The sequence below is a fragment of the Xenorhabdus khoisanae genome (assembly GCF_001037465.1).
In the GTDB taxonomy this organism is placed as follows: Bacteria; Pseudomonadota; Gammaproteobacteria; order Enterobacterales; family Enterobacteriaceae; genus Xenorhabdus; species Xenorhabdus khoisanae.
Genome location: NZ_LFCV01000065.1, coordinates 1 through 44,951, shown reverse-complemented (window position 1 = coordinate 44,951; position 44,951 = coordinate 1). Strand labels below are relative to the sequence as shown.

Annotated in this window: 33 protein-coding genes and 2 pseudogenes; 23 read left to right on the top strand and 12 right to left on the bottom strand. The window is 40.6% G+C overall.

Annotated elements, in window-relative coordinates; translation table 11 throughout:
- On the bottom strand, positions 1–1,175 hold a 1,175-nt coding region (locus AB204_RS10895), incomplete at its 3' end, for a hypothetical protein (RefSeq protein ID WP_047963396.1).
- A gap of 254 nt (positions 1,176–1,429) precedes the next feature.
- Positions 1,430–5,269 (bottom strand): inverse autotransporter beta domain-containing protein, encoded by a 3,840-nt coding sequence (locus AB204_RS20850; protein WP_053067891.1) that lies wholly within the window; start codon positions 5,267–5,269, stop codon positions 1,430–1,432.
- A gap of 185 nt (positions 5,270–5,454) precedes the next feature.
- On the opposite strand from AB204_RS20850, the pseudogene AB204_RS10885 reads away from it, so the two are divergent.
- The 22 genes and pseudogenes from AB204_RS10885 to AB204_RS10780 form a co-directional block, all read left to right on the top strand.
- Positions 5,455–5,613 (top strand): annotated as a pseudogene (locus AB204_RS10885) (transposase family protein); the annotation flags it as partial.
- Between the two features lie 590 nt (positions 5,614–6,203).
- Positions 6,204–8,270: a type VI secretion system Vgr family protein gene (locus tag AB204_RS10880; RefSeq protein ID WP_053067889.1), complete on the top strand. Its 2,067-nt coding sequence runs from the start codon at positions 6,204–6,206 to the stop codon at positions 8,268–8,270.
- A gap of 130 nt (positions 8,271–8,400) precedes the next feature.
- Positions 8,401–10,968, top strand: a complete 2,568-nt coding sequence (locus AB204_RS10875; protein ID WP_047963395.1) for a DUF2169 family type VI secretion system accessory protein — start codon at positions 8,401–8,403, stop codon at positions 10,966–10,968.
- A complete protein-coding gene (locus AB204_RS10870) occupies positions 10,965–12,038 on the top strand; it encodes a pentapeptide repeat-containing protein (RefSeq protein WP_047963394.1) in 1,074 nt (357 codons plus the stop codon). Before AB204_RS10875 ends, AB204_RS10870 begins: the two co-directional genes overlap by 4 nt.
- 14 nt (positions 12,039–12,052) lie before the next feature.
- A complete protein-coding gene (locus AB204_RS10865; protein ID WP_047963393.1) occupies positions 12,053–12,673 on the top strand; it encodes a DUF3540 domain-containing protein in 621 nt (206 codons plus the stop codon).
- A 27-nt stretch (positions 12,674–12,700) separates the two neighbouring features.
- Positions 12,701–13,105 (top strand): DUF4150 domain-containing protein, encoded by a 405-nt coding sequence (locus AB204_RS10860; RefSeq protein WP_047963392.1) that lies wholly within the window; start codon positions 12,701–12,703, stop codon positions 13,103–13,105.
- 28 nt (positions 13,106–13,133) lie between these two features.
- Positions 13,134–13,718 (top strand): type VI secretion system lipoprotein TssJ, encoded by a 585-nt coding sequence (gene tssJ, locus AB204_RS10855; protein WP_084728562.1) that lies wholly within the window; start codon positions 13,134–13,136, stop codon positions 13,716–13,718.
- A gap of 25 nt (positions 13,719–13,743) precedes the next feature.
- A complete protein-coding gene (tssK, locus tag AB204_RS10850) occupies positions 13,744–15,084 on the top strand; it encodes a type VI secretion system baseplate subunit TssK (RefSeq protein WP_047963390.1) in 1,341 nt (446 codons plus the stop codon).
- A gap of 69 nt (positions 15,085–15,153) precedes the next feature.
- Positions 15,154–16,377, top strand: a complete 1,224-nt coding sequence (locus AB204_RS10845) for a DotU family type VI secretion system protein (RefSeq protein WP_047963389.1) — start codon at positions 15,154–15,156, stop codon at positions 16,375–16,377.
- Positions 16,378–16,415: 38 nt separating this feature from the next.
- Positions 16,416–20,090 (top strand): type VI secretion system membrane subunit TssM, encoded by a 3,675-nt coding sequence (gene tssM / locus AB204_RS10840; protein ID WP_047963388.1) that lies wholly within the window; start codon positions 16,416–16,418, stop codon positions 20,088–20,090.
- Positions 20,091–20,134: 44 nt separating this feature from the next.
- Positions 20,135–21,190 (top strand): type VI secretion system protein TssA, encoded by a 1,056-nt coding sequence (gene tssA, locus AB204_RS10835; protein WP_047963400.1) that lies wholly within the window; start codon positions 20,135–20,137, stop codon positions 21,188–21,190.
- Positions 21,191–21,321: 131 nt separating this feature from the next.
- Positions 21,322–21,873 carry a type VI secretion system contractile sheath small subunit gene (gene tssB / locus AB204_RS10830; RefSeq protein ID WP_047963387.1) on the top strand — a complete coding sequence of 184 codons (552 nt, stop codon included), beginning with the start codon at positions 21,322–21,324 and terminating at the stop codon, positions 21,871–21,873.
- Positions 21,874–23,382, top strand: a complete 1,509-nt coding sequence (gene tssC / locus AB204_RS10825) for a type VI secretion system contractile sheath large subunit (protein WP_047963386.1) — start codon at positions 21,874–21,876, stop codon at positions 23,380–23,382.
- Between the two features lie 101 nt (positions 23,383–23,483).
- Positions 23,484–23,969 carry a type VI secretion system tube protein Hcp gene (locus tag AB204_RS10820; protein ID WP_047963385.1) on the top strand — a complete coding sequence of 162 codons (486 nt, stop codon included), beginning with the start codon at positions 23,484–23,486 and terminating at the stop codon, positions 23,967–23,969.
- A gap of 22 nt (positions 23,970–23,991) precedes the next feature.
- Positions 23,992–24,486, top strand: coding sequence for an Hcp family type VI secretion system effector (locus AB204_RS10815; RefSeq protein ID WP_047963384.1), 495 nt, complete (start codon positions 23,992–23,994; stop codon positions 24,484–24,486).
- 95 nt (positions 24,487–24,581) lie between these two features.
- Positions 24,582–26,225, top strand: a complete 1,644-nt coding sequence (tagH, locus tag AB204_RS10810; protein WP_235428069.1) for a type VI secretion system-associated FHA domain protein TagH — start codon at positions 24,582–24,584, stop codon at positions 26,223–26,225.
- A gap of 84 nt (positions 26,226–26,309) precedes the next feature.
- The gene (locus AB204_RS10805) at positions 26,310–26,861 is read left to right on the top strand and encodes a type VI secretion system baseplate subunit TssE (protein WP_047963382.1); all 552 of its coding nucleotides are present in this window, start codon (positions 26,310–26,312) and stop codon (positions 26,859–26,861) included.
- Positions 26,862–26,876: 15 nt separating this feature from the next.
- On the top strand, positions 26,877–28,751 hold the full coding sequence (tssF, locus tag AB204_RS10800) for a type VI secretion system baseplate subunit TssF (protein ID WP_047963381.1): 1,875 nt from the start codon (positions 26,877–26,879) through the stop codon (positions 28,749–28,751).
- 2 nt (positions 28,752–28,753) lie between these two features.
- Positions 28,754–29,848, top strand: coding sequence for a type VI secretion system baseplate subunit TssG (gene tssG, locus AB204_RS10795; protein ID WP_235428071.1), 1,095 nt, complete (start codon positions 28,754–28,756; stop codon positions 29,846–29,848).
- A gap of 93 nt (positions 29,849–29,941) precedes the next feature.
- The gene (tssH, locus tag AB204_RS10790; protein WP_047963380.1) at positions 29,942–32,566 is read left to right on the top strand and encodes a type VI secretion system ATPase TssH; all 2,625 of its coding nucleotides are present in this window, start codon (positions 29,942–29,944) and stop codon (positions 32,564–32,566) included.
- A 25-nt stretch (positions 32,567–32,591) separates the two neighbouring features.
- Positions 32,592–33,494 (top strand): annotated as a pseudogene (locus tag AB204_RS10785) (serine/threonine protein kinase); the annotation flags it as partial.
- Between the two features lie 135 nt (positions 33,495–33,629).
- A complete protein-coding gene (locus AB204_RS10780; protein WP_047963379.1) occupies positions 33,630–34,430 on the top strand; it encodes a GNAT family N-acetyltransferase in 801 nt (266 codons plus the stop codon).
- Positions 34,431–34,657: 227 nt separating this feature from the next.
- Here AB204_RS10780 and tyrR read toward each other — a convergent pair whose 3' ends face one another.
- The 6 genes from tyrR to pspA all read right to left on the bottom strand — a co-directional run bounded on the left by tyrR (position 34,658) and on the right by pspA (position 40,355).
- Entirely contained in the window at positions 34,658–36,250 is a 1,593-nt protein-coding gene (tyrR, locus tag AB204_RS10775; protein ID WP_047963378.1) for a transcriptional regulator TyrR, read from the bottom strand.
- A 135-nt stretch (positions 36,251–36,385) separates the two neighbouring features.
- Entirely contained in the window at positions 36,386–37,471 is a 1,086-nt protein-coding gene (locus AB204_RS10770) for a YcjF family protein (protein WP_047963377.1), read from the bottom strand.
- Positions 37,468–38,865 (bottom strand): YcjX family GTP-binding protein, encoded by a 1,398-nt coding sequence (locus AB204_RS10765; protein ID WP_047963376.1) that lies wholly within the window; start codon positions 38,863–38,865, stop codon positions 37,468–37,470. Before AB204_RS10765 ends, AB204_RS10770 begins: the two co-directional genes overlap by 4 nt.
- A gap of 186 nt (positions 38,866–39,051) precedes the next feature.
- Positions 39,052–39,414, bottom strand: coding sequence for an envelope stress response membrane protein PspC (gene pspC, locus AB204_RS10760; protein WP_047963375.1), 363 nt, complete (start codon positions 39,412–39,414; stop codon positions 39,052–39,054).
- A complete protein-coding gene (gene pspB / locus AB204_RS10755; protein WP_047963374.1) occupies positions 39,414–39,635 on the bottom strand; it encodes an envelope stress response membrane protein PspB in 222 nt (73 codons plus the stop codon). The genes pspC and pspB overlap by 1 nt, the downstream gene beginning before the upstream one ends.
- Before the next feature lie 48 nt (positions 39,636–39,683).
- Complete coding sequence (gene pspA, locus AB204_RS10750) at positions 39,684–40,355, bottom strand: phage shock protein PspA (RefSeq protein ID WP_047963373.1); 672 nt, start codon at positions 40,353–40,355, stop codon at positions 39,684–39,686.
- 274 nt (positions 40,356–40,629) lie between these two features.
- On the opposite strand from pspA, the gene pspF reads away from it, so the two are divergent.
- A complete protein-coding gene (gene pspF, locus AB204_RS10745) occupies positions 40,630–41,655 on the top strand; it encodes a phage shock protein operon transcriptional activator (protein ID WP_047963372.1) in 1,026 nt (341 codons plus the stop codon).
- Between the two features lie 241 nt (positions 41,656–41,896).
- Here the strand turns inward: pspF and AB204_RS10740 are convergent, their stop codons facing one another.
- The 4 genes from AB204_RS10740 to AB204_RS22755 all read right to left on the bottom strand — a co-directional run.
- Entirely contained in the window at positions 41,897–42,502 is a 606-nt protein-coding gene (locus tag AB204_RS10740) for a nucleoside/nucleotide kinase family protein (protein WP_047963371.1), read from the bottom strand.
- Positions 42,503–42,532: 30 nt separating this feature from the next.
- Positions 42,533–43,879, bottom strand: a complete 1,347-nt coding sequence (locus tag AB204_RS10735; RefSeq protein ID WP_053067887.1) for a DegT/DnrJ/EryC1/StrS family aminotransferase — start codon at positions 43,877–43,879, stop codon at positions 42,533–42,535.
- A complete protein-coding gene (locus AB204_RS10730; RefSeq protein ID WP_047963370.1) occupies positions 43,863–44,696 on the bottom strand; it encodes a D-alanine--D-alanine ligase family protein in 834 nt (277 codons plus the stop codon). The genes AB204_RS10735 and AB204_RS10730 overlap by 17 nt, the downstream gene beginning before the upstream one ends.
- A partial coding sequence (locus AB204_RS22755) for a hypothetical protein (RefSeq protein WP_047963369.1) occupies positions 44,693–44,951 on the bottom strand: 259 nt, incomplete at its 5' end. The genes AB204_RS10730 and AB204_RS22755, both read right to left, overlap by 4 nt.

Here is a 44,951-nt window from a genome sequence, read left to right as displayed (position 1 = left end):
GTTTTATAATCAGAAATATCGGGTATGCCTATAGAATCAAAAAAAGTAGGCTTAATATAGTTCACTGCATAGATTACCTGCTTAGCTCTACGTCTAATATCAAACTTAGTACTTATAATATAACTCCATAAATTAACAATACTTACTAGTGCTGTTTGAGGATAGAGATAGAACTTTATTAAACCATCAGTTTTAGAAGTGATAATTAATCCTTTAATATCGTTTTCGTCCTCAAGCGTAATAGGGTTATTCTTATCTCCATCCTTAAATTTAAATTCTTCTATTTGATTACGCTTTTGTGATGTAATAAATATTGGTGTCCCCACCAATGGTCTCTGTGTATGTTTATTCTTTAAATATGTATATATTGCCGTAGGTGTTTGCTGATCACTGTCTGATGACATTTGCAGAACAGGTTTTTCAACAAAAAGTGCCATTGAATCCACATCAATTTCATTAGCTGTACCTGAGAAAGGTACAAAACCAAAATTACCTTCAGTAGTCTTTACATCAGTATGAACTTCAAAGCCAATATGAGAACCGTCTGTTATCGGCACATCTGGATTAGTTGGATCTTCCACAGTGAAACTTAATTGAGCCGATGCTTCTCTATTACCCTCAATGTAATTAAGTCTAACAGGATTATTATTACCCTGAGCAAAATTTACATTGCTGGCTTTCTGTATAAGAATATTTCCCCTTTCCGTAATAGGTTGATCTGAACTTAAATTCACCGTAAAGCTCACACTCTGACCTATAATTAAATCAGCCGTTTTATTAATTGTGATACTTATTTGGTTTTTATTTACTGGATTAACTTTAGCTTTACCAGTGTACGTGTACGGCATGTCTTTAAATTGAACTCCACCCGATTCTGCATTAGTTTTTATTATAAATGAAATTTGATCACCATTTTTTACATCCACTTCTCCTACTTTACTGAGTACCTTAAAACTAAAGTCAGCAGTTGCGTTATGAGACACACCATCATATTTAAGTTGAACTGTGGGATTAGTAAATTGTATATTTTTAACGGGGCCATATTCTATTGTTATAGACTTATTTTTATCAATAGCTTCATTCGATGTTAATGTTACTGTGAAATTCACTGTCTGACCTACCTCTAATTCTGAAGTCAGAGATGGTGAAATTTTCATACTAGTAATAACTGGCATTTTATCACCTCGTATTATTATTATGATTAATAGATTATATTAACTATATTACGTTTAAAAAAATCAACTACAGAAATAGTTTTAAAAATAATTAAAACATTACTGACCATGTAACTATTTCAACTCTGATCCCCAGCATAACCATAAAAAAACAAAAAACGAATGAAAAAAAGTTATCACCTGATAATTTTTTTTCATCACTATAGTTAATTATATTCACACAATTCTTTTTACCTTGTGATTTTATTTTTCTTTTAAGACTTCTGGTAACAAAAGATAATACCCTCCTCCTGTTTGTCGAAATTATTATTTTTTGAGTCATAAACCCTGAATGGTTTACTATTACTATCATAACCGGTATTTTTTACTATAACCGTAGCTTTATTAGGGTTTCGATCAGGAGTGCTATCGAACATCCCCCAATCGTATAAATTAAACTCTCTCCCCCATTCATTATACAGAGAATATACGTCTGCGGGATTATTAGGATCATATGCTTCCTTATCTGAATAAAGATCTTGATTTTCTCCTGAAGAATTGCTGTTGCAGTTAATATTTGAATCCAAGTTGGGATTTACGTAGTTATATGGCGGCAGACCGTTTGTCACTTTATTCATAGTGATTTCATATTTATATAATTTAATCTCTCCGCTTTCCATTGTTACTTGTGTGTTTATTTCACCAGCTCCAGTTTGAGCTTTATTAAATTGTATTGGTCCATTAAGGTTATTACCAAAACTTAACGTTAAATCTCCATATGGCGCTTTATTTCCATCTATTGGTGGTATAAACTTATATTGAATATCTCTAATTTCCTTATCGTCATAAAAAGAGCCAGAGTTTTTACTCTCTCTTAGTTCTCCCAGTACCGAAGGCAAAACAGTGTGTGGGTGATCCTTTCCACCTGTATTATCAAAATATTTAAATACTGCTTTATTGTTTTTATTATAAACATATAGCACTGCAGGTTTCGGAACAGGATTAAATTTGACTTGTGTATCTGCATCATGCTTCACATCAGTACCATCTGGTTCAGTCATGTTTAATGTCACAGTGACATTTTCAACACCGACAGAGCTTTTTAATGTTGCATATAAATATCCATTCCCATCTGTTTTAAGTTCAGTCTCCTCGTTTGTGGGATCTGCCGGTGAATAAGCTTTAGGCTGAGGGAATTTAGTTTCCTCGATTTTATCATGGTCGCGTTTCCACTTACCATTAAACGTATAATTGGGGAGATACTCTGTCGTCCCTTTTTTTACAATCAATGCCTTATAGTGATATTCATCTGTGCCATTACCTTGTAATGGATTATTTTCATCAAAGTCCGTCACTTTAACCCAGGAAATATCGAACTCCGGCGGGGGATCAACAAAATTCATTACATCTGAACATGTCGGCGCAGCCGGTTTTCTGCCATCGATATCAATACACGCTTTCACCTGCTGTGCCTTACTGCTAACGACATTCGCTTGTAGTGTGCCATCTTTGAGGTTTACTGATTGAGAGCTATCTGTTGATGGCGATAAGGTTGCACCTGTTGCCTCCGTACCATCCTGGTTTTGAGGTTTAGACCATCTGAACTTAATACCTTGCCCTTTATATGCCGTCTTATTTTTTTCACGCCATGCCGTTGCAGTGAGAGAATATTTTCCTTGCCCGCCAATAGTGACATCATGATCTTTTGGTTCCGTCTCCATGGTAATTTCCGGCCAAATAAAATTAATTTTCTCCTTTGATTCTCCTTGACTGGATTGGCCATCAGCAGAAGTAACAGAAGCTATAACAACAATATTTGAAGCCTCAATGGGACTGGTTAAGGTTGCCGTTACTTTGCCATCACGATTGGTTTTCTCTGAAGAGGGTGTCGGTTTAAGGTCAATATTATCTTTAACTTGCCAATTCACAGACTTATCTGGTACGCCTTGACCAACCACATCGGTGACTGTTGCTGTACAGGTGTAAGTTTCCGTGACTAATACAGGTTGTTCCCCATTAGCTTTACAGATCACATTAATATTTTCAGGTTCAATAGCAAAAGAAACCGCTTCGGCTGAAACCGATTCCTTGTTTGCAATCGAAAGCGTCACCACAACATCCTTTAATGGCGTTTTACTGCTTAATGTTGCCTTTAATTTCCCGTTATCCGTCTTCACTGTACCTGTTGGAGCCTCGACAGAAATATCCTTAATTTCCTTACCCGCTAAATTTTTGCCGACAGCACTCCATCTCACATTATCAACTTTATCAGCCGCCAAATCGCCATCAGTGATAATGTCTGCTGTATAAGTGTATTTTTGTATACCATCAGCTATCAGTGCTTTTTTGGGGTCAGGTGTCACACTCAGTTTATTGTCTTTTATTTTGTAGTGAGGTTGCTTTTTGCTAAACGTCACTGAACCTATTTTTTGCTGTGGAGCACCGTCTAGCTGTATATAAATATCGACTTTGTCATGGGGTTTTTCACTGACTAAAACGTTAGGCATTAATTGCTCTTTTTCATCAGTTAACTCCCCTTTTTCATTCGTTTGAGCAGGCTTATTATTCCATAAAAACGTTAAACCAGAGACAGTGCCTAAAGCCGGCTCAGTTGTCCAGGTAACTTTATCGATTCTGGCGTTCTTAACAAATTTTCCAGATGGTGCATCTTCATAAGTAATAATGGGCGCGTTAAACGTATACCCATTTTCTTTTTTGCCGGTTGCTATCGGTGATTCAGGTGGAGTGATATTCACTTTTCCTTCTATCATAAAAGGTAAAACCTTCATGGGAACTTGAATAGGTTTTGCCTTTTCCTGACCGTCTGTTTTATATTCTAACAATATATCAAGCAGGTAATCATTTTTATGTGTTTCTTGATAACTTGGGAGAGTAATAACAATGCTTTGGTCTGAATCAGAAGAAAGTTTGCCTTTATTAGGTAAAAATGCGTTATCTGGAACAGCCCAGCGAATTTTTTTAATATCAATATTAGAGGGGATGGGTAGATTAACGGGTATCTCTTGATGGCCATATCCAACAATAGGCTCTAACGCGATCAATATCTCTTGTTCTCTTTTTAAGTGATCCAAAACGATATGATTATTTCTTTCCGCCAAATCATAACGGCTACCTGCCAATGTCCGCATTGAAGCCACATTAGCCGGTGAAAATTGAGTAGTAAAGGGAACCCCAAATCTATAAATTAAGTTTGCCAAAAACTGCGTTTCAGTATGACCACTTTCCCCCTGCTTATAGTCCACGCCCATGGTAACTAGTGGGATTGGAGTATATGTCAGGCCTAACTTAGCCAAGCTGGGATTTTTCTGTTTAGTATCACGGTTAAATAAAGTGACTTTATCACCAAAATATTGTTCATATGTCAGTTTCATTCCCAAGTTAGGGTAAGCAGGCAAGAAAAATTCCCCATTAATGTCATAACCGTTAGCAGGGCGTTCATAATAATCCTGAAAGTTTCGTGATTTTTGCCAGTCACTTAAACGATAATAGGTATTAGCGGAAAATTTAATATAGTCGCCCCAAATTTCTCCCCCTAGTCCCAAACGTTGGTTTTTTCCAGTAAAGTCATGATCATAAAAAGTATTTAAGCCATACATCCAGTTCTGATAAAAATAGCGGCCACCTAAACCCAGATTCATGGTATTTCGACTATCTTGGTTACGATAACCTAATTGGGAAAAGAACAGCCAATCTGCTTTGTTATCATAAAGCGGTAATAGTATATCGAGTGAGTTATTTTTCAGCGTCCATTTTCTATCTAACCCAAAGTTAATTCTGGCAGTACCAAACTGAGATAACCATTTTTGAGTTTCTGAGGATAGGGTGTTATTAATTTTACCCAAAGCATAGGATGTTGCTTGTTCCGCGAGTTCTGAAGGGGAAGAAGATAAGATATGGCTGACTGTTTGGGCATTACTAACAATATTATGTGGGGCGCTAAGCACTGAGGTATCATTCGTTTTTTGTAAATGAGCATACAACTTATCATCAGCCTTTACATTAGCTTCCGCTAAAGCGTTAATAACTGTAGAAGGCATAAATAATGCATAGAAAAAAATAAAAAATCCAATAATCTTTCTAGCATATGATGACATAGATAAGTACCTCAAAAATTTTATATCAGATGATATTTTCACTATCTCTTAAATAATCCTACAACTTCCCGCTCTTAACTCTAGTCAAGAAAATTCAAATTAGCATCATTCAAAATAGTTATCACATCATCAGCAGGGCATATCAGGGCAAGATCACGAATGTTTGAGAGTAAAAAAACCAGACCATGTGCCTTGAGAACTTTACCCTACACTTTTCCTCGCCCCAAGATCCGCGCCAGAGTGCGAAAGTGGCTTATCCTTTATTTGACATCCTGTTTGCGTCACTGTGTGCCATGATTGCTGGTGCAGAAGGCTGGAGTGATATTCAGGAATATACCGAAGGGCAAATTAAGTATAAGAAAGAAACGCATGCGAGTCTGGATGAAAACGCAATTTCTGGAACAAGTATTACAAGCGGGATTTGCTAATCGGGATGATATTTGAGCATTCATGCGGTTGCCCTGGTGTGCTTGTGAGGAAAATTCAACCCAAACTGTTAGCTTGCTCAATAACTGGTGTGATACGCACACGCATCTGGAACTCAAGTAGATTGTTGAAACAACCAGAAGAACAGACACGATAATCATGAATATCATGAGGAGATAAGACAGTAACTCAGTGGACTGTTCAAAAAACGCACTTAATGTACGTTTCCGTACAATTGGATTTCAAACCCCGCGTATTTTTTCCTCCAAATACAACACCATTTGACGTATAGCATTACTCAAAATGTATCATTTCGTCACAAAAAAGAAACTACTGTTATAATTTTGTTGCAATACAGTTTTTCGTGTGAAATATTAGATATCGGATTAATTACAATGGAAATAGTTCTTTTGGCATCAGTAACCAATAGGTATTACATGTCTTTATTTATATTCAGGCCCTCTATATAAAGGTTCATGCGGTAGCTTTGGTTTAAAAGGAGAGTTCGATGGAAAGATTCATTATTGCTCACTCTTCTCTAGGTGATAGCGCTTTACTTTTTAAGTCATTAAAAGGGGAAGAGAAACTGTCAACTATCTATAGTTTCGAAGTGGAACTCTTTAGTGATAATAAAGACATTGATATCAAAGCATTACGAAATAAACCGTTCTCCGTTGAGATAAAGAATCCGGTAAACACTTCAGCAAAACCACGCTATTTGAGCGGACTGGTTCGTGAAGCTATTATTTGTGATTATTATGATAACAATTTTTATTTGTATAAACTTATCATTCAACCCGCTCTGTTTACGTTAACCCTGAACAAAGATTTCAAAATCTGGCAAAAGAAAACGGCTCCTGAGATTATTAAAGATATTCTTGATAAACATAAAATAAAATTCAAGAATAGCCTCAATGCAAAATATCAATCATTAGAATATTGCACTCAATACAAAGAAACTGATTTCGATTTTCTGAGCCGGATAATGGAGCGCGAAGGAATTTATTATTATTTTCAACACAGTAAGAATGAGCATACGCTTATATTAGCTGATTCACCTCAATCTCACTCTGCTCTGCCTGAATATTCCTCCATCGAATATTATCCTAACCATTATCCGCCCCGGACAAAAGACAAACATTATTTATATGATTGGACGGTAAGTTATTCAATTACGCCCAAACTTTATACAATGAGTGATTATAATTTTCTGAAACCAAATGCACAGCTAAAAGAAACACAGCAAAATCCGGACTCCACTGTACCAAAAACAGAACTGTTTGAATGGCCGGGAAATTATGGCGAAAGTTCACAAGGGCAGTTCTATGTTCGTGTTCTGCAACAATCCAGTACCGCACATAGCCAATATATAAAGGCAAAAAGTCAAGAGCCCGGTATTGCTCCGGGTTATACCTTCACGTTATCAAAAGCATTACGGGATAAAGATAACGGTGAATATCTTATTGTCAGTGCAAATTATGAATTCCACGAAGACCCATACATTATGGGAGTGAGTCACTTTGACCCGGATTCAAATAAGATCGAACATATTATAATTACTGATTTTACAGCCATTCCATCCAAAGTAAATTGGCGCGCTCCCCGCACAACTCCATGGCCAGTAGCAAATACAGAACGGGCTACTGTTGTGGGTGCCAGTGGCAAAACTATTTGGACAGATGAACATGGTCGCGTCAAATTGAAGTTTCACTGGGATCGGAGCGATACAAAAGACGATAAAAGTTCCTGCTGGGTGCGCGTTTCCAATAATTGGGCAGGCGCTAAATTTGGCATGATACAAATTCCCCGGGTTGGAGAAGAAGTCATCGTCAGTTTTATTCACGGCAATCCGGACGAACCTCTTATAGTGGGACGTAGTTTTAACAAAAATAATATGCCTCCCTGGACGTTACCTAAAGAAGCTACAAAAATAGGCATAATGTCGCGCAGTCTTGAGGGAGGAAAAGATAATGCCAGCTATTTATTTATTGATGATGCCCAAGGTAAAGAATCCTTCGAAATACACGCCGAGAAGGATATGAAAGTCACTATAGAGAAGAACCAAACCGTAAAAATTGATGGGACGCGCGAAACAACGGTGGAAAAAGCAGAAACTGCCAACTTCAAGGATAAACAAAAGACCACGGTTGCCAAAGGCAAAGAAATCGAAGTCACGGGTGGCGGGATTAAATATACTGTTTCTGATGGATATAAAGCAGATATCACCGGCGATAAATCAGAAAAAATCAGTGAAAATTATCAATTAGAAGTTGGAAGCAAGTCTACAGAAAAAATCAGCTCAGATTATCAATTAGAAGTTGGAGGCAATTCTACAGAGAAGGTCAGCTCAAATTATCAATCAAAGGTCGGCGGTAATTTTACACAAAAGGTAACTGGAAACTACGAACTCGGGGTGACAGGCAGTAAAAAAGACTCAGTAACAGGGTCTGTCGAAATCACCGGAAGTAGGATGAGAATACAATCCAGTTCTACATGCGATATTAAAGGTACATTATGCAATCTTGAAGGCATATCCATATGTACTATAAGCGCTGCACTGATCAAATTGGGTTAATTTGCTGAACATTTTTCTCATACATTCTTGGTTCACATAGTCTTAGCATCAGCAGGAATGGACCATTTAATGCAAAAACAAACAGAATCACTCCTTTTCTCTTAATAAAGACTCAATTTGGGGCGTTTCAATGAAGATCATTAAACCTCTGCGCCTAAGCACGCTTTATCGCCCTTATCGCTGGCAGCAAAAGAATTACCTTGGGGTATCCATCATGGCTCTGACCGATATGGGTGCATCCCCTCGCCTACGACCAGAGCCGGAACTTTGGCAACTTGCAGAGGCTGAATTGAAAACCTGCAATGGTATTATCGATCTTGCCATGCCCAAATCCTACTCAGAATTCCTCGCTACGGGTTATGCCTATACGCACCATCAGGCAGATAAGACATCTTGTTCTGTGCGTATCCAAGTGGAGCAATTAGATAAAACATTAGTTGTTTTCGGCAACCGTCATTGGGTTAACAATACCCCCTCAAAGCCTCAGGAATTTGAACAAATGCGGCTGGACTGGAGCCAGGCTTTCGGAGGGAAAGATTATGAAGAAAACCCACACGGTATCGGTTTCACGCCCGAAATGCAGGAAAATGGTGTAGAGATCCACCGGCTGCCAAACATTGAAACCCTGCACAGACAATTATTGTCGCCACGGGATAAACCCAATCCAGCCAGCTTTTGTCCGTTGGATTTAATATGGCCCCGTCGTTTTACCCGCATAGGTAAAAAATATGACAAACAGTGGCTCGAAAATGAATTTCCTGGTTTTGCCAGTGATATTGACTGGCGACTGTTCAATGCCGCTCCCCGTGATCAGTGGTGGGAACAATATGAAGCGTTACCCGAAAAGGCAGCGTGGCGAATTTGGAATATGCACCCTGAAAAACCGGTACAGGAAGGGATGCTTCCGCCATGGCAGGCTCGTTGTTTTATCAAACGATTACGGGTTGACGAAGAGGTTTTCGAAGAAATTATCATGCGCAATACAACAGTATGGTTTTTTCCTCATCTGGAACAAATGATCCTGATCTGGCATGGTTGCGCGCACATTAATGAAGATGATGCCACCGATATCTTACAAATGCTTGCCACAATGGAACTCAGCGGGGAACCTCGTGCTGAAAGTCACTATCTTCAAATCCTTAACCAACGAATGGATAAAGAAAAAGGAGCACTGTACGCCTTTCGGGAAAAAGACCTGATTCCTGAAGAAATTATTGGCCCATGGGTGGACACAGAACAACCGGACGGTGGCAGCCCTTTGAGAGAAAATCTGCAAAATCGGGAAAAACGCCTGCGTGAGCAACAACGAGAGCGGATGGAGAGATATGGCAGAGATATCAATACATTAATTCCCCTTTCTGAACCAGTTTCTAATCCCAAACCTGATGAATTACCAGAATTTGTGAACCAGACAGAACAAGACGCCGCTCAAAAATACGCTGAAGCTGAACAACAACGAGAAAAAATCCGGACAAGAGCCAAAGAACGGGGCATTAATGTCGATCAGAGCGCGATGGAAAATCAACTCAGGGGGCCACAAAATTACTTTCAGGTACGAGATCTACTGCACCAACAGCAACAGCAGCTAGGACTTAACGGTGAAAAGCTAACGCAGGCTGAACTGGAGTTGTACAAGATGTATCTGGCCTCAGTGCAATCACAAGGCCCTGCCCTGCGTTTATCGGGTGATCTGTCACAGATTATTCGCAAACGTGTTCAGCGGATCATGCAGAAAGGCGGTAACTTCCGTGGGATGGACTTCACAGGAGTCGATTTTTCCGGCATGGATCTGCGCGGAGCCAATTTTTCCCGTTCTTTATTAGAAAGCGCCTGTTTCAATAATTGTCGGCTGGATAATGCGGATTTCAGTGAAGCAATACTGGTCAGAACAGAAATATGCAATGCCTCTCTGTATGGTGTAAAACTGGATAATGCCAATTTGTCACAAGCAAAATGTGAGCAGAGTGATTTTTCTGTTGCCAGTTTTAAAGAAACGCAATTGCAGGAAACGCGGTTTGATCATTGTCGATTTAACAATACCCTTTTCGCCGATTTATTCCTGCAAGGGGCTTTTATCACTCACTGTCGTTTTCAACATTCGCAATGGCAAAACTGCACCTTTCTGGAAATGACGCTGCCTTCACTCAAGTTCAACTATGCCAGCCTCAATAAAGTTTCCTTTATCAAGTGCCAGTTGGAGAAAGCCGTTTTTGATCATGCCACGCTTGACAGTTGTTCATGGGCGGAGACAAAAGCAGAATCAATCCATTTTCGTTCTGCTAAATTATTGACCTGCTCATTTGTGATGGACAGTAATTTTAATCAGGCAGATTTCAGCAGTGCCACACTCACAGAGTGTAATTTACGCCAGCTCCTTCTGATTCAATCTACATTCCATTCGGCAACGCTGAATAATAGTGACTTTAGTGAAGCAAACTGCCAATTAACCAATATGCAGTATTTAAATACGGCTCAGAGCATATTTATCAGAACAGATTTTCGGGGTGCCCAGTTAAACAATGCCAATCTGATAGGTGCCTTTATGCAGAAATGCAGCTTCAATGGCGCTGATTTACGAAAAACCAATCTGTTCCGCACTGATATGTCCCAATCAATCATTGACGATTCAACGTTGATTGATCAGGCATATACACAACGTACTAAAACCTTGCCCAAACGCGATCAGGAAGTAATATGAGTACACTGACAGCTGATGAACTCATTACTAAAATCAGGCAGGGTGATGTCATTGAAAAAGTCAATTTGCAGGGAATCTCATTAATTGGCCAAAATTTATCAGGTGGCAGATTCAGGTCAGTCGATTTTTCAGAAGCCGATCTCTCTCATTCCATCCTTAAAGAGTCCGTCTTTACTGAGTGTCAACTCGAAGAGACTCGCTTTAATTCGGTTATATGTGACCAAAGTCTATTTGAACAGTGTGATATGGTTCGCGCCATGTTCAACAAGAGCACACTGAACAATTGTTCATTTACTCAATGTGTTTTGAAAAAAGCACAGTTTAAAATAACCCAACAAAATAGTAGCCAGTTTTCATCCTGTGATCTGCAATATGCTGATTTTAATGGCAGTAAGCTTGATCGGGTAACATTTACCGACGCCTCATTGGATTACACAATGTTGCGTAATTGCTATCTTTTTATGGTGACTTTTTTTCGTCAAGATTTACGAAAAACAGATTTTTATGGCTGTGAATTCATTAAAACCATTTTTTTCGCCTGTGACCAACGTGGTCAAAATTATCAGGGACAGCAATTTCAAGGATGCCTGTTTACAGACAATCAACTCGAAGCAGTGAATTTCAACCACGCAAAATTGACTAATTGCAATTTCAAAGGAGCCGGATTACAAAACGCTCAATTATCAAATGCCGATGCTACTCAAGCGTTATTCTTTGACGCTGATTTGACAAATGCGTGTTGTTGTAACAGTTTGTTTAACGAAGCTATTTTCATCAGTTCTTGTCTTAAACTCGCTGATTTCCGACACAGCCAACTGCAACAGGCTATCATGCATAAAGTCCATGCGGTTAATACACTGTTTACTGGCTGCAATATGACCTACACAGATCTTTCCTATGCCAATATCAGCAAAAGTGATTTTCGCGCAGCACGGTTCATGAGAACTCTTTTTCATCGTACTCAACAGGTTGGGACATTGTTTTCTGACCGTCAGGGCATATTGGAAAATGATCCTGAGCTATTTGCTGCTGAAGAGTGGAGTACGCAACAACGCCAACGTAAGATTTAATTTGGAGAATCGAAATGACGGAATCCCCTTATGCTCTCTCTTCATATTCTTCTCTTGCTACGGAACCACTACAACAGATTGCGGGTCAAGTTGTGAATATTCTTCAGGACGGCAGTTTGATGGTCGAAAGCAAAAATCGGGGTTGGCATTGCCGACGGGCAGCCAGTTGTCTTTTAACCCCAGAAATGGGTGACACCGTATTGATCACAAAGGCCCATGAACAGTTATGGATACTGGCTATATTAGAACGGGCTGAACAACAAAACCCGGCTGAAATAAACGTCCCGGGTGACTTATCCATAACTGCTCAGGGGAATTTGAACCTACACAGCAATGGACTGAATATCACAGCAGATAATGGAAACTGCCATATCAATGAAATGCAATACAGTGGCGAGTCTCTGTCCGCCTGGGTTTCTGTCACCAGAATCATAGGCAATCAACTTGAATCCGTCTGGCAGGTCGTAACCCAGTTGAGTCACCGGCTATTCCGCCATACAACACAAACAGAGCAAGTGCACGCAGGGCAATTGGATATGCAAGCTGAAAACTATGTGCGGTTACATGCCCAAAATACGGTCGTTTCCGCCAAAGCAATTACCAAAATAGATGCTGAACAGATCCACATTGGCTGATCCACATTAACTTAAGGAGGAAAAGCGATGTACGCTAATACCCAAGCAGGTGGCACAGATACGGCAACAATACCAGATGTCTGCCTGACACCATTTCCCCCGTTTCCACCGATGCCAATGACTTATCCCAATTTTGCGCAAGGTACAAGTGGTATCTGTTTCAGTACCATCAATATTCTTTTTATGGGAAGTCCTGCCCATAACATGTCAACAACCATTGTTATGACGAATGGAGATAATCCCGGTGTCAATCTTGGGGTTGCTTCAGGTACGGTAATGGGGCCAAGCCGTCATACGCTGGGCGCTACTAGTGTTCTGATTAAAGGTTCACCAGCAACCCGCTTATCAAGCATGACCATGCAGAACTCAACTAATACCATAGGATCACGTTCCATGCCCAGCCAGGTAAAAGTCGATATTTCAGGTGCCTGATTCACCTAAATGGAAAATGGGGGAAAACATGGACAATGCAGGGAATATTCCCCATGAAAAACGACCTTTTTCTGATAAAACAAGGAGAGTTTCGGCAAACAAAGTAAGTTTAAATGTCAAATGGATAAGGATGATATTATTCTCTTTTGTTTTGATGACATTCACAGGATGTTCTTCATCACCAGAACAGAAAAAATTGCCGACCTATAAATTGATTTTTGATATCCCAATTAACGCGAATAACTCAGCCCCACTGAAAATACACGTTATCTTGTTGAGATCAGATGTCGAGTTTATGTCTGCTGATTTCTTTTCACTACAAGAAAAAGCAGAAGCTGTATTGGGTAATAAACTGGTGAATGCCGATCAGTTTTTTTTACTGCCTACCCAAAAAAAACGATTCTGGTTGGAAAAAAATACGCCAGAAGCCAGCTACATCGGAATTTTTGCTGAATATAAGCAATTGAATGGGAAAAGATGGCGCATCTCATTCCCCGTCCCCGAACCTGAAGAACCTGCTTTTTACCAATTTTGGGTCTCATCGCCAGACGAATTAGACATATACATTCAAGTCACAAACAACGGTTTGAATCTTATCAATAAAGACAACTAATGTATGCCGCAAGGGAAGGAACTGGATGAATAGATCAGAAAAAGTTATCTGGACAGAAGGCATGTTTTTACGTCCCCATCACTTTCAACAATCTGAAAATTATCTGGAAGCTTATGTCCGAGATTGGGGAATGGCGCAAAATTCATATTATTGGGGCTTTTTGACTCTGGAATTGGATCAGTCATTTCTTGAGCAAGGCAAGGTGATGATTTCATCAGCCAGCGGAATTTTTCCTGATGGAACGCCATTTCGTTTTACTGAAGCCCAGGCACCGATGCCCTTACAAATTGCAGAAAATCAAACGGGAGAAAATGTCGTATTGGCATTGCCAATTTTCCGGGGAGGGAAAGAAGAGATCATTTTCAGTGAGAAAAACGACTCCATGGCACGTTTTGTCAGCGTTGAGTCTGAAGTCAATGATTTTAATGCGATGTCAGTCGGAAGTGCCACAGTGCAATTTGGGAGAATGCGTCTGCGGTTAATGCTGAAATCAGATCTGACACCAGAATGGACTTCATTGGGTATTGTGCATGTCATGAACAGAAGCCGTGATAATAAGTTACATATCAATCCACAATTTATTCCTCCCCTACTCAATTGTCATGCACATCCGCAAGTTGTCAGTTTCATTGCTGATTTGCAAGGTTTGCTGGAGCAACGCCGCCAGCAAATAAGCCAGCGTTTGTTACAATTGGGGCGACGTAACGACTCAGAAGTCATGGACTTTCTTCTGCTGTCATTGATAAACCGCTATAGCGGTCAAGTGAGCCACATACGAAATTTGCCATTACTGCATCCAGAACGCCTGTTCAGTGAATGGCTACAATTTGCTACCGAATTAGCCAGTTTTTCTCAAACACGAATGCCGGAAGAAAAACTCCCCATTTATGATCATAACAATTTGGCAATGTGTTTCGATCATCTGATGTTCGAATTACGTCAAGGGTTGTCAATCATTTTAGAAGAACATGCGATCCTGTTACCTCTGACCGAATATTCTCATGGGTTGAATGTGGCCACGTTACCAGACGTCAATATGCTGAACACATTCAGTTTTGTGTTGGCTGTTTATGCTGATGTTCCCAAAGAAACGTTGATGAACCGTTTTCCCACCCAGATGAAAATTGCCCCTGTTGGTCGTATACGTGAATTGGTTCAGTTGCAATTACCCGGTATTTCAGTATGTGCAATGCCATCAGTACCCAGACAGATCCCCTGGCATTCAGGCTATTTATACTTCGAATTAGAAAAAGAGGGTGAATTATGGAACCAAATGGAGAAATCCGGTGGTTTTGCGTTACATCTGTCTGGTGAATTTCCCGGCCTGAACATGGAATTCTGGGCTATTCGTAATCAGTCCAAATAATGTAATCAGTCCGAATAATAAGAATAAGAATAAGAATAAATAAATAAATAAATAGAGGGAACGTTCCATATGACGCAGAGAAAAAATACACATTATTATACTGTGCTTTCTGGTGACTCTCGTGATAATCCCTTGGTTCATGCCGCAAACCCTCTGTTGAATAGTATCCCGCAGATCCGCCACGCCACAGAGCATCCAGACCCAATAGATTTACGGCAAAAATTGATCGATGAAATCCGGGGCTTTGAAGTGAAATGCCAACAAGCCAAACTTTCTTACGAAGTGATCATTGGAGCACGTTATTGCCTGTGTACCGCGCTGGATGAAGCTGCTGCACTAACACCCTGGGGAATTCGTAGTGTCTGGTCTGGCAGTGGACTACTGGTTACCTTCCACAATGAAACGTGGGGAGGTGAAAAGTTTTTCCAGCTATTAGCGACATTATCACAAAAACCAAAAGAAAATTTGTTTCTGCTGGAACTCATTAATTTTTGCCTACAACTTGGATTTGAGGGGCGTTATCGCATTATAGATAATGGACGCTCTCAACTGGAAACCCTGAAACAACGCCTATTCCAGTTGATTTATTCAGTCCGTGGAAACCATCCCCCAGAATTATCACCGACGTTAAAGAACACCACAGCCCCGAACAAACCCCGGCAATTCTCTTTCCCGATATGGGCCGGTGTAGCGATAGCAAGTTTTTTCGTTTGTATTTTGTATATTGGGTTGAACTGGCAATTAGGTGATCTCGCCAGCCCTGTATTAGCCACAATCTATCAAACCAATTTACCTAATGTGCCAGTTAATGATCGGATATTACCTGCTGTATCTGCTGTACCTGCCGTACCACCGACGTTGAATCTGCAAGAGACACTAAAGAATGAAAATGCCACAAGATTGCTGAGTGTGGTCGATTCGTTTGATAGAAGTATCATCACCTTGCAAGGTGATGGATTGTTCAAAACAGGTTCCACACACATTAACAGCTATTACTTGAGTGTAATCAAGAACATTGCTGAAACAATAAACAGTTTCAAGGGTGAAATTCTGGTTATTGGTTATACCGATGACGTTCCCATGTACAGCGCGAGTTTTTCATCCAACAATGCACTATCACTCGCCAGAGCCAAGGCAGTAAAAAGAGAACTTCAGAAATATCTGGATCAACCCGCACGTGTCAAAACGGAAGGAAGAGGAGCCAGTAACCCTTTAGTTCCAAACGATACGCCAAGTCATCGAGCTAAAAACAGACGAGTAGAAATCATACTGTTAGTTTCTCCTGTAAATTAGTTTCTCCTGTAAATCAGACGGAGTGAGAAAACTGAAACATGTTGAATGCCATTCTTTCCATTATTACCAGCCGATTAATGTGGAGTTTACTTGGAATAAGCGCCATCTCTTCCATTATCTGGTTTATTGGACCCATTATTTCCATTGGCAGCATAGTACCTTTTGCATCAAATCTGGTACGCATAATTACCATTGCTTCATTATTCCTTATTTGGATTTTAATTCAGTTAGTGCCCCGCCTTTATCGGGCATGGTTGGATAAAAAAAAATTATCCAGCCAATTGAATAAGGACAGTAAAGAAAACAAGGACAATGACGAAAGTGAACAGGCTCAATATACAACAACACTGTCAGAACGCTTTTCTAATGCTTCACGGCTCCTGAAAAATGCCTATTTTTATGGCCTGAATTCCAAATACAAACCGAGTTGGAGGCATTTCTTCAATCGACAATACTTATATCAATTACCATGGTATGTCGTTATCGGGGCGCCTCATTCAGGGAAATCTACAGCACTGGCAAATTCCGGCCTGCATTTCCCATTATCAGACCATTTCGAAAAATCGGCACTGTACAGCATGAAAGGAATTAATGACTGTAACTGGTGGTTCACGAATGACGCAGTTCTGCTGGATACGACGGGACGATATACCACACAAGATACGCAGCCAATACAAGACGCCAGTGAGTGGAAATGTTTCATTAAGCTGTTGAAACAATATCGTACACGCCAGCCTCTCAATGGCGTCATTATTACGGTCAGTGTGGAAGATTTGCTGAATTTACCCAAGGAAGCCCGCGAACGGCAGGCTTATATGTTACACAGGCGTTTAGCAGAATTACATGAACAACTTAAAATCCGGTTTCCGATTTATGTCATTGTCACGAAAACAGATTTATTAAAAGGATTTAATGCTTACTTTGCTCATTTTGACAAGGCTCAACACAATCAAATATGGGGATTTACTTTCCCGTGGAATAAAACCGACTGGAATATAAGCGATTTTTTTGAACAGCAATATTATCTGTTACAAAAAAGATTAGATGCAGAATTACCCAATATTTTACTGCAACAGAATATGCCTCGACACTGTGCCGAAAGTTATTTATTTCCACAAGAATTCGCCGCATTACGTCCATTAATTGGGCAATACCTTGAACTTGTATTCGCTAAATCTGGATTCGAAATTCCTTATTCTCCACGAGGGCTTTATTTTACCAGTGGAATACAAGAAGACGTGTCGTTTGATAAAGTCATGGAAAGGCTTAACCGTCATCTCCAATTACCAACAGATAATAATAGTAGCTCACTATCATGGAACAATAATCAGGCATGGCAGAATAATGAGGACTTTTTGCATCAGCCTCAAATTCATCAGGCTTATTTTCTGAAAAACTTATTGGGAAGTGTTTTTCAGGAAGCGGGATTAGCCAGTTACAACCGCTGGTGGGTATACCGCAGTTATCTGCTGAATGGGTTGGGTTATACGATTCTGGTTACGACTTTGGTGTTCATTATCACCTTATTTTTTACCAGTTATAGCAATAACAAAAATTACCTCATGGAAGTACAGGCTAAGATCCCCCCTATTCTTCGCCAGGGTGATGAGTTAAAACAACGTGCTGAGTTAAAAAAAGAAACCAATAATACCGATATTTATTCCCTGCTCCCTGTTTTGAATAATCTGGCTAATTTGGCGAAGAGCGAGAAATTTTCACTTGATAATCCCCCTCTATCCTACCGGATGGGGTTGTATTGTGGTGAACAGATTAGTGATGCAAGCAGGACTCTGTACACAAAAACATTAAATTTATTATTGTTGCCACAGATCGCACAGTTAATAACCGCTGAGATGCGCCAGGACAAAGGCAATAATATAGATGTAGATAGTGCATACAATACGCTGAAAGCGTATCAAATGTTATATCAGCCCAAGTATTATGACAGTAAATTTTTACGTAATTGGGTCATGCAATATTTGCAAACCCATTTGCAACCCGATATTTCCCAAGAGCAGTTGTATCAAATCGACGAACACCTTAAGCAACTGCTGGACAATCAAATTGTTACATCGCCCTATATCCGTGATAACCAACTGGCGGAACAAAAACAGGCTCAACTCAGCAGCATTCCACCCGCACAACGCATCTATACTCATTTGAAGTATAACTTGTTGAATAACGCTAACTTACCTTCGGTAAGCCTGATAACTCTTGCAGGCCCTCAAACTGAACTCGTTTTTTCGCGTATCAGTGGTACACCGATAACTCAGGGTATACCCGGAATGTTTACTCCAGCAGGTTATAAAACAGGTTTTGGCAAGGATCTCAACGCGCTTATCGATACGCTGTACAGCCAGGATAGCTGGATACTGGGGAAGTATGAAAGAAAACAACCTCCTAAAGAGATCGCATTTTTTGTACGCCAGTTTTATATCAATGATTATATTTATCAGTGGGATCAATTTCTGTCTGATATTCGCCTGAACAATATCACCAATATGGAACAGCGCGCCAACATGGCTCGCTTATTAGCTTCAAATCTTTCTCCCATGCGCCATCTGCTGATTAATATCAGTAAGAATGTCACCTTGGATGAAGGGCTGAACAATGGCAAGACGGATAAAATAGGCAATCTCGTCAATAATAACGCTAAATCATTAACAAAACTCGTCCCCAATCAACGGCTACCAGAAGATGAACAACCTACACCAGAACAAACATTAAGAGAGCATTTTGCACAAATCACTGCATTGGCAAAAATCTCTGATGGCAAAACCAAGAACATTCCTTTTGATAACATATTGAAAGAAATCAATGAATTATATGAATACCTAAATTCTGTACAAGATGCAGCTAATATAGGTATGCCTGCACCATCAAATAAAATCATTATGCAGCTACAGGCAACGGCTGAACTTCTACCCATACCGTTCAGAAATATGATTTTTTCATTGGCGATGGGTGCCAACAGTGATACGCAGCTCAGCGATATAAAGAATATCGGTAAGCATCTTAATGCAGAAGTCAGCAACTTCTGCAATCAGGCGATTGCCAACCGCTACCCGCTGACACACAGCGCCCGTAATGATATCAAGCCCGATGATATGGCACGAATGTTTGCTCCCGGCTCAGGCATAATGGACAGCTTTTTCCAGAAGAATCTTGTGGGAAAAGTGGATACCAGCCAACCAGACTGGCGTTTTATCTCAGTAGTGGACGGAAAAGTATCGCCGGAAAATAAAGACTTACTCAAACCATTTAAACAAGCCGAGATTATCCGCAATACCTTTTTTACGGGTGGAGCCACCGCGCCTTCATTCCAAATCATCGTGCGCACGGTTGATATGGATTACAACATATTAAGCATGATACTTGATGTAGACGGTCAGCAATTACAATATAGTCACGGCCCCCCAGTTTCACAGCGGTTCAATTGGCCCGGTCCCGGTAAAACAAATCAGGTTCGCATCCAATTGAATTTAGCAGACGGAACAACAGCCAGCTTAATGACTTCTGGTCCGTGGGCTTTAAACCGCCTGCTAGATTATGCGAAACCTTTTCTACAGCAACAAAACACCAGTAGCGATATGAGCCTGTCAGCAACATTCAACATCAATGGTCATCATATTTCATTGAAATTTATCCCAAACAGTATTTTTAGCCCATTTCAGCTACCCAATTTCACCTGCCCCAACTTAATAAATTCATAAAAATCGGTAGCGTATTTAATCATCAACATGAGCAGAAAATGACTATGAATATTGATGCCTTACTTAAGCCAGTCAGCACCGAATCACCCTGTGGAGAAGATTTGGAATACGATGTCGAATTTATGGAGTTAGAACAATCCTTGTTCGGAAAAGTAGAACAGCAATTTGGTGATATTACTATTCCAGCAGAACAGCCCAACTGGGCAGAAGTAGAAAAGCAGTCCATAAAATTATTGAGTCGTACTAAAGATTTGCGTGTCATCATAGCGCTGGCACAATCATGGTTAGAAATGCGGGGATTATGTGGTTATGCCGAAGGTATGGATTTGCTCAGGCAAACACTGGAGCGATATTGGGAAGAGGTCTGGCCAACACTGGAGTTTGAGGGAGAATATGATCCGTTGTTTCGCCTTAATATACTCGCTGCTATTGAAGATGATTCACCTCTCACCTTGCAAGTGAAGCGCTCCATTCTGCTGAAAAGCATTTCAAAAGAATTATCATTACAGGAAGTCTTTTCATTACTTGATGGAACAATATCTGAAATTAGTGGCTATACAGGTGGGCGCACTCGATTGGTGGAAGAACTAAAACAACTAGGTAATAATCCCGAAATTACAGCCGTAATCAGTATTCGCGATCACCTTATCGCCATACTGAACATTATTGGCAATAAATTATCAGCAATGTATGTACCTGAATTATCCGGTCTTTTAAAGAATTTAAATAAGGTGATTGAATTTTGTCCTTCACCAGTACTTCAATCAGCAACCAATATTTCTGACAAAGGAAAAACGCCGGATGCACTGACACCAATATCCCCCTTTTCAGAGCAGACAAATTCCCTATTAGCAGAAAATACGGAAAATAAGACATCAACGTATTGGAACGAAGTGGAAGCCAATAACCGTGATGAAGCACGCATGTTATTAGAGAAAGCCAAACACTATTTTCTTAAGTATGAACCCAGTCATCCTGCTCCGATGATGATTGCCCGCATTCAGCGGTTAATTGATCGTGATTTTGTTGATATTGTTCATGATCTTGCCCCAGATGGACTAAATCAACTCGAAATCATTTTTGGTCGTCCGGATAACTGAGACACAGATTAAAGTCAGCCTTTTCTACTCTTAATTCAAAATGCCTTATTAGCGACTCATTTCTTATTAACTTATTAACTTATTAACTTATTAAGCTGTCAAATTAATTAGCCAGTAATGGAGAATTTGCTATGAAATCCAGTGGACAAAAATTCATCGGGCAAAATCGTCCCCCACGTGTACAGATTGAATATGATGTTGAACTTTACGGTTCAGAACAGACAATTCAATTACCCTTTGTTATGGGGGTAATAGCGGATTTAGCCGGAAAATCGATAGAAGCCTTGCCTGAGGTCAGTGAACGCAGCTTTTTGGAAATTGATGCTGATAACTTTGATGAGCGCATGAAATCAATAAAACCCCGTGTTGCTTTTCAAGTGGATAATACATTGACAGGTGACGGACAGCTGAATGTCGTAATAGATTTTGAAAAAATGGAAGACTTTCAACCTGATGCCATTGCTAAAAAAGTGGAGCCGCTGGCTAAACTGTTGGAGGCACGAACTCAACTGGCAAACTTATTATCCTATATGGACGGTAAAAGCGGTGCAGAACAACTGATCTCCGAAATTCTGCAAAACCCGGCTCTGATGAAATCTCTGGCCGAAGCGCCAAAACCTTCAGAAAGTGCTACTGAAACAGAGAATGCCCCTGAAGAAGATACTGAAAATAAGGAGTCATAAATGAGCACAACTGAACAAGAAACTGAATTTCAGCAAGAGCAAGAACAGGTACCGAAAGAGTATACGCCTGATGAACTGAGTGTACTCCTGAATAAAGAATTTCGCCCCCAAAGTGATCAGACTCGCAATGCCGTTGAAAATGCGGTGAAAACGTTAGCTCAGCAGGCGCTGGAAAATACTGTCACGGTCTCCGGTGATACCTACCGTACCATTCAGGCCCTCATTGCCGAAATCGATAATAAATTATCGCAACAAATTAATCATATTCTGCACCATGACGAATTCCAGACTCTGGAAGGCGCCTGGCGCGGTCTGCATCATCTGGTCAATAATACTGAAACTGACGAAATGCTGAAAATCCGTGTGATGTGCATTTCCAAAAAAGAGTTGGGTAGCACGCTAAAACGTTTTAAAGGCGTCAGTTGGGATCAAAGCCCTATCTTTAAAAAGATCTATGAAGCAGAATATGGTCAGTTTGGTGGTGAACCATACGGGTGTCTGGTTGGTGATTACTATTTTGACCATACTGCGCCCGATGTTGAGCTTTTGCGTGAAATAGCACAGATTAGTGCAGCAGCCCACTGCCCATTTATTGCAGGTGCCGCACCAAGTGTATTGCAAATGGAATCCTGGCAAGAACTTTCTAACCCACGAGATCTGACCAAAGTTTTTCAAAATACGGAATATGCTCCTTGGAGTAATTTGCGTGACTCTGAAGATATTCGTTATCTGGGATTAGTGCTGCCACGTTTTCTCTCTCGTCTGCCTTATGGCAATAAAACCAATCCTGTGGATGATTTTAATTTCGAGGAAGATACTGAAGGCTCCACACACAATAACTACACTTGGGCCAATTCTGCTTATGCCATGGCGGTTAATATCAATCGTTCATTTAAAATGTATGGCTGGGGTACTGCTATCCGGGGCGTAGAATCCGGCGGACTGGTGGAGAATTTGCCTTGTTATACGTTCCCATCTGATGATGGGGGTATTGATATGAAATGCCCCACCGAAATTGCAATTAGTGATCGACGTGAAGCAGAATTAGCAAAAAATGGTTTTATTCCATTATTACATCGCAAGAATACAGATATGGCTGCATTTATTGGTGCGCAATCACTTCAAAAGCCTGCTGAATATTACGACCCTGATGCGACTGCCAATGCAAATCTTTCGGCTCGCTTACCTTATTTATTTGCCTGTTGTCGTTTTGCCCATTATCTGAAATGTATTGTGCGCGATAAAATAGGGACTTTTCAAGAACGCGATGATATGGAACGTTGGCTTAATCGCTGGATCATAAATTATGTTGATGGTGATCCTGTTAATTCTTCACAAATCGTTAAATCTAAAAAACCGCTGGCCAATGCAGAGGTTCAGGTAGAAGAAGTAGAGGGAAACCCGGGCTATTATCATGCGAAGTTCTTCTTGCGCCCTCATTATCAATTAGAAGGATTAACGGTTTCTCTGCGCTTAGTATCAAAACTTCCTTCATTGAAAGGAGGTTAAAATCAAATAGACTCTATAGCAATATTTGTTTTAAAAACTCTTTGTAATATCAACCGTGCATAATTGCAAAATATATATTAGTCATTTAATCGGAGTAAATTATGTCTGAGATTAATTATGGATACATTAAGTTTGAAGGTATTGATGGTGAATCCGGAGATGACAAACATAAAGACTGGACCGGTTTTGGCAACATTGGTATTCAAACTGCAAATCCAGCTAGTGTCGATGGGGTTTCAGGCCTCACTGCCGGTACACCAGTAATAGATTTAATCTTTATCGCATTCGAGCTAGAAAAAGCGTATATTGCAATGCGTAAACATCTGTTACAAGGAAAGCATATAAAAACAACGACAATAGAAATAATGAAAAGGGGAGAAGCAACCGATATAGTGTGGCAAAAAATTCTGCTGTCACAATCTCTTATTGTTCATAGTACCGTGGCTCTGAGTCGTGATAGTAGTTATTGTCAGATTGGAATAGACTACCAGCAATATGAAGAAACATACACAGGGCAAAAACCGGATGGTACAGCTGATGCAGCAATTCATCATGGTTATGATCGTTATGCTAACAAAGTTATTTGATTAATTTAAAGAGAAATTAATTATGAGCGAATTAACCTGTGGATATTTAGAAATAAAGGGTATTAAAGGTGAATCCAAACACACCAAATATATTGATTGGATGGCTGTTGTAACAATAGAACATACTATAACCAATCAAGCTAGTATTACTCAGAAAAAAGGTTTGTGCGCAGGAACACCTTTTATCGGTGAGTTAACAGTTCAAATATTGTATGATAAATCCAGTACGGCCTTACGTGATTATTTATTTAAGGGAAAACATGCTGAATCGGCTAAAGTCGAGATATTAAGATCATCCAGTGGAGATGAAGAAGAAGCATTCTATATATTCGATATGAAAAAAGTTTTTATTACGTTATGTAATACCTCTTATGATTCATATGGGAGTAATAATGATATTTTTATTAAGTTAGCTTTTGAAGAGTATACAGAAACTTATATTGGTCAGAAATTCGACGGCACTCCAGAAGCTGCTGTTACTTGTGGTTATAATATTGCTACTAAGAAAATTTCTTAATAAAGAAATAGTAAATAATATCTGTCAGCTATTTCAATAATAACCTCCCTATTTCAAAGGGAGGTTATTTTTCCCAACAATAGGCATCCATAATTATGCGATTCACCATTGTTAAAAATGCCGGAACAAACCGACCTCCACAACTCAGTTATGATTTCATACCACCTGGCGGTACTATTGGCCGTAGCACGGACAATAACTGGGTTTTACCCGATGAAGAACAGACCATAGCCCGTTTGCAGGCCATTGTTTCTATTTCTTCCGATGGCGAATGCCGCATGATTAATCGTGGTGCTGCTTCTGAGATTTCACTGAACACAATCCCAATGGCGACCGACCGCCAGATTGAAGTTTGTGATGGTGATATGCTGAATATTGGTGATTACCAAATTCAGGTTGTTAATATCAAACAAAGTGCGCCACCTCCGGCTACAACACGAATTATTAATACGACTGAACCTTCCGACAATAAACCGGCGGATATTCCTAATGAGGTCTGGGACGGATTGGAAAATATTTTCACTCCAGCAGCAACAGAGAGCGCACTAACGCAAGCGACACCATTGAGTGATGATAATCCGCTGATAAAACCCCAACAACATCAGGAACGTAATCCTATTGATCCACTGGAACAAATGGAGACAACAATCGACCTTAATAGCCTGCAATTCCGTGCCACCGATCCTATTGCAATGTTTAATCCTGATACCGATTTCCAACAAGAAAATATTCTGAATGACACCACGCCCAGCACGTTATTACAGCAAAGTAATCAATATGGTAATCAGAGCAATAAGCAGGAAATTGATCCTCTGGTACTATTTGCCAATAAGCATACTCAGGGGAATATTAAAAATAACGATCCCTTGAACTTAATGCTAGATAATGCTGAACCACTAACGCCTTTGGATAACGCAACAGAAGAAATAATCAAGAGTTCAGCAAAAAATCCATCAGACCCTGAACTTCATAATCAAAACGATTATCAAAATCCTGTTAATTATCCAGATAATTCTTTTCATCATGATAATAACAGTAAGAATGATGAAAGTGTCGGCGAACGCCTTAATATTGATCCCGTTACCTATAAACCCCATTCCCCGCATCCACACCAAACAGATGAAGTTAAATTAGAAGGTAAGTCTCTGGAAGCTTTATTAAATGGTATGGGACTCAATCATATTCAACAACCCCAGTTTGATGAACATAAAATGTATCAATTGGGGAAATTGGTCAGTCAGCTATCCCAAGGCATTATGGCGCTTAATGCTTCAAGAACCTTGTTAAAATACAAGACAGATGCAGACATGACCCAAGTTTTGGCCGATGCCAACAACCCGTTTAAACTGTTACCTTCAGGCCAGGCTGTGTTGGTTCAAATGTTTGGTAACCATATGCCTGGCTTTATGTCACCAGAACAAGCTACGCGGGATATTTTACTCGAACTCCAAGCCCATCAATTAGGTATGATCGCAGGGTTACGTACCATTACAGCAGATATCTTACAGTTATTCGATCCTAACGTTATTGAACAAAAAGCACGTAAAGAAGGTGGATTTCCTCGTTTATCCTTAACATCAACTTATAAAGCCTCTTTATGGGACTATTTCACTAAACAGTATCAGGAAATAGCGCATAAGCTTGATCAGGATTATGCTTTATTAGGGAAAAATTTTCTGCAAGCCTATGAGGCAGAAATACATCGATATAAATGTTCTCAAAATAAATCAAATAAATAAAAAAAGAATCAATGTTTCTCTTCTATAATTTTTTCGTCACCTCAACCAATATCACCCATAACCATAATGCCTAATAGGTGACTAATGAATGACAATATTACTTTGTTATATGGTGGTTATCATGCGAGAAAACCTCCGCGTATAACAGCCAGAGATAAAATGTTGCCTTCTTTACTTGACAGGCTCACAGATAACGACACTGCCAAGAAAAAAGAATCTGTCAGCAATTACCTATTATCACACAAAGCCCTGCGGCAAAATGTACTACGGGATTTGCAGTGGCTACTCAACAGCGTCAATCGAGAACCTAATCAAGATCTTTCCTCTTTCCCAGAAATACAACACTCTGTTTATAACTTCGGCATGGAACCACTGGCCGGTAGAAATATGTCTGATATCGAATGGTGTGATATTCAAAATAAGATTATTAATGCTATTCGCATTTTTGAACCACGCATCATTCCCGATAATCTTCAGGTAAATTGCATTTCCGATATAAATTCACTGTCACTATACAATGTATTATCCATCGAAATAAAAGGATTTTTGTGGTGTATTCCCTGGCCACTTGAATTTTTATTCCGCAGTGATATCGATCTGGAAAATGGTTATTTCATTATGAAAGAAACAGGATAAAAAACAGGAAAAATCATGGATAGCAAGTTACTGGAATATTACAACCGAGAGCTGGTGTATTTGCGTGAAATGGGAAAAGAATTTGCTGAACGCTATCCCAAAGTTGCTAACCGCCTGGGAATGCATGGCATTGATATCGCTGATCCCTATGTTGAGCGCTTGTTAGAAGGCTTCGCTTTCCTCACCGCCCGCATCCAGTTGAAAATGGATGCGGAATTTCAACATTTTTCCCAGCATTTATTGGAAATGCTGTATCCCAACTATTTGGCCCCCACTCCCTCAATGGCTATCACCGAACTCAAACCTGATATGAGTAAGGGGGATGTCAGCCACGGATTTTTGGTTCCCCGTGGAACTATCATGCTCTGCCAGACATTGAAGAAAGAGGGAATTACTTTTCAATATGCCACGACTCAAGACGTCGTTTTACAACCACTGAATTTACAAAAAGTGGAGCTTGGCAAGATCCCGGCCAACATTCCTCTTATGGGATTAAATCTTCATCAGTATGGTGCTGTCAGCGCACTGCGGGTCCGCTTTGCCTGTCAGGGGAAGTTTTTCCTTAACGAGCTGGATCTGAATACGCTGACTTTTTTTCTTTCAGGACCCGATATTCAATCCCAGAAATTGCTGGAATTGATTATGGAACATTCCGTTGGCATGGTATGTCAGACGCTGGGTGAAACTCCGCAGTATCAGGTATTGCCTGACATTTCACCGCATCACGAGGGCTTTGAAGATAATCAGGCAATGTTGCCTAATGACCCTCGTAATTTCAGTGGGTATCGCCAGGTTCAGGAATATTTTGCTTTTCCTGCACGTTTCCGTTTCTTCAGTATCCGTGGAATGCAATCTTTACTGGGACAAACAGAGAAAGAAAGCGAATTTGAACTCATTCTGCTTCTGGACAAAATCGATAGTGACTTAGAAAGTTTGGTCGATGCCTCTTATTTGGCACTGAACTGTACTCCCGTGATTAATCTTTTCCCGAAAGTGACTGAACGAGTCACTGTCGATGAGAGTACCAATGAGTATCATCTGGTTGTGGATAATATCCGTCCACTGGATTACGAAATTTTTTCTGTACAAAATTTATACGGCGCTGATGAAAACCACAATGAAGAACGCATATTTCGCCCTTTTTGGTCAACGAACAGTGGTGACAAAAGCAATTATGGTGCGTATTTCACCCTGCGCCGCGATCCCCGCATTTTGTCTGAACATGCTCATCACTACGGAACCCGTACCAGCTATATCGGTACAGAAACATTCATCTCAATTGTCGATGAACACCATTCTCCATGGCCTAACGCACTAAAATATTTAAGTGCCGATGTTATGTGTACCAACCGTGATTTACCTGCGATGTTGCGACAACAAGATATCGATAGTTTTGCTATGCTGGATTCCATACCTATTCATCAAATCGTGTTTCTTAAAAGGCCAACCATTCCACATCCTGCTTTGGCAGAAGGCTCTATATCATGGAATTTAATTAGCCAACTTCAAATTAATTATTTGAATTTTATGGATAAAGATAAAAAGGAAAGTATTCAGGTACTACAGCAATTATTAAGCCTATATGCCACGCTTGCTGAACCCGCAGTGACACGTCAAATCAATGGAATACGCCGTTGCTCGCTAAAAGAAATCTATCGTCGGACGACTGAGCCGGGACCAATTGTCTTCGCCCGAGGTGTCAGTATTAAACTTGAAGTGGATGAGCAAGAATTTGCAGGAACCAGCCCATGGCTTCTGGGCAGCGTGCTGGAAAAATTATTTTCGCGTCTGGTAACCATGAACTCATTTATAGAAATGACACTGCATAGCCAGCAACGCGGGCAGATCGGTTTCTGGCCTGCTCGTATAGGCAGCAAGAAATTGCTATGAGCATGATACATATAAAAAACATGAAGACGGATATCATTACCATCCATCGTATATGTCGCTTACCACATACTTTTTGGCAACAACTGACTCAAGCACCGTGGAAATTCGATTTATTCCAGACTCTGCGTCGAATAGATGCCCAATCTGGAGAATATTATCGGCTGGGAACGGCTCCGTTACCACGCTATGAACCTCTGCGTCTGGGACAAAAAGCTTCAATGGTATTCGCTCCTTCGACGATTTCAGACGTTCAACAGCGGGAAAATTCGAAATTGTATGACATTCTCATTTACAGTTTCGGGTTATTTGGTCCCAATGGACCATTACCCCTGCATTTAACCGAATATGCCTATTCACGGGAGTATAATTATCACGATTCAACGTTAAGTTCCTTTGCCAATTTATTCCATCATCGACTCACACTCCTGTTCTATCGGGCCTGGGCCAACGCACAACCAGTTTCATCTTTGGACAGGCAGGATAATCAGAAATTCTGCCATTATTTGGCCTGTCTGATAGGTACGGGATTACCCGCCCAGCAGGAGCTTGATGCTCTCAGTAGTAACACTATCAATGACACTATCAAAAGCCACGCTCGTTACTCGCTGGCGGGTCATCTTTCCCGCCAAGGGCATAGTGCGGAAGGGTTGGAAAAAATTCTGCTCTTTTATTTCAAAGTCCCTGTCAGAATCATCCAAAATATTCCACAATGGCTGAAAATAGACACTCAGGATCAGGCCCGGTTGAAAGCGGGACGTCATATGCCCAGTTTAGGCAAATCTGCCTTTCTGGGCATCGCAGCATACGATATTCAACATAAATTCCGCATTGAGCTGGGACCATTAACCAAATCAGAATATGACATGTTTCTGCCCGGACAACCTAAAGCGCAGCAATTACGTGATTGGGTATATCAATATCTGGGTATTGAATATGTATGGGATATCAGGCTAGTCCTTGATAAATCAGCCATAACAGAAATGCGTCTGTCAAAAACAATAAAATTGGGCCTGAATAGCTGGATTGGACAAGTTACCCAATCAGCTCACTATGATGATTTAATCTATAACCCAGAATCCCCCCGGAACGAATTCTAATCTATTTACCTCTGGTTAACTTTTGCCCCTGGTTAACTTTTACCTCTGGTTAACTGCTCCCATAAACAACAACTATTATTGCGGGTTATATTTATGTCAGAAATCAGTCGTTCTGTTCTCTTTGGTAAACTTAATCGTTTGTTATTCACTTCGCTGGAAAATGCCACAACATTTTGCAAACTACGCAGTAATCCTTATGTCGAACTGGTGCATTGGCTACATCAACTCATGCAACTGCAAAACAGTGACCTGCAACTCATTATCCGTTACTTTGCACTGGATGAGCCTAGCCTGACAAAGGATATTATTGCAGCACTGGATCGCCTGCCACGCGGCGCGAGCACGATTTCCGATCTCTCCGAACACATTGACAGCGCTGTAGAACGCGCCTGGGTATATGGTTCACTGAAATTTGGTGTTGACAAGATCCGCAGTGCACATTGGCTGATTGGTATGTTAAAAACGTTCAATCTGCGCAATACATTGAAAGCCATTTCCCCGCAGTTTGATCGAATCAATACAGATACTTTGGTGGATAATTTCAACGCTATCTGCGGTAGCAGTAATGAAACACAAGAGAGTACCGAATTATCACCCGATAATACGCAAACAACGGTACAACCATCGACTGACAGTGCGTTGCAAAAATACGGGCAGGAACTGACTGCCCGCGCCCGTAATGGTGATATTGACCCTGTATCGGGCCGCGATGAAGAGATCCGTCAAATTATCGATATTCTGATGCGGCGACGTCAGAATAATCCCCTGCTGACAGGAGAAGCCGGTGTTGGCAAGACGGCTGTCATTGAGGGGCTGGCATTGCGGATTACAACAAATGAAGTCCCCCCTCCTCTACAAAACGTGCGGCTTTGGCTATTGGATATTGGTATGTTGCAGGCTGGTGCAGGGGTCAGAGGTGAGTTCGAGTCCCGCTTACGGAAAGTGATTGAAGAAGTACAATCCAGCCCGATTCCCATTATTCTGTTTATTGATGAAATTCATACTCTGATCGGTGCCGGCGGACAACAAGGAACCGGTGATGCCGCCAATTTATTAAAACCCGCATTGGCACGGGGTCAATTACGGACTCTTGGCGCGACCACATGGTCAGAATACAAAAAGTATATCGAAAAAGATCCCGCCCTTACGCGCCGTTTTCAAGTTGTTCAGGTTCATGAGCCGGATGAAACCAAAGCATTGCTGATGCTACGCAGCCTGATAAATACACTGGAGAAACATCATCATGTCCTTTTATTGGATGAAGCGGTTGAGGCTGCGGTACGTCTCTCTCATCGCTATATTCCTGCTCGCCAGTTACCTGATAAAGCGATAGCTTTGTTGGATACCGCTTGTGCCAGAGTTGCAATCAGCCAACATGCTGAACCCCCGCAGTTAGAAAACTGCCGCCATCAAATTGATGCCTTGAAAATTGAACTGGAAATCGCTGAACGGGAATCAAAAGTCGGTGTTGGGGATCAGCAACGGTCAGAAACTATCCGCGAGAAACTCTCTGTACTGGAAGAAAAACGGAGCCAACTGGAAAATCGCTGGCAACAAGAACTTGCCCTGATTGATCAAATTATTCATCTACACACTCAGTTTCATGAACAGCAGCACAATGATGATATCGATGCTCTCCATACTGAGCTGACAGAACTACAGCAGCAATTGAAAATTTTGCAAGGAGATATCCCGCTTATCTTCGCTACCGTAGACAGTAATGTCGTTTCTGCCGTTGTATCGGATTGGACGGGCATTCCTCTCAGCCGTATGGTAAAAGACGAAATCGAGGCTGTATTACATTTAGCTGATACACTCAACCAACGTGTCATTGGCCAGTACCACGCCTTAGAATTAATCGCAAAACGGGTGCGTACTTCACGAGCCAGATTAGATGATCCCAATAAACCGGTAGGTGTATTCATGTTATGCGGCCCATCCGGTGTCGGCAAGACCGAAACCGCGTTGGCACTGGCAGAAACGTTATATGGTGGCGAGCAGAACCTAATCACCATCAATATGAGTGAATTTCAGGAGGCACACACCGTATCCACATTGAAAGGCGCTCCTCCCGGTTACGTAGGTTATGGTGAAGGTGGCGTATTGACCGAAGCAGTCCGCCGCCGTCCCTACAGCGTGGTATTGTTGGATGAGATTGAAAAAGCCCACCCCGATGTTCACGAAATTTTCTTTCAGGTCTTTGATAAAGGTTGGATGGAAGATGGCGAAGGTCGCCACATTGATTTTCGCAATACCATCATTATCCTGACATCCAATGTTGGCGCTGATTTAGTTAGCACGCTGTGTTTGCAATCAGCCACCATTCCAGACCCGGAAAAACTCAGCACAGCTTTGCGAAAACCGCTGTTACAAGTATTTCCTGCCGCTTTGCTGGGGCGCTTAATGGTTATACCTTACTATCCATTGAGCGATGAAGTGATGGCAAATATCGTTCATCTGCAATTAAATCGTATTAAAAAACGCTTACTGGAAAATCATGGCATTATAGCCACATTCGATAATGCCCTGGTTAAGCATATCGTCGAACGATGTACAGAAATCGAATCAGGAGGCCGCATGGTGGATGCCATTCTGACCAACACCTTGCTACCACAAATTAGTCAGCATATTCTTTCTGCCACTGCTAATGATCAACAATATCATCAGCTACAAGTATCTCTCGAACAAGGCGAGTTTCAATGTCAATTCACGAATTAGGCTTGTGAGCAGGAGACTATTTATTATGCTGAATTTTTATAATAACTACACCAGTGGCAGTCATCTATCCTTACATGCACTACCTGTTGGATACTGCTTGAACGAATTTGAGATCGAAAACGTTATTGGCAATGGCGGGTTCGGGATCGTGTATCGTGCCTGGGATCACCGACTAAAACGAAGCATTGCGATCAAAGAATATATGCCTGCTTCTCTGGTAATGCGTGAGCAAAATTTAACGTTAAAACTACGTAGAGAAGATTTCAGAAAAAGATTTCACATTGGGCTGACTCATTTTATGCGTGAAGCTCATTTTATGAGTTGTTTCAACCACCCATGCTTACCATTTTTTCTTCATTTCTGGCAAAAAAACCGCACTGCCTACATTGCAACGCCTTTTTACAGCGGAAAGACGTTAAAGGTATTGCAAGCAACACAACCGGAAATTATTAATCAACGCTGGCTCTGCAACATTTTGTATCCTTTGCTTGATGCACTTAATACGCTTCACCAAGCGGGTTATCTGCACTGTGATATTTCTTTGGATAATATCTTGATTCAAGAAAATGGAGCACCGGTGCTACTCGATTTAGGCTCAACCAGAAAACTGAACGAACGACTGTCTGATGAACTTGAAGTCACCATAAGATCAGGTTTTACGCCTATCGAACAATACACAGCCAATGAAGAAGGACAGCAAGGCCTCTGGACAGATATCTATGCGATAGGTGCGGTACTCCATACTTTAATTGTCGGAACTCCCCCGCCAGTCAGTATTGTGCGTAATCTTGAAGATAATTATCAACCTCTGGCCGAACGGAAACCTGCTGGTTATTCACTCTCATTTCTACATGCTATCGATCGCGCTTTAGCCATTCAACCTTCTGAACGACCAATGACCACGTCAGAATTAACAGCGCTGATAAAATCATCTGCTATAGAACCATCTTTGTCCCCGACATTATCTGATTTTGGTACGCTATCAGAATACTGACAATCTATTCCCTGTGGATTTCAAGATGCAGATATCAATAATGATTGTGTAATTTAAGGGAGTCTAACCATGGTATATAGAAAAAGATCGTTGAGTGTTAATCATCATCATGATTTTTTATCAAATCCATTACGGGAAACTAAATCTACTTTGGATATGAGGTCTGTTGATGCTGAACTTCGAGATCTTAGGGATATCAGGAAATTTGTGCACATCAAGAAAGGAAATTATCAAGAAGCATCCTATGCCGTAAACACAATATTACATAGAATGAGTGGAGACCAATTTCCGCATGATTTTTTTAATGGTAATAGGGAAAATGAAAGGAAGAATAAAAATATTGGAGAAACTTCTCACTCGGAGGTTCTTAACCTGAATAGTATATTAAAGAATCATGGATTGGTGTTAGAACAACATAAAAAATCATTAACAAAAGAAGAAAATGAAGAAAAAGAAGAAATAGCGAAAAATTTTTATAGGTATCAAAGTGCAAAAACGATATTCACGTTAATAAACAAGTCAATTAATCGCTCTCGTGACGAAGATACGTTTTTTATTGCTTACTACTTCTCTAATCCTATAGGAATATTACAACTTTCTACAAAAAGTAATATTCCCTTAATTGTTCATTTTGCTGTGCACTATCTAACTCGTAATTTTGGATATTTACTAATGGAATATGCGGTAAATGAATCATTAGACTTAGGAAAAGAGGGGAAATTACAATGTGATGCATTACCCAGAGCTGAAAAGGCTTATTCTGATTTGGGATTCCTAAAAACAACAGGTGATGTTATGGTGTTAGAGCCTGCAATGAATAAAGATAAATGGCATATTATAAATGGCCGTTATAAATATATAATGTACTAAATATCTTTTTAAAATGACAGACAAGTCAGAAAAACCCAGTCCTATTTTTGCGGATCTTTTAATTGTAAAAAAGTTACATAAGGAAAAAGTGAGAAATCCTTGAAGCTGGGAACATAGGTATTTTGGCATCATACAATATGAGAGAAGATGACGAGAGAAGATTTTTTATCAAAAAATCAAAACACCTCCGCCAGAGATAATCTCTGGCGGAGTGTTAAAATCAATAATTATTCATCTTCTTCATGTTCAGAGGCACGTTTCTTTCCACTCAATTCATATTCACGTAGTTTATTCGCTATCGCAGTATGAGAAACGCCAAGCCGTTTTGCCAATTTGCGCGTGCTGGGATAATGACGATAAAGGCGCGTCAATACGGAACGTTCGAAACGCTTGCTGATTTCATCCAAAGACCCCACCAGTACATCTTCATTAAATGCCATCTCTGATTCTAATTCGGGCAACTGAATATCCTGCGGGCATAGTTTATTCGTCTCAAGCTGAGTCAACGCATGATAGATAACATTCCGCAGTTGCCTGACGTTCCCCGGCCAGTGATAACCAGACAAAAATGGCTCCAGATCAGAAGAAAATTTAGGCTTGGTTAAACCCTGCTCTTGTGCAAAACGCGTAACAAAGTAATCTGTCAGCGGCATAATATCCGCCCGACGCTCCCGTAAGGGAGGCAATGTAATAGTTAAAACATTCAGCCGATAATAGAGATCTTCACGAAACACCCCTTTTTGCACTAACTCAACCAAATTCTTCTGAGTGGCGCATATAATCCGGACGTTAACCTTAACTTCATTGTCTTCACCAACACGGCGGAATGTTCCATCGTTCAAGAAACGCAGTAATTTATTCTGCATTTGTGGCGACATTTCACCGATCTCATCCAACAAAACCGTACCGCCATTAGCCTGCTCAAAGAAACCTTTTTTGCCTTCCATCGCATTTGGGTAGGCTCCCGCCGCATAACCAAATAGCTCACTTTCGACAACATCGTCTGGCATAGAAGCACAATTTAACCCAAGAAAAGGCTGTTTTCCTCTGGCACTCCGCAAATGACAGGCTTTAGCAAATTCATCTTTTCCGGTTCCCGTTTCTCCAATAAGCAGCAATGGGGCATCAAGCATTGCCATTTTACGTGCCTGCTCAATGACATGAACCATTTTAGGACTGACGGCAATAATTTGCTCAAAAGCACAATCATCATTCACCGTTAATCGTTTGAGCGATGATTCAATCTTTCTTTCTGAGTGGCGTGTTTCAGCGCGCAACATAATCACAGCGCCTACACACCTGACGACCTGATTTTCATCTGTTAACTGCATAGGAACAATATCCATCTCATAGTTCTGCCCTTTGATGGATAAATGTGCCGAATGAGGTTGGTGATGCTCACTTTCGAGCCAGCGGAGGAAATTGTAATTGTTAATCAGATGACTGATGTTTTTTGGGCTGATCTTTTCTTTGCTGAGGCCAAATAATACCAGTGAGGCGGGATTAGCCAGCTCGATGTTTCCTTTCATATCAATAGAAAAGATTGGTTCAGGAACCGATTCCAACAGTGTCCACATCGCCCTATGCTCTTTTTCTGACGGCATAAAGGCGACCGTCCGAACATCAATCACCCCGCTGATGCGGCGAATTTCCGCCATCAATAAACGAAAGGTGTTGAAATCAATCTGAGTAAAATTAAGGTAAATACGACGAGCAGGAGAAATCTCAATTCCTTTCAGGTCAATATTTCTTAAAACCAGTAAATCAAGTAACTCACGAGTTAACCCAATCCGATCCTGACAAGTAACTTCTAATCGCATTATTCTGACCTTATTTACACGATGTTCATAACCTTCTGAAATGTTACCCGTTACTGTGCAATAGATGAAGCCCTGTCAGTAAAAGTTTACGATAAAATAAGTTGTCAATCTGGAATGACAGTAGCCACTATTTGGCTACTGTATTTTGGCGGCTGTATTGTTCTCGGTCTTTTTGGTTTTTGTCGTCGGTAATGTGCTTTTAAGCTGGGTCAGTAATTGGTGACGAAAATCCCCCAGTTTCGGCTTGTCGCCATCAATCCATGGCAAAGGACGACACAGTTCCATTGCTTTGATACCCAGACGTGCAGTCAGCAGGCCCGCGCCAATTCCCTGAGCAGCACGCGCCGAAAGACGGGCAGCAATGTCCTGGGACAACCAGTCCATGCCCACTTCCCTCACTAATTCTGACGCTCCCGCAAAGGCAATATTCAGCAGGACTAACCGGAACAGACGAATGCGGCTGAAATAACCTAATTCGATCCCATACAGCGCCGCTATGCGATTAATCAAACGAATATTTCGCCACGCAATAAAGGCCATATCGACAATAGCCAGCGGGCTGACAGCAATCATTAAGGCAGATTCCGCCGCAGAACGACTGATCTCTTTCTTCGCTTGCACATCTAAGACAGGCTGAACCAATTTGCTGTATAACATGACTATTTCACGGTCATTGTGTGTTTCATGCACAGCTGCCTGCCAACGCTGTAATGCCGGGTGCTGTTGCTCAATTCCGGCCTGCTCTGCCAGTTTTTCGCAAAATTGACGCCCTTTGCCAATACCATGGCTTTGCAATAGCACCTTCGCAGTATCTCGCTCTTCGGTACGCTGGCGTAAGTGATAGAGACGCCGCCACTCTCTTATCACTGTGCCTATTCCCGCAAAAATAATCAGGCCACCCGCTGCGGCAACCCCCAGTGCAATCCAATCATTTTGCTGCCATGATTGATATATCCACTGAATAAACTGTGCAATCACACTGACGCCTAACAGCAATATTGCGCCGGAAAAAATTTTTCGCCACAAACTCCGTTTTGGTTTCAGTGCCTGATTGACAGCACCTTCAAATTCCCCCTCTTGTTCCTCTGCGTCCAGTTCAGGCATAACCGGATAGAATTCCTTTTCCTGCCCATTGAATTCTTTTTTTGATTTCAGAGATGACTCTGACGATGTTGGTGCAAGATCATCAAAATCCATTCTCGGTTTCAAAGGTTCGGTCATGTTAATTTGTCTCCCAGTAAAAATTCCATTGCGCTGTCCATGCGAATATGAGGTAACGGCGTATCAACATTGACTTGTTTTGGTCTGAATGATTCAAAATTGAACCCCTGTTTTTGCCAAAAGTCGCTGTTCGGCAAACGCTGTGGCACTTCTCCCGGAAAGAACGTCATTGGTTTATCATCTGACAAGCGGTTGCCTTTAATGGCAGGAATTTTTTCACCATCATGAATGACAATACCACTTTCTGTTGCCTGAACGGATGCAAGCCCCACACAATCCATACTGATCCCTTCAAACGCCGCGTTTTGCCAGGCTTCCTGAACCAATTGCTGTAAAAGAGAAACAAGGTTGGCATGTTGATCCGCTGTAATATGATCAGCTTTGCTGGCAGCAAACATCAATTTATCGATACAAGGGGAGAATAAGCGACGAAACAAGGTTCGTTTACCATAATGGAAACTCTGCATAAGCTGTGTCAATGCAAGCCGCATATCGTTAAAGGCTTGTGGGCCACTGTTCAAAGGCTGTAAACAATCCACCAGAACAATTTGCCGATCAAAGCGGAGAAAATGCTCTTTATAGAAACCTTTGACGATATGATCACAATAATAAGCAAAGCGCTCCCGCAACATACCAATGTTAGTCTGTTTATCCGCCTTGGCTAATTGAGGTTCTCCAATTCTGTCGATATCCGGCCATGGGAAAAATTGCAGCGCGGGCGCTCCCGCTAAATCCCCCGGTAAGATAAACCGCCCTGGCTGAATAAAATGCAGCCCCTGTTGTTTGCATTGATGCAGATAATCGGTATAAGCCTGAGCGATTCTGGCAAGCAAATTTTCATCGGCAGGGGCCAATGGATCACATTGTTTGCATAATTCCAACCACGGTTTAGCCCAATTCGCTCTTTCCCCTTTGAGCAATCCATTCATATGCCGTGACCACGCCAGATAATTTTGTTCCAGCATGGGTAAATCCAGTAACCATTCTCCCGGATAGTCGACAATTTCCAGATAAAGGGTGGAGGTTTCCTTTAGATAACGAAAGAGAGAATCTTTAGAGCGATAACGCAGAGCCAAGCGAATCTCGCTCACGCCACGCGTTGGTATTGGCCAATACGGTGGTGTGTCGTGCAATGCGGCAATGTTTTCATCATAGGCAAAGCGGGGAATTCCAAAATCTCGCTGTGGTACCCGTTTTACACCCAGCAAACGCCCGTCACGCACAGCAGAAAATAGCGGCAATCTGGCTCCACTATGAACATGCAGTAACTGGTTTACTAAAGAAGTAATAAAGGCGGTTTTTCCACTGCGACTTAATCCTGTTACCGCCAGTCGCAAATGGCGGTCCATTCCACGATTAACAAGCGCTGATAGTTCGTTTTGCAACCGTTTCATGTTTCTCCTAATAGGGGATACCGTGATTCTGTTTCATCCGGTCTGTAACATCGGCACAATGACAATTATTATCAATAGATTGATACTATTTCCGATGTTACTGACCAGAACCCATATTTTTCTATATAAAATTTTAGGGTATTTAAATTTAGTATTCTAAATTTATAGCCTGACATTGTTCACGGTCTAAAGTTGGCGAAAACGACTGCGTACACTATAAGTGTCTGAAGTAATATAACGTTCCATCTGACGCAAGCGAGTTTCACTTGCCCTCAGTTGGTAATCTACTTCATCCAACATTTTCTGTGCTGATGGCCCCCTATCTTTTTCCTCCGCCGAATATCCCGCAGGCGCGGGATCCATTACAAAGGTCAAGATAATATAAGCCAATACAGTTATGCCAAATAATCCAAAGAACAGCGACAGTACTGTGATGGTACGGATAAGCGGAACTGGCACGTTAAAATAATCTGCCAGCCCGGCACAAACCCCTTTTACCATCCCCTGATCTGGCAAGCGATAGAGTTTCCGGCGGTATGTATTCGACATTATGACTGTCTCCAGCTTGGATGCTCGGCATCAAGGATATCTTCCAGCGTTTTGATCCGCTCCTGCATACGCCGGGCGTTCTCTGTCAATTGCTCTAAACGCTGAACCTCGCTGCTCCCTAACTGACCTCGATTCTGGTTGCTATAATGCAGCCACAACCAAATGGGTAAAACAAAAAGCACGAAGATGATCAGTGGGATCCCCAGAAATATATAGCCCATTATCTTTCCTTAGTTGTGCATAACATAAGTTGTGCATGACATATGTCATCATTGTGGATCTTTGAGATTCATTTTAGCCTTCAGGGCCGCAAGTTGCGCACTGATTTCATCATCTGCTTTCAATTCTGCAAATTGCTGTTCGAGTGATTTTTGTTTGCCCAACCCAACGGATTCCGCTTCGGCTTCCATGTGATCTATCCGGCGCTCAAACTGCTCGAATCGCGCCATTGCCTCATCTATTTTACCACTATCTAGCTGACGGCGTACTTCGCGGGAAGATGCCGCTGCCTGATGACGCAAAGTTAATGATTGTTGTCTTGCACGCGCTTCTGTCAATTTATTTTCCAGCTCCGTCACTTCACCCTTAATGCGTTCAAGAGTTTCATCTAAAATAGACAGTTCGTTTGTTAATACTTCAACCAGGCTGTTAACTTTCTGTTTTTCAATCAACGCCGCACGAGCCAGATCTTCTTTACCTTTACTCAACGCCAGTTCAGCTTTTTCCTGCCAACCCTCAATTTGGTTTTCACCATTGCTAATACGGCGCAAAAGCTGTTTTTTCTCTGCCAGTGTACGCGCTGAGGTTGAACGAATTTCCACCAACGTATCTTCCATTTCCTGAATCATCAAACGGATCATTTTTTGCGGATCTTCCGCTTTATCCAGCAGAGAAGAAATGTTGGCGTTAACGATATCAGCAAAGCGAGAAAAAATACCCATAGTCATAAACCTCTTTCATTAGAATGTATGTATGTTATGCCTGTGTACTGTTAAAGCGGATACAAGATACACGGTAAGGCATTTATTTAATTACTTGAATACAATTTACTTAGATGCAAATTACTTAGGTGCAAATTACTTAGGTATAAATACAAGATACATGCCAACTTTATATCTTTGATATCTTATTGAAATAAATAAAATAATTTTTCTTTGACTTTTTATGGCAATAATTTAATGTGGTTAAATTGACTAACTAGTGGCGAAAAATACCATGTCTCAGTTTATTGATAACCTATTAGGTGAAGCAAACTGTTTTATTGAAATTTTGGAACAAGTCTCTGCACTAGCAAAGTTGAATAAGCCTGTTTTGGTTCTCGGCGAACGAGGAACAGGCAAGGAGTTAATCGCCCGTCGTTTGCATTATCTTTCTCCGCGTTGGCAAGACCCCTTCATTTCTCTGAATTGTGCTGCGCTCAATGAAAATCTGCTTGATTCAGAACTTTTTGGTCATGAAGCCGGCGCATTCACCGGCGCTCATGCAAAACATCAGGGGCGCTTTGAACGGGCAGACGGTGGAACGTTATTTCTTGACGAACTGGCTACCGCCCCCATGCAGGTACAGGAAAAATTGCTGCGCGTCATTGAATATGGTCATTTGGAACGCGTAGGCGGCAATAAGTCCTTACAAGTCGATGTACGTCTGATATGTGCAACCAATGAAGATTTACCTGCCATGGCTGCCCGTGGAAAGTTCAGGGCTGACTTGCTTGATAGACTGGCATTCGACGTGGTTCAAATCCCGCCACTACGTCAACGACAACAGGATATTATGTTACTGGCACAAAATTTTGCGATTCAGATGTGTCGTGAATTGAACCTGACCTTTTTCCCCGGATTTACTGACGAAGCCAAGCAGCAGCTACTTTCTTATCATTGGCCCGGCAACGTCCGAGAATTAAAGAACGTGATAGAACGCTCCATTTATCGACACGGCGATAATCAGAATGAATTAAACACTATCATTATCAACCCATTTTCATCATCACAAGGACGTGTTGAAAAACCTGTTAATGCGCGATCTCGATCTATTGCTGGTGAGCCGACCGATTACTCCCTTCCCCAATTACCCCTTGATTTAAGACAATGGCAAAATGATAGTGAAAGGATTTTGATCATGCAGGCATTGGCAGAAAGTCAATTCAGTCAGAAGAAAGCGGCTGATAAGCTCAATCTGACTTATCACCAGCTACGTGGATTAATCAAAAAACACGATATCAATATTCACACCAGTGAATAAACAAAAACCAGTGGGAACAAGGTAGCCAATCCAAGGGTTACGCGTGAAATTTTCTTTGTTCGGGCAACTTAATTTATCAACAGTCTATTTTAGTACTGATGGAGATATCATCATTTCTGAAGGTTTACCTTGGAAAAAGAGAATCATGTGTTGGATATATTTTACTCATATATACTTATTGAGATCAAACAGAACAGTCAATCCCGGCTAAACGTACTCAAAATCCAATATTGGAGTTAAATTAGACCCGTTTGTCTTGGATTGCTATAGCATCTAAAACCCTTTCTCTTATATTATCAAAAATAATATCAGCTTCTTGATTGCCATCAATAGCTATAGCGAAATCAGGAGTTTTTTCTTCAAGTTGATTATTGAAAGATATAAGCTCTTCCAAGACCTCGCAATCGGTACCTCTTTTATTAATTCTTTCATAAGCAATCAAAGGATCAATTTTAATGAAAAATAACAGATCATAAGGCTGAATAAGGTTATAAATTTCTGAGACCTTGTCTATGTTTTCACAACCATGTGAACGAGCTAATTGCAAACGACAATTATTTGTCCTAGGATCAATTATATCAATACCTTGTATTAACATAGGTTGTATAACCGAAAAATGAAAACGAACGGAACTAAAAGCTTTTGAAAGTTCGAAAGCATAAGCTCCAAAATAGCTACGATGCGTTTTACCATATTTCTTAGCAATAGCCTGTGAAGTTTGAGCTACCAAGTCATCTTTGGATTCACTTACGTAGCACTGTCTGTCTAAGGATCTAAGAAATTGTGATAACTTCGCAGATTGTGTAGACTTACCTGCTCCATCTAAACCTGTAAAACCAATGAACATAGTTTTTCTCCTTATGCAATTGTATCTACCTTATATAGAGGCATTGATATATTCCGCACCAAAACTATCAGATATTACAGGAACGTCTTCCCAAGGTTCACGATAATCCAAGCTTGATGCATAACTTAATAGAAGGTCCATATTATTATTTATTTTTTCAATCCCCCGAAAATAAAGTTGTGATGTTCCATCACATAAAAGGTAAGATGGAGTTGAACCTATTGCCCCTATAATTAGGGAAGATCTAATAATATGTAATGTACAAGGAAAGTTTTCTTTTGGTGGCAAATTAAGACCACGTATTTTATTTTTGAATACAGGTTGTTCAGAAACAGGCACAGTCTGGTAGTGTCTTACATTAAGTCCTTCGGCATTCAATGCATGCTGTACTGCCATACGAAACCTTCCTCTGTCTGCATAACCTATCCTCGTAGGGTCTAGCATTATTCGGTAAAAATGAAAAACTGACCTAAAATCTTCATTATTATAGGGAGGTGTTAACCAATCAAATTTCGAGAGGGTTTTATTAAGAAATTCACCAGCTATACGGATTCTATTTGTTAAAGAGGTAAAAGATCTTAGCTGGGTTCTAGCCATTGATGCCTGGATAGGGTTCAGAGTATAATTCCATCCAAAGGTAATAGAATTATAAACTCTTGTTTCATTGCTTTTTATAACCTCACCATAGATCCTTAGCATTTCAGCTTTATTTTTTTGAACGATTGTTTTATTAAGTAACATGCCACATTCACCGCAAGTTGCAAGATTTTTTTGCGACATTAAGCTGAATGTTGAGGCATCCCCAAAACTACCAACAAGTTTTCCTTTATACGTAGCGCCTGGTGCCTGAGCTACATCTTCTATCATATATAAATGATATTTCTTACAAATATCAATTATGGGGTCCATGTCAGCGGGAATGCCGTGCATATGAACAATAACAACAGCTTTCGTTTTTGGAGTAATCACAGCTTCTATATTATCAGCTGTGATATTGTAAGTATAAGGGTCAACATCCGCAAAAACAGGGATTGATTTATTATGTACAACAGCAAGAGCTGTTGCGATAAAAGTAAGGTTAGGTACAATTACTTCATCGTCCTCATTAATATCTAATGAAACTAAAGCAGCATGTAGAGCAGCTGTTCCACTGTTGAGGGCTGTGGCATATGGCATACCAAAAAAGTTAGCCATTTCTTTTTCTAAAAGATAAACCTCTTCAGAACCTCTTCCTGAAAAATCATAATCATCAAATGATTTAATAACAGCTTCTTTATCTTCTTCGCTTACAATAGGCCATTTAATTCTAAGAGAAGAATGATCTTGGACAATTTTTTCTCCACCAAAAAGTGCAAGACATTTACTTTTCTCGATCATTTAATATACCCTCAATGAATTTATCGTAACTTAAGCCATAGGCGTTTGCTTGCCGTGCGGACGCTTGGTTTAGAGCAAGCCCTGGTTGCGAATCGGTTTCAAGTGCATAGATAGAGCCTTCTGGATTTATAACAAAATCAGTCTTACTTAACCCTCTAGCTCCTAAAGAAATATGAAAAATCTTGGCATAATAAGAACACTTTTTTAATAGGTCATGGTCTAACTTTGTATTAGTTTCTCTCAATACACCTATATTATTAATATTTCTTTCTCTTAATAGAGGAGGGAAACAAATAGGATTATTACTACCATAAACAACAATTGATACCTCGATGTCACCTTGAATTAGCTGTTCGCCTATTTCGTTGTGGTGCAGATTGCCATTTACACTTACAAAGATACCATTCTTACTCCCTCCATCATCTGGTTTATGAACGAAACAAGAAATTTTTTGGGCATTATCTCCATAGAGATGGCCACGATATATCCAGTCTGGAGTAGGTATACCAAGTCTAAGATAATGTTTTTTAGTCAGATGCTTTGAGCTCATAACAAAAGCAGCCTCAGGATTCGAATGTGTATGCATCACACCAATTTCCTTCATTGCATTCTGAAGCATTCCATTTTCACCATAACCACCATGCGTACACAAAAAGCACACTCCATCAACAAGTTTCTGAATTATTCGTAAGTAAGTACACCTACTAACTTGCACTACCTCACCATTTAACACAGATAAAACATTAGAAACAGATAGAGCAGAAAATTCAGACTCTGGGCCATCTATATTTTGTATTATATATTTCTTTCTTTTCATGACATTTTTTCTCTTTGGCTATTAATTAACAATGCATGAATTTCATCTAATTTAGTAAGGTGTGTAAATTTCAAATCAGATATAATAAAAATTGAACTGATAGTTTCCTCAAGCAATAACTTAATAGTTTTATAATCAGGGATATTATTATTTTTTATGCAACCTTCATATTCTACTTCAGCCTGTGTATGAAAATATGATCCGTCAAAAGTAGCTATAGAGAGAGATAAAGAGTAAAGATGACCATTCAAAGTA

What these genes read in the sequence shown, in the direction of transcription:
- tssJ (WP_084728562.1), top strand. Translation starts at nt 13,134, where the DNA reads ATGGACAATGCAGGGAATATTCCCCATGAAAAACGACCTTTTTCTGAT.
- pspF (WP_047963372.1), top strand. Translation starts at nt 40,630, where the DNA reads ATGTCTCAGTTTATTGATAACCTATTAGGTGAAGCAAACTGTTTTATT.
- AB204_RS10820 (WP_047963385.1), top strand. Translation starts at nt 23,484, where the DNA reads ATGTCTGAGATTAATTATGGATACATTAAGTTTGAAGGTATTGATGGT.
- tagH (WP_235428069.1), top strand. Translation starts at nt 24,582, where the DNA reads ATGCGATTCACCATTGTTAAAAATGCCGGAACAAACCGACCTCCACAA.
- AB204_RS10735 (WP_053067887.1), bottom strand. Translation starts at nt 43,879, where the DNA reads ATGATCGAGAAAAGTAAATGTCTTGCACTTTTTGGTGGAGAAAAAATT.
- pspA (WP_047963373.1), bottom strand. Translation starts at nt 40,355, where the DNA reads ATGGGTATTTTTTCTCGCTTTGCTGATATCGTTAACGCCAACATTTCT.
- tssG (WP_235428071.1), top strand. Translation starts at nt 28,754, where the DNA reads ATGATACATATAAAAAACATGAAGACGGATATCATTACCATCCATCGT.
- AB204_RS10765 (WP_047963376.1), bottom strand. Translation starts at nt 38,865, where the DNA reads ATGAAACGGTTGCAAAACGAACTATCAGCGCTTGTTAATCGTGGAATG.
- AB204_RS10880 (WP_053067889.1), top strand. Translation starts at nt 6,204, where the DNA reads ATGGAAAGATTCATTATTGCTCACTCTTCTCTAGGTGATAGCGCTTTA.
- AB204_RS20850 (WP_053067891.1), bottom strand. Translation starts at nt 5,269, where the DNA reads ATGTCATCATATGCTAGAAAGATTATTGGATTTTTTATTTTTTTCTAT.
- AB204_RS10815 (WP_047963384.1), top strand. Translation starts at nt 23,992, where the DNA reads ATGAGCGAATTAACCTGTGGATATTTAGAAATAAAGGGTATTAAAGGT.
- tssB (WP_047963387.1), top strand. Translation starts at nt 21,322, where the DNA reads ATGAAATCCAGTGGACAAAAATTCATCGGGCAAAATCGTCCCCCACGT.
- pspB (WP_047963374.1), bottom strand. Translation starts at nt 39,635, where the DNA reads ATGGGCTATATATTTCTGGGGATCCCACTGATCATCTTCGTGCTTTTT.
- AB204_RS10870 (WP_047963394.1), top strand. Translation starts at nt 10,965, where the DNA reads ATGAGTACACTGACAGCTGATGAACTCATTACTAAAATCAGGCAGGGT.
- tssK (WP_047963390.1), top strand. Translation starts at nt 13,744, where the DNA reads ATGAATAGATCAGAAAAAGTTATCTGGACAGAAGGCATGTTTTTACGT.
- AB204_RS10860 (WP_047963392.1), top strand. Translation starts at nt 12,701, where the DNA reads ATGTACGCTAATACCCAAGCAGGTGGCACAGATACGGCAACAATACCA.
- AB204_RS10780 (WP_047963379.1), top strand. Translation starts at nt 33,630, where the DNA reads ATGGTATATAGAAAAAGATCGTTGAGTGTTAATCATCATCATGATTTT.
- AB204_RS10865 (WP_047963393.1), top strand. Translation starts at nt 12,053, where the DNA reads ATGACGGAATCCCCTTATGCTCTCTCTTCATATTCTTCTCTTGCTACG.
- AB204_RS10740 (WP_047963371.1), bottom strand. Translation starts at nt 42,502, where the DNA reads ATGTTCATTGGTTTTACAGGTTTAGATGGAGCAGGTAAGTCTACACAA.
- tssH (WP_047963380.1), top strand. Translation starts at nt 29,942, where the DNA reads ATGTCAGAAATCAGTCGTTCTGTTCTCTTTGGTAAACTTAATCGTTTG.
- AB204_RS10770 (WP_047963377.1), bottom strand. Translation starts at nt 37,471, where the DNA reads ATGACCGAACCTTTGAAACCGAGAATGGATTTTGATGATCTTGCACCA.
- tyrR (WP_047963378.1), bottom strand. Translation starts at nt 36,250, where the DNA reads ATGCGATTAGAAGTTACTTGTCAGGATCGGATTGGGTTAACTCGTGAG.
- AB204_RS10805 (WP_047963382.1), top strand. Translation starts at nt 26,310, where the DNA reads ATGAATGACAATATTACTTTGTTATATGGTGGTTATCATGCGAGAAAA.
- tssF (WP_047963381.1), top strand. Translation starts at nt 26,877, where the DNA reads ATGGATAGCAAGTTACTGGAATATTACAACCGAGAGCTGGTGTATTTG.
- tssC (WP_047963386.1), top strand. Translation starts at nt 21,874, where the DNA reads ATGAGCACAACTGAACAAGAAACTGAATTTCAGCAAGAGCAAGAACAG.
- pspC (WP_047963375.1), bottom strand. Translation starts at nt 39,414, where the DNA reads ATGTCGAATACATACCGCCGGAAACTCTATCGCTTGCCAGATCAGGGG.
- tssM (WP_047963388.1), top strand. Translation starts at nt 16,416, where the DNA reads ATGTTGAATGCCATTCTTTCCATTATTACCAGCCGATTAATGTGGAGT.
- AB204_RS10845 (WP_047963389.1), top strand. Translation starts at nt 15,154, where the DNA reads ATGACGCAGAGAAAAAATACACATTATTATACTGTGCTTTCTGGTGAC.
- tssA (WP_047963400.1), top strand. Translation starts at nt 20,135, where the DNA reads ATGAATATTGATGCCTTACTTAAGCCAGTCAGCACCGAATCACCCTGT.
- AB204_RS10875 (WP_047963395.1), top strand. Translation starts at nt 8,401, where the DNA reads ATGAAGATCATTAAACCTCTGCGCCTAAGCACGCTTTATCGCCCTTAT.
- AB204_RS10730 (WP_047963370.1), bottom strand. Translation starts at nt 44,696, where the DNA reads ATGAAAAGAAAGAAATATATAATACAAAATATAGATGGCCCAGAGTCT.